The organism is Sphingobium limneticum (genome assembly GCF_008710155.1).
Taxonomy (GTDB): domain Bacteria; phylum Pseudomonadota; class Alphaproteobacteria; order Sphingomonadales; family Sphingomonadaceae; genus Sphingobium; species Sphingobium limneticum.
The window spans coordinates 1-57,671 of sequence record NZ_VYPZ01000001.1 but is presented as its reverse complement, the minus strand read 5'-3'; the positions used below and the strand labels follow the sequence as shown (position 1 = coordinate 57,671).

The window sequence follows — 57,671 nt, the reverse complement described above, 5'->3', positions numbered from 1 at the left end:
ACCTCCCCCACGCCGACCGCGCTCGACCTGGCAGCGCTACCCGGTTTTGGCGATCCGGCAGCGACAGGCATGCAGGATGGCAATCCGGTCGGCCTGCTGGGGATCGAAATGCATACGCGCCGCCGCAACCGGATGAATGGGTTTGTCACCCGCACCGGAGCCGGGCTGCATATCGACGTCGATCAAAGTTTCGGCAATTGTCCGCGCTATATCCATTTGCGGGATTTCGCCTTCAGTCGCGATCCTGCCGCGCCGCATCCGGTTCCCGCAGAGACATATGGCGGCCTGGACGCAGAGGCGCGGGATATGATCGGCGCGGCCGATACTTTCTTCGTCGCCTCCTACGCCGAGCGCGACGATCGGCGTCAGGTGGATATGTCCCATCGCGGGGGCAAGCCGGGCTTCGTCCGGATAAGCGACGATGGCCTGCTCACCATTCCCGATTTCGATGGCAACCTGTTCTTCAACACGCTGGGCAACATCTTGTCGAACGGCAAGGCCGGGCTGCTGTTCGCCGATTTTGCAACGGGCGATATGGTGCAGATGACAGGCGATGCGAAGGTCGTCCTGAATTCGCCGGAGATCGCCGCATTCCAGGGCGCGGAGCGGCTCTGGACCTTTCGCCCGCGCAGGATCGTGCGCCGGCGTGGCGCACTGGCGCTCCGCGGGACGGCGCGAGACGGTGGTGCGTCGCCCCATTCGATCATGACCGGGGATTGGGCGCAGGCTGCCGACCGCCTTGTCGCGGCCGAACTGGCCGGTCGGTGGCGGCCCTTTCGCGTCACCCGCATCGTCGATGAAAGCGCGACGATCCGATCCTTTCATCTGCAACCGGATGATGGTGCAGGTCGGCTGCCCCATGCCGCCGGGCAGCATTTGCCGATCCGCGTGATACTGCCGGGGGCAAGCAAACCGGTCATCCGCACCTATACGCTGTCCGTCGCACCGTCCGACGAGGCATATCGCATCAGCGTGAAGCGCGATGGCGCTGTCTCGCAATTCCTGCACGACCAGATCGCGGTCGGCGACCGGATCGAGGTGCGGGCGCCTGCGGGCGATTTCACCATCGATGCGCGCGCGCAACGGCCCGCCGTCCTTCTTGCGGCGGGCGTCGGGATTACGCCGATGATCGCGATGCTGCGCCATATAGTTTATGAAGGCGTGCGCACGCAGCGCGTCCGACCCACGACCCTGTTCTATTCGGCCAGGTCGAAGGCGGAACGGGCGTTCGACCGAGAACTCGAAGAGTTGGTGGAGGCATCCTATGGCGCCGTGCGCGTGATCCGGGTGCTGAGCGCGCCGCAGAGCGCGCAAGAAGGAAACGACCATGACGTGGCCGGGCGCATCGACATGCCGCTGCTCACGCGCTTCCTGGCATTTGACGACTATGATTTCCATATGTGCGGCCCGCCCACTTTCACCCAGGCGATGTATGACGGGTTGCGCGACCGCAATATTGCGGACGGCCGTATCCATGCCGAAACCTTCGGGCCGTCATCACTGACGCGTCGTGAGGATGCCACTGCGATGGCGGCACCATCGGCGCCCCCCGCCGTCGATCCGGTCAAGGTCATCTTCACCGAAACGGCGAAGGAGGCGCGCTGGCAGCCGGGGTCCGGACCCTTGCTCGAGCTGGCGGAAGCACGCGGGCTGGAACCGGACTATAGCTGTCGGGAAGGAAGTTGCGGCACCTGCAAGGTCAAGCTATTGGCGGGCAAGGTCACTTATCTGAAAAAGCCGGGCGCAACGGTCGGCGATGATGAAGTGCTGCTCTGCTCGGCGGTGCCGGCCCAGCCGGACGATGGCGAAAGCATCAGGATCGCGCTGTGACCCATCGCCGCTCCAAAAGCGAAGGGAAAGGTTCGCCTCGTCCCCACCTGCATGGATCGGGGCGACGCCGCTGAGTGGCGGCGGATTATTTCATGACCTGCTCGCGGCAAATGACGCTATGCACCCTGCATATCTGACGCGGCGCATGCAGCCGCGCGGCAGGCAGGGATATGGCATGGACCGATGGCAGGCGATGCGGATCTTCGTCCGCGTGGCGGAGACGGGCAGTTTCGCGCAAACCGCGCGGATCCTGCATATGAGCGCGCCGGCCGTGACGCGTTCGATCGCTGCGCTGGAGGTGCTGATCGGCGCGCGCCTGTTCGTTCGCACGACGCGATCGGTCAAACTGACCGAGGCGGGCGGGCGCTATCTGGACGACTGCCGGCGGATTCTGGCCGATATGCTGGAGGCGGAGGCGAGCGCCGCGGGATCCTATGCCACGCCCACAGGCATGCTGGCGATCACGGCATCGCTCCGGTTCGGACAAATGCATGTCCTGCCGATCATGACGGAATATCTGGATGCCTACCCATCCATGTCGGGCAGGACATTCTTCGTCGACCGACCCGTCAATATCGTGGAGGAAGGCATAGATGTCGCGGTCAGGATCGGCCATCTGCCGGATTCCGGTTTCACCGCGATAAAGGTCGGCAGCGTTCGGCGCGTCATTTGCGGCGCGCCCGCCTATTTCGAGAAACATGGCATTCCCTCGACACCGAACGACCTGAAACTGCATCGGGTGGTGGCATCGACCAGTGCATGGGCATCGCCCGAATGGACATTTGCCGGCGGTCAGCGCGTGACGATCAACCCCACGCTGCAATGCAATACCAACGAGGCCAGCATCGCCACCGCCACGGCCGGATGGGGGGTGACGCGGGCGCTCAATTATCAGATCGGACCGGCGCTGGCCGCAGGCGAATTGCAGATCGTGCTGACTGAGCATGAAGAGCCGCCATTGCCGATCCATATCCTGTATCCGGAGGGACGCCATGCCCCGGCCAAGGTCAGGGCCTTTGTGGACATGGCGGTATCAAGATTGCGCGCCAATCGCCTGCTCAATTAGGCGGGTTCCGGGATCGCAGCCTGGGCGATCGACGTCACAGTTCATGATCATGGCCAAGGGAAACAAGTATTTCCCGCCGCAAAGCCTGCAATTCCGGTGCGTCGCGATGCCGTGGATAAGCGGCACCGACGCGAATTTCCCGCACCACCCGCGCGGGTCGCGGGCTGAACACCAGGATACGCTGCGCCAGCAACAGCGCCTCTTCGACATCATGGGTGACGAGCAGCGCGGTGAACCCCGCATCCTTCCACAGCTTCACCAGTTCCGCTTGCAGGGTCATGCGGGTGAGCGAGTCCAGTTTGCCCAGCGGTTCATCCAGCAGCAGCAAGCGCGGATTGTTTACCAACACACGGGCGAGCGCCGCGCGCTGCGCCATGCCGCCCGACAATTCATTGGGCAGGGCGCCGGCAAAATCACGCAGCCCCACAAGATCGAGCGCCTGGTCGATCCGCGCCTGCGATCCTTTTATCTGCCCTGTCGCTTCGAGGCCCAGTGCCACATTTTCCCGCACGGTGCGCCACGGATAGAGGGTGGGATCCTGGAAAACGAGCAGGCGCGAAGGATCCGGGCCGACGATCCGTATCTTGTCCGCGCCGACCTTCCCCGTCCGTGGCGCTTCCAGACCCGCGATGAGCCGCAACAGAGTGGACTTGCCGCAGCCGCTGGGACCGAGCAACGCCACAAACTCGCCCGGCTCGACGTCGATCGTCACATCATCCAGCACATCCAGCCGGCCATCCTTGCTGTCGAACCAATGACCGACGGCACGGGTCTGAATCGACAAGCCAGCTTTCGCCGGCGCATCCAGGTTCGTTACCACCGCACTATGCCTTTCTGCCAGGCCAATACCCGGTCGCGCACAAAGAAGAGCAGGCTGATGAGGCCCGAAAAGAGCAGCGCCATCACGATCAGCGCACCATAGAGATTGGCATAAGCAGCCCAGCCCTGCGCCCATTGCAGATACCAGCCAAGACCCGCCTTCACCCCCATCATTTCCGCGATGATGAGGACCGCAAAGGACGAGCCAAGTCCCATGAACAGGCCGACGAAGACATTGGGCAAGGCGGCAGGTACGGCGACCTTGAGGATCAGGAAGCGTTCCGATCCGCCCAGGGTGCGGGCGATGTCATAATAGGCGGAATTGACGCCCTTCACCCCCGACGCGGTCAGGACCGCCACGGGGAAGAAGGTCGCCAGTCCAACGAGGAACGTGCTCGCACTATGCGAGCCGGGGAAGAAGAAGAAGGCGATGGGCAGCCATGCGGTGGCCGGCAGCGGCCCGACGAAGCGCAGCACCGGATGTCCCCAATAATTGGCCGCCTTCGACCAGCCGATCAATGCGCCAGTCGTGAAGCCCAGTATCCCGCCGATGGCATAGCCCGGGATCAGCAGGAAGAGCGAGCGCCAGACGCTTTCGAAAAGGCGTGCCGCATCATCGGTATAGACTTCCAATATGGATTGCGGTGGCGGGAAAAAGGGGAGCGGCAGCAGGCCCGTCTTTGCCGTCAGCACCTGCCAAAGGGTCAATATGCCGGCGAGCGCCCCGAACCAGCGATTATAGGGATGGATCAGGGCAAAACGACCCCCGCCCGACAGCGCCACCGCCGCCAGCAGCAGCGTGACGCCGAGTTCCAGCAAGGCCAACAAGTCCGTGCGCGCCCATGGCGTCAGGTCCGGCCAGAACCAGGTCAGACTCGCCGCAACGGCCCAGCCCGCGGCCGCCGCCAGTCCGCCACGCCAAAGAGGGGGGAGGATCGGGGCGGACTTATCCTGCGACGACGCACCAAGCAGGGCGAAGCGATCGGTTTCGGCTATGCTGTTCATATCGCCTCCTCAAGCATCCAGCGTATCGACGACCTTCGACGCGAAGACGTCGGGCACGGTGTTGGGCTTCATCACGCCGACGTCGCGCAGTTCGCCGGCATAGAGCGCGACTTCGCGATGCAGGTCGCGACCGACCGGATGATGGTTGTGCGTCTGGGTGTGCAACACCGCCACCAGATCCTCGACGCTGGCTTTGGCATAGGGTGCGAACACCTTCGCCACGGTTTCGGGCTGAACCGAGCAGAGCGATGCCGCCGCGACCAGCGACTTGGAAAGGGCGACGGCAGATTCGCGATCGTCCCGGACCAGCGATCCGCTGGCCCCCAATACGCAGCAAACGCGATTGTCCCACGGCTTGGACAGGTTGGACAAAACCTCCACCAGGTCGCCGCCCGATTCCTTTTGCAGGACATAGGTGATGGGATCGGAATCGGCGAAGGCCTGGATTTCCCCCTTTTTCACCGCCTCCGCCAGCAACGGAGCAGGAAATGCCTTCCACTCCACGTCGCGATTGGGGTCCAGACCATTATATTTCAGCAGCACGGCCAATGCGTTGCGCCCTGCCCCGGAAATATCGGACAGGCCAATCGTCTTCCCCTTCAGACTGCCGATATCGTCGGTAATACCCTGTCGCCGCGAACCCAACACGCGGATGCAGCCGCCATGCGTCCCCGCGATCAGCTTGACGTCGAAGCCCTGCTCCAGCGGCTTGATCCAGCGCAGGATCATGCCCACGCCAGCATCCGCCTTGCCCGTCGAAATGGCTTCGAGCAGCTGATCGGTGGAGCCCGAGAAGTTGAGCAACTCCACATCCAGCCCGAACCGGTCGTAAATGCCATATTCCTTGGCCAGCAAAGCGGGCGCGAGGCAGATGGCATTGGCATTCCAGGCCAGCGTCAGCTTTCGTTGCCCCTTGGCGTTACGCGGCAGATCCTGCGGCCGCAGCGCGGCGTAGCCGCCCACGCCGGCCAGACCCGCCGCCGCAACTCCGCCGATCAGCAGATTGCGTCGATTGATGGGCGTTGATCCTTTGGGGATTTCGGGTTCGGCAATATCGTTCAGGTCAGGCTTGTCAGTCATGCAGGGCGCCAGAATGTTGGGAAGGAAAAGTCCCCCTGACCTAACTCCCAAGCTGCAAGCAGCATCATTCATTCTTCTTATAGGTCGCCGCCAGAACTCAATCTATGACGCCTCGACAGCATGACTTTAGAAAAGCAAATTATATAAGTGAAATCAGTCACATATTTTCACAAGCAATAAGCATAATAAGTTGTTCGACAGCCAGTTTAACTTTGTTGTGAGCCAAGCTGTTCCAACCCTAGCCCGTCGCTCTCACCATCATATTTCGGGGGACTGACGATGATACCGGGCCATGACGCCGGACGTCGCATTGCGCGCCATTCAGGACTGATCACCACTTCGACGGCCGCTTTGGCCTTCGCCTTCCTGTTTGCCGGCACGGCGCTCGCACAGCCGGTGGCAAGCACGCCGGCCGTGGCCGAGGACAATGCGCCAGAACAGGGGCTGGGTGAAATTACCGTCACCGCGTCGAAACGGTCGGAAAATATCCAGAAGACGCCGATCGCCGTCACCGCCGTGGGTGCGGACGGTATCAACCAGCTGAAGATTTCGGACTTTCGCGATCTGGCCGGCCGCGTTCCCAGCCTGCTCGCGCCCCGGCGCTCCACCGCCTATACCACGCAAACCTATTCGATCCGCGGCATCGGCGAAATCGACACCTATCCCGAGCCGACCGTCGCCGTCTACGTCGACGACGTCTATCTCGCCCGCACGGTGGGGTCGCTCTACGACACGCCGGACCTGGAGCGCGTAGAAGTGCTGCGCGGACCGCAGGGCACGCTGTACGGTCGCAACTCCAGCGCCGGTGCAATCCGCTTCATTACCAAGGATCCGACCGCCGACCGGGAGATTTTCGTGGGCGCCACCTATGGCAGCTTCGACAATCTGGACCTGCGCCTGCGCGTCAATGGCGCGATCCTGCCCGATAACAAGTTGAACGGCGCCTTCTCCATCATCCGGCGCAAGCGTGACGGCTGGCAATATAGCGTACCGCTGAACGAGGATGTCAACGACATCGACCTGCTGGTCCTGCGCGGCAAGTTGAAGTCGGAACTGACCGATAGGCTGACGCTGACCCTGTCGGCCGACGGCATGTTCGACCGATCGACCCAGAGCTATTATACGCCGGTCAACCAACCCAATGGTGTACCGTCGGGCAAGAAGGCGGATCCCGACCTGACCTGGGCCGATACGCCGCCCTATAATTCGACGGAAAGCTTCGGCGCGTCGCTGACGGCGGCCTATGAGCTGGACAATCATCTGACGCTGAAATCCGTCACCGCATGGCGTGGGCTGGAAGGCCCGATCTATTATGACAATGACGGCGTCACCGCGATAAAAGGCGATAGTTATGCGGGATTCAGCCAGCGACAGCTGACGCAGGAGTTCAACCTCAACGGTGAATATGACAGGTTCAACTTTGTCGCCGGCCTGTATTTCTTCTATGAAAAATTCTTCAACAATCGCCTCAATCAGGCGACCGCGTCGCGGACAGACGATATCGGATCGGTGTCCCGCATCCGCAACACGCTGCGTACCTGGAGCTATGCGGCGTTCGGTCAGCTCAACTATAAGGTCACGGATGCGCTGACCGCCACGGTGGGCGCACGCTATACCGTCGACCGGCGCAAATATGTGTCTTTCGTCGGCAACAGCGTGGGCGTGCCGTTGCACAATCCGACCGAATGGAATTTCGATCCCGACGTATATGAAGCACAATATGGCCCTTATCAGTCGACCTTCACGGCACGGCCGGACCCCAAGAATTTCTCCAACTTCACGCCGAAGCTGGGCCTGCAATATCAGTGGGCGCCCGACATCTTCCAATATGCCTCCTATTCCAAAGGCTTCAAAAGCGGCAGTTTCGACCTGCGCAGCGCCAGCCTGCTGGGATCGACCGTACCGTTCGAGCCGCAGGTCATCACCACTTATGAAACGGGTTTGAAGACCCGGTTCCTGCACGATCGCGTGATCGCCAATATCGCCGTCTATTATAACGACATCAGCGATTTCCAGGTCCGCGCCACCTCGCCTGCCACCCCGACCCAGCCGGCCTTCAACGGCGTGCTGAACGCGGGCGACGGTGTGTCCAAGGGCGTGGAACTGGAACTGTCGATAGCGCCGATCGACGGGCTGCGCATAGATACCAGCGGCTCCTATACCAAGACGCTCTACAAGAGTTTTACCGCGACCCTGCCCGCCAATGTCCCCGGCCGCATGACATTGCTGGGTCTGGAATTTCCGCTGGCCCCAAAATGGCAGTCGTCGGTGGCGATCAACTATACTTTGCCGATCGACACGCCCGGCAAATGGCGGATCGGGGCCGACGCGCAATATGAATCGCGCCGCTTCGTCGACATCTACAATACGGCGCAGACCAAGGTTCGTGCCCAGACCTTCGTCAACGGCACGATCAACTATGCCGGCGAGGATGGCAGTTGGAACGCGGGCGTCGCCGTCAAGAATATCTTCGACCTGCGCCGGGGGCAGGCCGGGGGATATTCGCCCAATAATGCGGGATCGCAGGTCAATTATTACCGCGCCTATAACGAACCGCGCACGGTCAACATCTTCATCAACAAGACCTTCTGACGGGGAAAGCCATGTATCGCTCCATCATCCCGATCGCTTGCGCCCTGCTCGCCGCGACGGCAGGCGCGCAGTCGGTGTCCGATACCCCCGCCGCCCTGGCCGAAGCGGCCAAGGCGCGGGCCATTGCCGGAGAGGACCTAAAGGCGCCCCTGTTCCTGTGCGAACCGCACGGTGGCGGCGTCGTACGGCGGGCATTGGAAACGGACAGCAAGCAATGGCTGGAACCGACGAAGCTGTTCGATAATCTCTTCTATATCGGCAACGGCTTCGTGGGCGTGTTCGTGCTCAAGACGAGCGAGGGGCTGATCCTGTTCGACGCGGCGCAAAGCGAGACGGAGGCGCGGGAGCATCTGATACCGGGGCTTCAAAAACTCGGGCTGGACCCCACCACTATCCGCTACGTCATCGTGACCCATGGCCATTATGATCATTTCGGTGGTTCGGCCTGGTTGCAGAAGACCTATGGCGCACGGGTGGCGATCAGCGCCGCGGACTGGACGCTGATCGAAAACACGCCGGCCGATGCCATCGAACGCAGCGGTACCCAATTGCCCAAACGCGACATCGTCATCGGCGACGGCCAGGCCATAACGCTGGGAGACACCAAGGTCGCCCTTTACGTGACGCCCGGTCATACGCCCGGTGCCGTATCGGCGATCGTGCCGGTCCGGTCGAACGGCAAGGTACATAATCTCTCGCTTCTGGGCAGCACCGCCTTCCCAGCCTCGATCGAGCCGACCGAGAAGGTCGGTGGGTTGAAGGCCTATGACAGTTCCGTATTGCGCTTTGCGAAGATCAGCCGGGCGGCGTCCGCACAAGGGGTGTTGAACACCCATATCTTTGCCGATGGGACGCGTGCCCGCATCGAAGCGATCGCGGCAGCCCCGGACAGAGCCAACCCCTTCCTTCAGGGACCGCAATTTGTGGGCCGCTATTATCAGATCCTCCATCACTGCCTGCGCGCCGCGCAACTGCGGCCACAGGCGGACAATGTCTGGCTTCCGAAATAATCCGCGGGCCAAATAAGCGAAAGGACATGCCATGGATCTGCAACTGAAGGACAAGCGCGCCCTTGTAACCGGCGGCAGCCGGGGGATCGGCAAGGCGATCGCCCGCGCGCTGGCGCAGGAGGGCGTCCGCGTCCTGCTGTCGGCGCGCGATCTGGCGGCCGCAACCGCTGCGGCAGAAGAGCTGGCGCGCGAAACGGGGGGTGAGGTCCATGCCTTCATCGCCGACACGCGCGATGACGATCAGGTCGATGCGCTGATCGCCCATGCGATCGCACAGCTGGGCGGCCTCGATATCGTGGTGAACAACGCCGCCCGTCCGGGCGCGCGACCGGAAGTGCCCGGTGTCGCGGGCGTCGCATCCGACTATCTGCTGGACGAACTCAATACCAAATTGGTCGGCTATCTGCGGGTTGCGCGGGCCGCCGCGCCGCATCTGGTGGCCAATGGCTGGGGTCGGATCATCAATATCAGCGGTCTTGCCGCGCGGCAATCGGGCACGATCCCCGGATCGACCCGCAATGTCGCGATCGCCGCACTCACCAAAAATCTGGCGGACGAGCTGGGGCCAAAGGGCATCAACGTCACCGTCGTTCATCCCGGCGCGACCCGGACGGAAAAGACCGCCGATGCCGTGGCGGCCAAGGCGGCGGCCGACGATATCAGCCCGGACGCCGCGGAAAAGGCGCTGTTCGGCCAATCGCTGATCGGCCGTATCGTCGAAGCAGAGGAGGTCGCAGCGGTGGTCGCATTCCTTGCCTCCCCCCGCAGCGTGGCCATCAACGGCGACGCGATCGCGGCGGGCGGCGGCAGTCCTCGCGCCATCCATTATTAACGGGAGGCCCATCATGGCTGATCTTCCCTACAAGACGGCGTTGGTCGTCGGTGCCGGCCCCGGCATCGGTGCTTCCGTCGCGCGCGCGCTGACGGCGGCCGGCCTCAAGGTCGTGGTCGCGGCCCGCAACCCGGATCGGCTGCGCGACGTCGCCAATGCGAGCGACGCCATCGGACTGGAGGTCGATGCGACCGACCCGGCCTCCGTCGCGCACCTTTTCGAGCAGACCGAACGCGCGATCGGCGTGCCGGAAGTGGTGCTGTATAATGCCAGCGGGCGCGTGCGCGGCCCTTTGACGGAACTGGACCCGGAACTGGTTCGACGATCGATCGAAGTATCGTCGTTCGGGGCGTTTCTGGTGACGCAACAGGCTGCCAGGAGGCTGGTGCCCCACGGACGCGGTGCGATATTGCTGACCGGCGCGACCGCCAGTGTGAAGGGCTTCGCCAATTCGGCCAGCTTTGCCATCGGCAAATTCGGCCTGCGTGGCCTGGCCCAGAGCGCCGCCCGCGAACTGGCGCCAAAGGGCATCCATGTCGCCCATTTCGTGATCGACGGGTCCGTGCGCAGTCAGGCGCGCGCCGATCCTCAGGATGCCCCCGACAGCACACTCGATCCACAAAGCATCGCCCAGACCTATCTTGCCATATTGGCCCAGCATCGCAGCGCATGGAGTTGGGAGGTCGAACTGCGTCCATGGGTCGAACGCTATTGATCCGGTTGCGCACCACGGCTGAAGCCGTGCCGAAACAAGCATGTCGCGCAAGGATGCCGGACCGTCCCATCGTGACAATCGCACAAATATGTCGTTCGACCGGAGAAATCGGGTAAGGGGGGCGCACCATCCGCTGCGAAGAAGACGCCCTTATGAAGATCGCCCCAAGGTTCCTGCTCGCCGCCCTTCTGGCCGCGACCGTGCCGGACGCGGCCTTCGCCCAGAATGGCGTCGAGCCGCTGATCGGCCATGTGGAACCACAGACAGGCGGCGGAGCATTGGTCGATATTCGCCTGCTCAACATCGGCACGACCACGATACAGGCCGATGTGGCCGACAATGTGGAGGCGCAGTTGGACCGGCCGGGCGCGCTGGGCACCGGTCGTACCGTGATGTTGCGTCGCGACCCCGCCACCCCCGCTACGCTCAGCATCGCGCCGGGCAGTTTTGCCACAGCGCGCTATCGGCTCGAACCGGACGCCTTTCAGGATGGCGCGCGTCTCTCCATCCCCGGCTGGAACGGCCAGGCGGTGACATTGGCCGCTGCGCCGGCGCCCACTCGCGCCGCTCATGCGACCGCAAATATCGACAGGACGGTTGCCGAAGCGCCTGTCGGCTCGGCTGTGCCCGCTACCCCTTCACCCAGCGACCGTACCGTCGGTAACGCCTTCCTCGAAAATCTGAGCGCCTATCAGCCTATCTATGCCGTCTATGGTCCCGGCACCAATAGCGAGGCCCGCATCCAGCTCAGCTTCAAATATCAGCTGTTCGGTAGCCAGGCTCGCAAGGACCATCCGGCGTTGGGCGACGGCTTTTACTTTGCCTATACCCAGCGCATGTTCTGGGATCTGGGGGCGGATTCCTCCCCCTTCCGCAATATCGATTTCCAACCGGAAATCTTTTACACCACACCGCCCAAGGCGCTGTCGGATAGGACGACACTTAGCGCGCAGGTCGGCCTGCGCCACGAATCCAACGGACGCGACGGCGATTTCTCGCGCAGCCTGAACACCATCTACGTCGCGCCGATGGCAGCCTTCTCTCTGGGCAAAGAGACACGCCTGACCGTGGCGCCGCGCGCATGGCTCTATGCCGGCGACCTGTCGGATAATCCCGACATTCGCCGTTATCGCGGCAATAGCGGCCTGTCTGTCGAAATTGGCCAGGACGACGGCCTGCGCCTCTCCACGACCAGCCGCATCAACTTCGGCAGCGGCAAGGGGTCGATCGCGGCCGACTTGTCCTATCCGCTTCGCCATATCCTGGGCGGCCGCCCGGATTTCTACCTCTTTGGACAGAGCTTCGTAGGCTATGGCGAAAATCTGCTGGACTATAATCGCCGCACCACGCGCCTGCGCATCGGCGTCGCACTTGTGCGGTGAGAAATAGATAGGGGTTCGTCTCGGTCAAGGGAGCCTTTCCGGGCGGAAGAACGGGCAAGAAGACGCGCCGGCACGATCCCAAATCCTGGTTCAATTTCCGCTCAGACGATACGCCAGACCCATAGTCGGATGGAGTCCGAATAACGCGCGCCGGAGCAAATGAAGATATTTTCGTTCAGCCATGTATATCGGCCCAGCGGCGCCATAAATTCCGGCACGGTCCGAAAATAATAGCTTTTGGGATCGACGATGTCCCCGGCCATCAATCGCGCCATCACGTCGGCGGGGCCATGACGCAGGCCGCGGTTCCTGATCTGGATGACAGCGCCGTCATCGGTCTGGATTCCATAAGTGGCATCTGCCACCGTGACACCATCGGGCCTGCGCACTTGCCAATCGCTGCCACCGCCCAGGATTTGGCCCCGGATCCGCGGTCCTTCAATACTGCCGGAAAGGATCGGAATGATCCGACGCGTTCCATCCGGTGTGTCGCCAATCTGAATCGGCGCGGCCAATTGCGCATGGGCGGCATAGACAAATTCCAGACCCGGTCGAATGGCGTCGTCCGGCACAAGATTTTCATCCGACATGCCCATCCCTCTCTTTCATGTCGCGTAGGCCCGCCCGACTGCAGGACATAACATCCTGTCCGGCGTCGAGGCTGAAAAGCAGATCGACGCGGTCCGGTAGGTCCGCGAACATATGGCGGGTCAACCGCTCATAATGATTCACAAAGCGCCGCACCTCTTCATCACGCATGATACCCGCAGCATCGGGCGTCAGAGCGCGAAGCTTATGTTCCTGAAGCAGGCGGTTCTGCAGCACATGGTCGAACGATGGGGGTTTCAGCATGATCATATGGTCGATGACCGAAAAACATCGGGCATAGGATGTTCGAAGCGCATCATTCACATGCGTGCGCCAAACAGCGCCCTTATCCTCTTCCGCCTCGAGAATATTGATCGGCGCGACAAGGTCCGCTTCGTCCTGCGGGCGGGCACCGACGCACCAACCTTCAAACAGGACGACATCGACATGGCCGGAATGGCGCATCCAATCGCTTTGCGGCAGCCGATCGTCCAATGCCTTGCTGAAGCGCGGGATCAATGCCTGCCGTCCGCCGGCCAGATCATCCAGTATAGAGAGGCCGAGTTCGATATCGTGCGTAGCCGGCACTCCGCGCGTCCGAAACAGAGGGTGAATATCCCGAGCCAATCGCGCCCGCGCCTTAGACGGCAGATAGAGATCGTCCAGCCCGACGACGACCGCCGATAATCCAATCTCTGGCAGGAGAAGGGATGCCAGAAACCGGCAAATAGTCGATTTGCCACTGCCCTGCGCGCCATTCACGCCGACGATTATCGGGCGTCCAGCATCATTTTTCCAGTCACCTATCTGTCGCGCCAATGGCTGCCACCAACGATCGACCATCGCCCTGTACGAAGGCGGCAAGCGTTCCGCTGCGATAATATCGTCAATGCCTGCCTGCTTCAAAGACTGTCTCGCGGTGTTCGGCCTTCATGCCAATCGTCCAGATTGGCAAGCGCGCGCAATCCCATCGCTTCGCGCGTCTCACGGGTTGCGCTGCCCAGATGCGGCAGGAGTACCGTGTTCGGGGCATCACGAAGACGTTGGGAAATCTCAGGCTCGCCTGCGAACACATCAAGGCCAGCCCCACCCAGCCGCCCGCTTTCCAGGGCATCCATCAGGGCACCTTCGTCCACGACATCTCCCCGCGCCGTATTGATGAGGATCGTGTGGGGCGCCATTCGGCCAAGCATCTGCGCATCGATGATGTTGCGCGTCGCCGCTCCGCCAGGAACATGCAGCGACACGACATCGCTTTGCGCCACCATGTCGCCAAGCGAGGACATATATCGGGCGTCCAGCCGCTGCACATCGTCCTGCGCGCCGGGACGACGCGAAAAATAGACGATGTTCATGCCAAAGCCGAAGCGGGCACGTTCCGCCACAGCCTGCGCGATCCGACCGAAGCCGACCAGTCCCAGCGTCTTGCCGCGCAGGCTGGTACCGAGCAAATGGGTCGGCCGCCAACCCGTCCATTGCCCGGCGCGCAATTCCCGTTCGCCCTCCCCAGCGCGGCGGGCTGTCATCAGCATCAGGGTAACGGCGATATCGGCCGTCGCGTTGGTGAGGACGCCCGGCGTATTCGTGACGACAATGCCGGCCGCCGCTGCAGCCGCCAGGTCGATATGTTCGAAACCGGCGCCATAATTGGCGATGATCTTTACCTGTCGTCCCGCAACGCCGACGATGCCGGCATGTAGTTTGTCGGTGATGGTCGGACAGATCGCATCATAGTCGCGCATAGCAGCCATCAATGCGGCGTCCGTCAATGGACGATCGTCGTCGCTGAAGGTCGCGTCGTACCGCTCCGCAATCAAGGCCTCGACCCGCTCGGGCCATTTGCGCGTAACCAGTATCCGGGGCTTGCCTGACATATTGGCCGCTCAGTTCGTCGCGGCCGAAGCAGCGAAATAGGCGGTGAACGGATCGTCCGCATGCTCCGGCGCATCGCCCTCGCGCACCGTGGTGCGGCGCATGTCGCGTCGTTCGTTGAAGATGTCGAAATCGCCGCCCCGATGCATCGTTGCCAGATTGTCCCAGATAACGATGTCCCCCGGCTGATAGGAAACGCCGAATATATATTGCGGCTGGGTTGCGAAGTCGATCAGATATTTGATGAGCGCACGTCCTTCTTCCTTCGGCAGACCTGCCACATCCATCGCATGGCTGCCGATATAGATGGCAGTGCGCCCCGTCGCCTCCTGGTGCATGACCATGGGCTGGCGCGCCTTGGGTCGTCCATCGATCTCCTCCTCCGTAATCGGGAAGCCGGCGAGCAGGCGAGAATACCAGAGCGAATGCTCCGCCTCGAGCGTACCGATCTTTTCCCGAACATCGGCGGGCAGATCCTCATAAGCCGAGCGCATGTCGGCGAAATAGGTCAGGCCGCCTTCCTTGGGCACTTCATAGGCAAGCAGCAGCGAATAGGCCGAGCGCAGATCCATGAAAGACGAATCCGTATGCCACAGCCGGTCGCCCTTCTTGTGCAGGACCATATTCTCATCGACCAATATCTCTCCGGCCGGGGTCAGGTTGCTGGCATCGAATATTTCGGGCGTATGCGGATGGCGGCGCGGGCGATTTTTGACCGCTGGCGCCGTCTCCAGATGGCCGAAATGGCGGCTGAAGGCGACATGCGCCGCATTGTCGAAACCGGTCCCGCGAATGACGCATACGCCCCATATGTTCATCGCATCCTTGATCGCCGCAAAATCAGCCTCGCTCAGTGGCTGGCTCATGTCGATGCCGGAAAGCTCGGCACCGAAGCGGGGCGTGATGGGAGTCGTAGTCAAAGCCATGATCGTTTTTCCTTTAGGATCTGGTCGTCACGGCTTGCGCCGGCAGGACGATATTTTCGGTGGGGTGGGGATTGCCGCCACGCTGACGCTTGCCGACGCGGGCAAGCAGGACGAGCGCAACAGCGGAAAGCAAAGGCGTTGCCGCCAGCAGGACGAACAACAGGCGTGGCGGCATGTGCATCGCCAGCAGATAGCCACCCAGCAGCGGTGCGAAGATCGAGCCGATCTTCGCCACGGACGTCGCCCATCCCGCGCCATTGGCCCGGATCGCGCTGGGGTAGAAGATGCCGGCGATGGAGTGCATGCCAAAATGTGTACCGCTGATCATCGCCATGCTGAGCAGGGAGAAGGCGGCCAGGCCCTGTAGCGAGACGGGTGCCAGCCCCATGAGCAACAGCAACGGCGCCGCCAGCATCGGATAGAAGGCGATTGCGATCGGACCCAGTCGATCGGTAAAGCGCATGAGCGCCAGGCCCGCAAGCGAACCGCCGATCGAGCTGACCGACATGATCATCGCCGCCTGGGTCCGGGTAAAGCCGACATCCTCGAAGATGATCGGCCCCCAGTTCGACTTGAAATAGACCGCCATCGAACTGCCGATATAGGCCAGCCAGAGCAAGGTGGTGATCGGGCGCAGATCGCCTTTGAACAGGGTCGTGATCCGAAAGCCCTGCCCTGTCGAACCAGCCATTTCGTCCGTCACCACGAAACGATCCTCCGGCCTTGCGCCAAGTCCCGGCTCAAGTGCGTTCAGCGCCTTGGCGATCTTTTCGGGCGATCGCCCCTTGACCGCCAGATAACGGGCGGATTCCGGCAGCAGGACGAAAAGAAGCGGGACGAGCAGCAGGGTCGCGATGCCCGATACCATGAATACCGATTGCCAGCCCCAATGGGGCGCGAGCCAGACTGTCATCGGTCCGGCGACCACGCCGCCCAGCGTATAGCCCATCATGATGATGGTCACGACGGTAGCCCGATAGCGGCTGGGCACAAATTCGATATTGAGTGCCCAGGCGAGCGGCATCAACCCGCCCAGGGCCACACCGTTCAGGAAGCGCAGCAGCAACAATGCCTGCATGCCCGGCGCGAGCGCGATGGCCATGCTGGTGGCACCGAACGCCGCGACTGACGCGATGATGATCGGGCGCCGTCCATACCGGTCGCCCAGCCAACCGAAGGCGATCCCGCCCAGCATCGCGCCGAACACGCCCACGGCGAACAATTCGCCCAGGGAAATGACGTCGGCGCCAAACCCGTCGCGCAAATAGGGTGCGACGAAGGAAATGACGAGCATGTCGAAGCCGTCGAGAAAGGTGACGGTCCAGGATATCGCGACGAGGCGGATGACGAACGCATTGATCCTTTGGCGCTCAATCACGTCCGTCACCATGATGACGCCGGGGGGAGATGGATCGGTTGCGTTCATGGTCATCTCAATGCCTCTCGCGCCTGCGCCTTATTTGCCGAAGTGGAAGCGCGCACCGACCTTGAACGCACGGCCGACCGGATCGAACAGGATCTGGTTGGTGCCGCCCGATGGGCCGGGCATCGCCGGCGGATCCCGATCGAGCAGGTTGTTGATCGTGGCGAACAACTGGAAGGTCCGGCCATTGCCGGTTTCGACATTCACCCGCGCCGTCATGTCGAGGTAGAAGCGGCTGGGCACATTATTATTGTCGACGCTGTTCGGGGCAGTGACGGCATAACCATCCTGATCGGGGCCAACGAAGTTGGTCCAATAGATGCCCGAAGGAATATAGCGGCCATGGCCGGTCAGCTGGAACTTGCCCACCGTCCAGGTCAAGACGCCGTCCAGCACATAGTCGGGCACGCCCGGTATCGTTCCGGTGCGCACGCCCGTCTGGCCCGCGCGATCCACTGCGCCCAAGGCGTCGACAGTGGTCAGCTCCTTGGTGATGTTCGCGATCAACTGTGCGTTCAACTCGCCCCACGATCCGAGCGGCTGGCGATATTGAAGCTCGATATCATAGCCGCTGGTCTTGAGCGCATTGGAATTGAGGATGACGTCGCGCACCTGAAGAATCTGATTATTGGCATCGCGCGTAATCTGGCTGCAGAAATTGGTGGCGCCCTGCGCGCAGCGATTGACGAGGGTCTGTGCACCAAGCGCGCCGATGGCATCGGCGACCTTGATGTCATAATAATCGACCGAAAGGCGCATGCGCTGGAAAATGCCATGACGCGGCGCGATGACGAAGCCACCGGTCCAGCTGTCCGCCTTTTCAACGGACAGGTCCGGATTTGCGCCGGTAATGACGAAGGGATTGGTCTGCAAGCCGCCGTTCAGCGGGTCGGACAGGCCGATCGAACGAAGCGTCTGCGGTCCGAACAGTTCGAAGATGTTTGGCGCGCGAATGTCGCGCGACCGGGTACCACGGAACCGGACGCCTTCGACCGGCTCATAGACCAGCCCCGCTTTCCAGGTCGTGACCGATCCCGTCGTGCTGTAATGCGTACGACGGACGGCGCCATTGAGGTCGAGCGCATGGCCGACCGCCGAATCCCGCAATATCGGAACCGCGATTTCGCCGAACACTTCCTTGACGGTAACGCCGCCGGACAGAGCGGAGCCGTTGAGCGAATAGAAGCCGTTCGCGGCCGAAATCGGATCGGCAGTGCCATCCACCGTATCCCGGCGATATTCCGCGCCGATCGCCACCGTCACGGGGCCGGCGGGCAGGTCGAACAGTTCGCCGCGCAGGTCCACGCCTGCCACATGCTGTTCATTGACCGTATGTTGCAGACCGTTGCCGGTGATATAACCCACCGATGCCTGGCTAAATTGCCCCTCGCCGAAAGGATTGAAGGGTACGCAGGCAGCATCGTCATTGCTGGCTATGGCGTCGGCATTGACACGGCATACGATCTGGCCGCCGGACCGCACAGCGTCCACGGCCTTCAAAAGATGGGCCTGATTGACGAGATTGGTCGCGCGCTGGGTGAAGTTGGTCCGGCCATATTGATAGAAGCCGTTGACCGTCCACTTGTCGCTCAGCTTACCCTCGACGCCCAGAACGCCGCGATATGTTTCTGTCGTCGATGTCGCCCGGCCCGGGCCAAGGTCGAATGCCGCCTTGCCCAGGATGAAGGATGCGACGCCATTGGCGTCCATGGCGGATGCTACTGCGGCCGGGATGAAGGGATTGTCGCGCTTGATACGGCCCATCAGCGTACCATTGAAGTCGCGGAAGATCGCACCATCGACCGTGCCTTTCACGCGCCCGTAAGACACGTCGGCCGTCAGCGTCACATCGTCGGTCAATTCCGCCGTGAGCGCGCCATAGGTGGACACTCGTTCCAGCGGCACCTTGAGTCGCAGCGCCGAGATAAAGCCGTTACGCCCCTGCCCCTCGCCGCCGAGCATGAATAGCGGGCCGACGAGCGTGCCATATTGGAAACGCCCAGGCGTTCCGTCAGCCAGGAACTTGGTCCCGCGCAGGGGGTCGGTCGCCGTCGTGCCGATCGCCTGACCCGCCGCATTATAGGAACGGTTGATCAGCCCGCCAGGAGACATGGTCGATGTATTGACCCCCCCGATGATCAGATTGGCGGGCAGGCCGCCGGCGCCGGGCGTATTGCCAAGGATCAGGGTCTGGCTGTTGCACCAGCTGCGGCTTGTGCACGTACCCAATCCATCCAGCTTTTCATATTCGACCGCGCCGATTACATGGATCCGGTCGCCAAAGCTCATGCCACCCGACAGGCTGGCAAACAGGTTGCCGTCATCGCCGCGTTGCGACATGCCGGCGGCAAATTCGCCGTCCAGACCTTCCTTCTTCCGGTCCAGGACGAAGTTCACGACGCCAGCGACGGCATCCGAACCATAGGCCGCCGACGCACCCCCGGTCACGACATCGACCGTGCGGAGCAAGGATGACGGGATGAGGTTGGTATCGACCGATCCTTGCACGGTGCTGGGCACGAACCGTTTGCCATCGACCAGGACAAGCGTGCGCTGCGGGTCGAGGCCGCGCAGATCGAGCAGGCGCGCACCGATATTGCCGCCCAGATTGGCCTGAGCCGCAGGGCCGCTCGATGCGCGGAAACTGGGTAACTGATTCAGCGCTTCACCGACATTGGTGATGCCCAACGCATCCAGCCGTTCCGCACCGATCGAGGTTACGGGCGTCGGTGCGTTGAAGCTGGAGCCAAGGCGCGTACCCGTGACGACGATGTCCGTCACCGGCAAGCCGGCCGGAGCGGCGACATTCTGTTCTTCACCTGCGGGCTGGGCCGAGGCGGACGGTGGGGCTGTCGCCGCCTCCTGCGCCGCCGCATATTGAGGCACTATCGCCATGGTAAAGCCGACAATGGCCAGGACACTCGCGTTCGTGCGGATGCGCTGCGTGCTCAATCGCATATCTGTCTTCCCTCTCCTGGCCTTCTGCTGCGGCCTCATCCGTATTTATGTATCTAGGTACATAGTTTGTCAACGGCCCTTATCGCTGAAAGAAAACTCAAGAAATTCGGCATTTTTGCAGTTCGCCATGCGCGTCGCTATGAGCGAAGAGCGGGCTTAAATTCGGTTCGCCTGCATTGCGATGGGAATGGCATGACCTCTGACAATCCGAATCCGGTCGATCCGTTCGACAGCACGACACCACAATATCGCGCCTATTTTCCCGAAGGGTCGCGGGATGATGTCGAATTTCGACTGACCCGAATTCTTTCGCTGTCAGCCCGTCGCTGGGGAACGCATGTCGAAAATCGGATGATGGCAGCGACCGGTCAGTCCCGGTCCAGATGGCAGACTTTGTTCGTACTCAGCGTTGCCACGCCGCCTATCACCACGTCCTTGTTATCGGCTCGCCTTGCCATCCAATGGCCGCCGCTGATCAGGACCTTGAATTCGCTGGAATCAGATGGTCTTATCCGACGCGTAGAAAACCCGACCGACAAACGTTCGCGCTATATCGAGATCACGGCCGCTGGCAGAGCGGTGGTCGAACAGGTGCAGCCTATCCTATCCGACATTCGAACCAAGGTATTTGTCAATCTGAGCATGCAAGAGATGGAATTGGCGACGCGCGTGCTGGAGATGGTCGTCGCCGGGGTGAACGAAGCGCAGCAAGACAATGATGAATGACGTCGGCTGGATATGCGATCCAAGTTCGAGGCGCTGAACGGTACTGATTCTGCCGGTTCGATTGCCTGCGCATGATCCGAACATACGCCGTGACGAGGCAAGTTGAACGCAGCATATGCGGTAACGTTACCTGACCGACGCGCCGCCCCGAAAACTCCGATGATCCCGACAATCATCCAGCTCAGCGTACAGCCATTGCGCCGTCAAGCGGCGCAAGCAAGGGCTTTGGCTGTTCCCAATCGGATATCAGATGTTTCGCAGACTATTTGCCTCCTCCGCTCATGACATGGCGATCGACCTTGGCACGGTGAATACGGTTATCCATGTGCGCGATCGTGGCATCGTGCTCAACGAACCGTCGGTTATCGCACTCGAAACCATAGCCGGTGTTCGGCGCGTCAAGGTTGTGGGGAATGAAGCAAAGCCCATGATGGGCAAGACTCCCGCCAATATTCAGGCGATCCGGCCATTGCGGGACGGCGTCATCGCCGACATCGACGTGGCAGAACAGATGATAAAGCATTTCATGGCCAAGGCCGTCGGTTCGTCCGGACGGCTTGGTCGGCGCCATGCGGTCGTCATTTGCGTCCCGTCCGGATCGACGATGGTGGAGCGTCGCGCGATACAGATCGCGGCCATGAACGCAGGTGCATCGCGCGTTCAATTGATCGACGAGCCCATGGCGGCGGCGATCGGCGCGGGCCTGCCGGTCACCCAGCCGCTCGGCGCCATGGTGGTGGATATAGGTGGCGGCACGACGGAGGTGGCGATCCTGTCTTTGCAAGGCATCGCCTACAGCAATTCCGTTCGCATGGGGGGCGACAAGCTCGACGAGGCCATCGCCTCTCATGTGCGGCGCAGTCACAATCTGATGATCGGCGAAATGACCGCCGAGCGCATCAAGCATAATATCGGTTCGGCGGTGATACCGCTTGATCAAGGGCGCATGATGCAGGTCAAGGGCCGTGATTTGGTCAATGGCCGTCCCGCGGAGATTACGATCAGCGAAGCGGAAATCGCAGAAGCGCTGGTCGAAGGCGTGGGGCAGATCAAGCTGGCCGTCATGTCTGCGCTGGAACAGACAGCCCCGGAATTGTCCGCCGACATCATAGATGAGGGGATAACATTGACCGGCGGCGGCGCTTTGCTCGGCCATCTCGATCAGGCTTTGTCAGAGCAGACCGGTCTGGCGGTACGGGTGGCAGACGATGCGTTGACCTGCGTAGCAATGGGAGCCGGCAAAGCATTGGAGGATCCCGCATATAGCGGCGTGCTGACGACGGCATAAGGCCGACGACCGGCGCAACCACCAGTCCTTGCAATGCCCAGACATATCGCTCGGCCGACTACCCTAGTAGTTTTCGGAACCTTGCGATGTTTGGCGTCTAGGCTCTGACGCTGTCAGATCGTCTGCGTGTGTCGGGGCGAATTGATCCAAAGGCTCCGTCAGAAGGCCGGCGCCCATCACGGCCATGCGAGCGCTGTGATGCATCAATGTCACACCCAATTATCGAATTGCAACAGGTGTGAAACTTTCTTGCGAGCGCGCGATTAAGCGATCAGGGCGCCGTTGCGCCCGCGTTCCGATGCGGGTGGTGGAAGATATCGTTCAACGCGGCTTCCCGAACATGATTGCGATCCGGCTCCTTTGAGAATGCCGGAGGCTCAGGAGGAATATCATAATGCGTACTTTCCGTTCATCCGCGTCCAGGCTGCTTCTGGCCGGCGCCGCCCCCTTCGCCCTGCTCGCCGGGAGCGCGATGGCCCAGACCGCCCCTGCCGCGCAGGATGCGCCCAACGTGGCGGCCGATGAGAATCAGGCCGACATCGTCGTCGTCGGCACCGCAGGCGCCGGTACGCGTCGTCAGGATGCGGCCTTTGCCGTCACCAGCCTGTCCAGCGACGCCATCGCCCGCGCCGCGCCCAACAGCACGGCCGACCTGCTGCGCACCATTCCGGGCGTCAGCGCCGAAAGCTCCGGCGGCCAGAACGGCGCCAACATCTTCGTGCGCGGCTATCCGTCGGGCGGCGACGCGCAGTTCGTGACGTTCCAGCTGGGCGGCGTGCCTTTCTTCCCGCCTTCGACCCTGTCCTTCCTTGAAAATTCGCAGCTGATCCGCCTCGACGAAACCGTCGATCGCGTGGAAGCCGTGCGCGGCGGCACCGGTTCGCTCTTTTCCAACGGCCAGCCGGGCCTGACCGTCAACGTGCAGCAGCGCGAAGGCGGCCAGACGCTCAAGGGCTTTGCGAAGCTGTCCTACACCGATTATGACGAAATCCGTGGCGACGCCTGGATTTCCGGCCCGATCAGCGAAGACACGACCTTCATGGTCGGCGGCTATTATGCGCAGGGCAACGGTATCCGCGATCCGCAATTCCGCGCCGAAAAGGGCGGTCAGATCACCGCGAACATCCGCCATGATTTCGACGGTCGCGGTTCGCTGCTGATCTACGGCCGTTATCTGAACGATCATGGCCAGTGGCTGCTGCCCATCCCCGTCAATCAGGACGGCAGCAAGATCAGCCAATATGCCAATTTCGACCATGGCACCGGCGCGCTTGCCGGTCGCGATGTGCGCGTCACCACCAACAATGCCGGTCGCACCGTCGATCTGGCCGATGGTCGCGGCGCGAAGCTGGGCAATCTGGGCCTCAGCTTCGACTATGAGCTGGTCGATGGCCTGAGCATTCGCGAACGTGCCAGCTATATGTGGGGCACGGCCAATACCATCGGCCTGGTTCCCACCGACGCGCCGATGAGCGCGGCGGCGATGGCCACCACGCTGGGCGGTGCGGGCTCGACCGTGGGCAGCCTGACCTACGCATCGGGCGGCGGCGCGGCAGCGGCCGGCACGCAGGTTATGCGTGCGGGCATCTGGGACGTGCGCAAGCGGATCGACGCTTTCGTCAACGACATGGCGCTGGAGTTCAAGACCGGCGGCAACACGCTGACCGGCGGATTCTATCTCGCCAACTACACCACTCGCGACAATTGGGCGTTGGGCAATGACGTATTGCTGACCGCCGAACCCAATGCCCGTCGCCTGAACCTGACGCTGGGCGACGGCCGGATTGCGACTCGCGACGGCTTCACCTCCGGCGCCAGCTTCCTGGTGAACGGCCGCTATGAAGGGCGCGACATCGCTTTCTATGCGGTCGATGAGCTTCAGATCACCGACAAGCTGCGCGTCGATGGCGGCGTGCGCTGGCAGCGTCACGAAGTCGTGGGTGATGTCGCCACTTCCGGCGCGGCCTTCGATCAGGATGGCAGCGCCGCCACCCTGTACGACCGGACCGTGCAGCTGGGCGGAGCCAGCCGCATCGACTATAACGCATCGCGCTGGTCGTGGACGGCGGGCGCCAATTACGACTTCACCAGCCAGATCGGCGTCTTTGCCCGGTACAGCCGTGGCAACAGCTTCCCGCAGTTCGACAATTTGCGCGAAGGGCTGACCATCATCTCGAAGGTGGACACCTATGAAGGCGGGTTGAAGGTATCGACCCCGATGCTGAACCTCTACGCGACCCTGTTCCACAATAAGTTCGACGGTTTGGCCACGACGCAGATCATCAACGGCGTGCCCAATGAATCGGTCGGCGGCGCGAAGGCGACCGGCGTCGAGCTGGAAGGCGTGATCCGTCCGTTCGCGGGCTTCAGCATCGCGGCGGCGGGCACCTATCTGGATGGCACCTATCGCGGCTTCTTCAGCGGCAACGGCACCATCGACAACACCGGCAACCGCGTGCAGCGTCAGCCCAAATGGATGTGGCGCGTGACGCCCAGCTACGAACTGACGGTGGGCGATTTCCGTCCGTCCATCTTCGCCACGCTGCAATATACGGGCGACCGCTTCTCCGACCCGGAGAATGCACAGCTGCTGCCCAACTATTATCAGCTGGACGCAGGCGTGTCGGTGGACGTCAATCAGCGGTTGAAGCTGGCAGTGACCGGCAACAACCTGACCGACGAGCTGGGCCTGACCGAAGGCAATCCGCGCATCATCGGATCGCAGGGTGCAGGCACGATCCTGGCCCGCCCGATCCTGGGCCGCTCCTTCCGCTTCAGCGCTGCCTACAGCTTCTAAGGGATGAGCGGGGTGTCCATGGGCACCCCGCCATGGAAAAGGGGCCGGGCGATCCAATCGCCCGGCCCCTTTTTCGTTCAGTCCGCCTTTTCCAGTTCGGCCGCTATGTCGGGATAGCGGTCCAGCAGCGCGCTGGTGACGCCGTTGGTCCATCCGAACCCGTCCTGAAGCGGATATTCGCCGCCGCCGCCGGGCTTGCGTTCTTCGACGTCATATTTTTCCAGCATCTTGCCGGTTTCGGCATAAGCGGCCGCGACCGTGCCGATCCAGCGTCCGGCTATATCGCGGGCCAGCTTTTCCTGTCCGTTTCGCGCCAGGCCGTCGATCGCCACCCATTGCAACGGGGCCCAGCCATTGGGCGTATCCCACTGCTGGCCGGTCGCATTGGGCGTGGTGCGCAGGCCGCCGCTGCCCAGCAGCTTGGCGCGGACGGTGGTCGCAACGGCACTGGCCTGTGAAGGCGACGCCGCGCCGACGAAGAGCGGATAGAGTGTTGCGGCGGAAAGGATGGCTGTCGGCTTCTTCGCCTTGCTATCCCAATCGGCATAGCGGCTTTCCTTGGCCACCCAGAGATAACGGTCGATCGCGGCCTTGCGCTTGCGCGCCAGCCCTGCAAATTCGGTGGCGCAGGCGCCGTCGCCTGCCTTGCGGCAACGCACCTCGATCCGCTGTTCCATCGCCAGCATTAGGCTGTTGAGGTCCACCGGCACGATGTCGGTGGTGTGGATCGTCGCGATCGTCCGTCCGTCGCCGAACCAGCGCGAGGTAAAGTCCCATCCGCTTTCCGCGCCGGCACGCAGATGACGATAGGTGATCGCCTTGTCGCCCTTTGCTTCCGACGCGGTCGCGACATCTTCCGCGTAGGATTCGTCGCGCGGCGTATCCTTGTCGTCCCAGTAGCGGTTGAGCAGCGTGCCGTCGGGCATCCGCACCACGCGTTCGCACGCGCCGCTGGGCTGCACGCAGGACGCGCCTTTCATCCAATAGGCATGTTCGGCGCGCAGCGCCGCCAATTGACGGGTGGCGGTGTCGGCGCTGTCATCCTTCGACAGGTCCAGCATCAACGCATAGAAGGGCGGTTGCGAGCGGCTGAGATAATAGCTGCGCATCCCGTTGGGGATGTGGCCGTAAATCTCGATGGTGGAGGTGAAGTCCACCAACATGCTTTCGATCAGCGGCTGCTGGCCATCGACTGCCAGGCCCAGCATCGTGAAATAGCTGTCCCAATAATAGATTTCGCGAAACCGCCCGCCCGGCACGACGAAGGGCGCAGGTAGCGGTAGCGCGGAACTGCCCGCCTGCCGCTCGACCGGCTGGCGAACCAGGGTGGGCCACAGAGTGCGCACATGGGCGCGCAAGTTGGACGCGCCATGATCGTTGACGCCGGGCACCCGGAAGTGGCGCAGCACGAACGCCTCGAGCGCATCCTTGCCCTGGGGTGGCTGCTGGCGATAGGCCGCCATGATCGCAGCCGGGTCCGATCGCGGCGTGGCGTCGACGAAGGTCTTGCCGTCGGGGAACAGCTTTTCAAGCTGAACGCGTTGGAACAGATCGCCGTACAATTCGGCAGGGGAAGATTGCGCCCAGCCCGGATTTCCCAACGCGAGGAAGGAAACAAGGCCGGCAGCAACGAAGGATAGCCAATTTTTCATGCCCCCTCTTTCGGTCGCCCCGCCAGCCTTTGCAACGGCAAAATCGGATGATCGGCCGGTACCGCCGCTCAGCAGCGCAGCGTCACCTTGGGCAGGCGCGCGTACCCTACTTGCATTTCAGGCAGGCTCCGGGCACCTGACCCGGCATGCGCGCAGAGAATGATCTGGAAACCACATTGCTGGGCCCCGTCCTTCCTGAACGGACGTGCGGCGACTGCACGATCTGTTGCACTATCCTTACCGTCGATACGCCCGATTTCAACAAGCCGGCCGGAACCCATTGTACGCATCTGACGGATCATGGGTGCGGCATTCATGACGTGCGCCCGCATATTTGCCGAACCTGGTTTTGCGGCTGGCGCAGGATGACGGCTTTGCCTGACGAGGCTCGTCCGGATCGATCCGGCATTTTGGTGTCGCTCGATTTTGTCCGTGAGCCACGCAATTGCTTCGAAGGCGTATCGATCATGCTGCGCTTGCTCCCCGGCAGCGAGGCGATCGAAAATGGCGTGGCCGGCGCCATCCTCGACGGCGTCTGCGATATGTTGGTACCGGTTTGGTTCACCGACGGATCGAAGAAGATGCTGATGCACCCCGACAGCAACGTCGCCGGTTTCGTCCTGTCGGGAGAAACCGCCCCTGCGCATTTGAGAGCCGAAGTAACCGCCTGGCGGGAGCGCTATGCTGCGTTCGCGACCAAAGGATGACTCTGAAATTTGTTAGGACTGAAGCGTGCCGTCGCAGCAAAGGCGTCGCCTTTCGACACTAAGTCCTATCGGACCCAGCCTTCTTCCGCAGGCTCCAGCTTCGCCAGAAAATCGGCCGCACTTGCGCGATAGGCATCGCGGACATCGGGCTTCATCCGATCCCAATTGGCGTATATCTGAACCATTCTGCGATTCCGACGGAAGCGGCGTTCGTGCCGCGCGAGAAAATCCCAATAAAGCGCGTTGAACGGGCAGGCATCCGGCCCGACTTTCTTCTTCACGTCATAACGGCACCCACCGCAATGGTCGGACATACGATTGATATAAGCGCCACCGCCCGCATAAGGCTTCGTCGCGAGGCGTCCGCCATCGGCATGCTGGCTCATCCCGATGACATTGGGCAGTTCGACCCATTCATATGCGTCCGCATAGACGATCAGGAACCAATCCGCGACATCCTGAGGGCGAATGCCCGCCAGCATGGCGAAATTGCCCAGCACCATCAGACGCTGGATATGATGCGCATAGGCATTGTCTCGCGTATTGCGGATCGCCTCTGCCAGGCAGAGCATGTCGGTATCGCCGGTCCAGTAGAATGCCGGCAGCGGTCGCGTTGCCGCAAGAGCGTTGGCATCTCCCACTTCCGGCATCTCGAGCCAGTAATAGCCGCGGACATATTCGCGCCAGCCTATGATCTGGCGGATGAATCCCTCCGCTGCATTTAAGGGCACGTCGCCAGCCGCATAAGCATCGGCTGCCGCCTGCGCGACCTCCAGCGGCGTCAGGAGGCCGAGGTTCAGCGCCGGGCTGAGCCAGCTATGGTAGAGCCAGTCCTGTCCTGTCACCATGGCATCCTGATAGGTGCCGAAATCAGGCAATGCCGTCCGAACGAAATGTCCGAGCGCCCTGCGCGCCTGCCCCGCCGTCACGGGCAGGCTGAATTTCTCCAGCCGCCCGAAATGCTGACCATAACGATCCTCTACCAACGCCAGCACCTGCTCCGTGATCTGATCGGGCTGAAAGTGCATGGGTTCTGGATAGTTCAGGCCGCACCTGGGTGGTGCGCGGTTCTCCTTGTCGAAATTCCATGCGCCGCCCGTCGGCTGTCCATCGGACTCCATCAGCAGGCCGGTCTTGCGGCGCATATCCCGGTAGAAAAATTCCATGACGAGGTCGTTGCGCGCCTGCGCCCAGGTCTGGAACTCCAATATGCCGCAGAGGAAGCGATCATCGACCAGCACATCCACGGGAAGTCCGAACGTTTTGCTCCAGCCATCGATCATCGTCTTCACCCGCCATTCTCCGGGTTCGACGATGCGGATCGCGCTCGGCCGATGACGCTCGACAGCCCGCTTGACCTCTCCGGTAAAACTCCCGCTGTTGCCCGGATCGTCGATGCACATATACTCGACGCGCCAGCCCTTGGCCTCGAGTTCTTTGGCGAAGTGGCGCATGGCCGAAAATATCAGGGCGATCTTGCGCTTGTGATGCCGCACATAGGTTGCTTCATCCCCTACCTCCATCAGGAGCACCACCGCATCCGATGGATCGACATCGCGCAACGGCGCCAGACCATGGCTGAGTTGGTCGCCGAGGAGAGGAATGAGGATGGTCATGCGCTTCTATCGGGCATCCGGCGATGATGCCATAGGGGCATTACGCAAATGACGACGTGTAGAATGCGCAGGACATCCGACCTGCCGACAAAAATCGGCCCGCCCTATCGGCAAACGTTGATGGCAGGCTCTTCCCCGCCACCATATTCAATCGCGCAAACGGTCGCGTAAGTTGGTTCGTTTCCAGTGCCTTATGCTTGCGAAGGCACTGGAAACGCAATTCAATACGGATCGGTTCAAGACGAGGCTTCGCCCCTTTGCGGCTCATGATAGGGGCAGTTGTTGAAGGCCGCGCGAAAATCGGCGGAGTGGCGATAGGGGTCGCGGCGTGCGCGATTGATGTTGCCAAGCGGTTGATGTGCCGCGATGCCCGTCCACACGCTGAACCGCATTTGTTCGTTAACCTTTTCCACGAGCGCCGGATCCCAACTGTCCTGAGCGTTCGCGCGGATCGTGGCGACGGTGATGAACGGCGCATCTTCTTCATCCCACGCAACGGTCGGATCTTCCACGGGCTGTTTCTCCAAATCCCGGCAAAGCTGGACGCGAAACTCCCAGAGTGCGTCGACGCCTCTCATCTCCTTTCGCACATCTTCGCGGATTGCGTTCTCGCGACCGTCGACCGCGATCTCCTGCCCCGTCAACGCGGTCATGGATGGCGCGATCGGCGCCAGGCTGAATTTGGCGATATGATCGCCATACCGGAAGGGCACCGTCGTGTAATAGGTATCGCCAAGTGGCTCGGATTGCGGCGCGCCGCCCAGCGAATTGAGCGCCGTAGGCGGCTTGGCTCCAGCAGCTTCAAAGGCGTGACGTACGCCGCGCAACGTTGCGGACACCGCTTTCTTCGTGCCTTCCATGCGATCGGTCGTCTTGGCAAGCAGTTTGAGATTGCCCAGAAATTTGTCAGCCGTCTTTGCCTGAAAGATCGGGCCATTGACGAAAACGAAATCCTGCGCCGTTCCTTCCGAGCCGGGAAGCCGGTCCCCCTCCACGTCCAGCACCTTGATCGCCATCCCGCGCGGCAGGCTGATCGAGTCCGGCAATATGTCCCCCGCGTTCGTAGACATGCGCAAATAGACTTTGTGCGTGCCCGGCCGCGCAAACAGACCCTGCGCCAATTCAGGCGGCAGGTCAGGCACAACCTGCATTTCGCCTTCCAATATCCCGTGCGACTTGGCATGTACCGAGCGAACGGCATGACCATAATCGTCAGCCGTCCGCTCCAGAATGACGTCGAAAGCCTGCTTCAAGCCCTCGATGGTTTCCGCTTCATCTGGCTGAAACTGTTCGACGTCTCGGGTGAAACGGACGGGCGGGTTGAGCATGGACATTCTCCTTTCCAGCATTAACTGAAGGGCAGCAGAAGCCGTTCCGAACAAATTGTGCTGATCCACATCAGCTTGGTCCGGCATGTGAACCAACGCCCATTCCGCTCGTTGCCATTGCCTGGAAGAAGGAGCGGTACAGCCATGGCAAAGCAGAGATCGGACAAGCCCCGTATCGAGCCGTTCGAGGGGCCTGCCGGCGGCTGGGGATCGGTTCGCTCTCTGGCCGAAATCCTGCCACGCGAACATCTGCCCGCCGAGGGCCTGCGTGAGCTTGCCCGACAGAATAAGGCCGACGGCTTTGCCTGTGTCAGTTGCGCCTGGCCCAAACCTGCCCATCCCCATCCCGCCGAATTTTGCGAGGAAGGCGCAAAGGCGACGGCTTGGGAGCTAACAAAGCTGCGCACGACACCTGCGTTTTTTGAAGAACATAGCCTCGCCGCATTGCGGCAGTGGCGGGATTATGATCTCGAGCAGCATGGTCGGCTGACCCACCCCCTGCGATATGACAGAGACCAGGACAAATATGTCGCCTGTTCATGGGATGAGGCGTTCGACGCCATTGCGGCGGCGCTGCGCATATATGATCCCAAATCCGTCGTCTTCTATTCTTCCGGCCGCACCAGCCTGGAGGCGTCATACATGTATGGGCTGATGGCACGGATGTATGGCAACCAGAATCTGCCCGACAGTTCCAACATGTGCCATGAATCCACCTCCGTCGCGCTCAAAGCGGCCATTGGGGTGCCGGTCGGGACGACCCAACTCAAGGACTTCGAGGAATGTGATGCGATATTCTTCTTCGGACAGAATGTCGGATCCAACGCGCCGCGGATGCTCCATGACCTACGCGGCGCACGCAAGCGTGGCGTAGAGATCATCACCTTCAATCCCTTGCGGGAAAGAGGGCTTGAACGCTTCACCGATCCGCAAAATCCGGTGGAGATGGTGACATTGGCCGAAACGGGGATTTCCACCCAATATCATCAGGTGAAGGCAGGCGGCGACATTGCCGCGATCACGGGCCTCGCCAAATTACTCATCGAATGGGACGATGCGGCAAGGGCAGCGGGCGAGCCGCCAGTTCTCGATCATGATTTCATCGAACGACACACCCATGATTTCGACGCTTTCGCCAACAAAGTCCGTGCGACCCAATGGCGCGACATCGAACGGGAATCCGGCCTGGAACGCAACGCGCTGGAGCAGGCGGCGCGCGTCTATGCGCAGTCGAAAGCCGTCATGGCGATCTACGGTATGGGCCTGACCCAGCATGTAAAAGGCGTCGAGAATGTCCGCATGGTCGTCAACTTCCTCCTCCTGCGCGGCAATATCGGCAAGCCCGGTGCCGGCCCGACGCCGGTGCGCGGTCACAGCAATGTCCAAGGACAGCGCACCGTCGGCATCACGGAGAAAACGGAACTCGCGCCCGTCGACAAGTTGAGAGAACTATATAGCTTCGATCCACCTGCGGAAAAAGGACTGGATACGATCGAAACCTGTCGGGGCGTCATCGACGGATCGGTCAGGGCATTTATCGGACTGGGCGGCAACTTCCTGCGCGCCATCCCGGACACCGGCCCCATGGAAGCGGCCTGGCCCGCGCTCGACCTGACCGTCCATGTCGCCACCAAGCTCAATCGCAGCCATCTTCTGCCGGGCCGGATCGCGTACCTCCTGCCCTGCCTCGGCCGGATCGAGCAGGATGTTCAGGCCAGCGGCCCGCAAGCCGTCTCGGTCGAGGACTCGAGCAGTTGCATCCATGGTTCGGTCGGCAAGGCGACGCCCGCCAGCCCGCACCTTCTGTCCGAACCTGCGATCGTGGCCGCCATCGCCAAGCGGATTGTGCCACCCAATCCGCAGGCAGATTGGGACGCATGGGTCGCCGACTATGCCCGCATCCGTGATGCGATCGAAGCGACATACCCGGACATATTCGAGAATTTCAACGCACGTCTTTTCCAGCCTGGCGGCTTCTGGAAAGGCAATAAGGCATCGGAGCGCATCTGGCTGACGCCAACCCAGAAAGCGGAATTCCATGTGCCATCCGGACTGTCGGCCACCGGCTTCGCTGACGCTGCGGGGCAATATCGCCTGATGACCCTACGTTCGAACGACCAGTTCAATACGACCATCTACGGCTATCACGACCGCTTTCGCGGTGTGAAGGGCACAAGGGACGTTCTTTTCATGAATGTTGACGACATGGTGCGCGAAAAGCTGAACGAGGGTGATATCGTAACGCTCGAAACTTCGTGGGACGACGGCGTGGCCCGGCGGCGCCCCGGCCTGATCGTGACGCCCTACAGCATTCCGCCCGGATGCCTTGGTGCCTATTATCCCGAGTGCAACAGCCTGATACCTGTCGAGCATCACGCGGAACAAAGCCATGTTCTCGCGGCCAAGTCGGTTCCGGTCGTGATCAGCCGTGCATAGTCAGGCAACCCGACGCCGAAATGCATGTATCGGTCACCCAAACCGCCGACTGGCTCGAACCAGCAATGATGATCGCTGGCCTGCCTCCCAGACCTTCCAATCTACGCACAAGAAAACAGCGAACGGGCTCGCCATCACTTTGTGCTCTGGCACATGGCTCGATTTTGGCGATTAGCAGCTATGTGCCTGGCGGGCATCCTGCAGGACACGGGACAGTTCGTCGACGGAATAGGGTTTGTGCAAGAGCGCAAAGCCGTGACGGGCATCGTCGGCCAGCACATGACTATATCCACTCGTCAGGACGATGGTGAGGTCGGGCCAGCGCTTGCGAACCTGTCTGGCCAGTTCCACGCCATCCATCCCAGGCATGATGACGTCGGAGAAAAGAATATCGATCTCGCGATGCTCACGCTCCAGGATAGCGATCGCTTCCTGCGCATTGGCGGCGCGTTGGGTTGTGAAGCCCAGATCGCCCAGCAATTGGGATGCAAACTCCCCGACTTGATCATTATCCTCTACGACAAGGATGCTGGCCTGTGAGGCGACGATCTTCTCGGCAGGCGAAATGGTTTCTATGGCCCCCGCCTTGCAACGCGGAAGATAGAGGCTGAAGGTCGTGCCTTGGCCGAGTTGACTGTCGACATCGATCTCGCCACCCGACTGCTTGGTAAAGCCGTAGACTTGGCTGAGGCCCAGGCCGGTCCCCTTGCCGACCTCCTTCGTGGTGAAGAATGGTTCGAAGATATGATCAAGCTGATCGGCGGGCATGCCTGAACCCGTGTCGGTCACGCATACCTTCACGAAATCGCCTTTGGCCGCGGCATGGCCGCGCCTTGCCGGAATATATCCGGCCGCCTCGATCGCGATCGTGATACTCCCTTCGCCATTCATGGCATCACGCGCGTTGACCGCCATATTGACGAGCGCCGTTTCGAATTGGCTGACATCGACCTCCACGAGGCAAGACGAGCATACCGGATCCACAGTGAGCGCGATCCGCGATCCCACGACGGTTCTTAGCATGTCCGCTACGCTGGCGACCTTGTCTGCGGCGTTGAATATTTCGGGCTTGAGCGCTTGGCGGCGGGCGAAGGCGAGAAGCTGACTGGTCAGTTTCGCGGCGCGATCAGCGGTTTCAGCGATGGCATCTATATATTTTTTCTGCTTGTCGCGAGGTAATTCACGGCGGGCAAGAAGCTCGGCCGAAGACCTAATAATCGTCAGCAGATTGTTGAAGTCGTGCGCGACGCCTCCGGTCAACTGACCGATGGCTTCCATTTTCTGCAATTGGCGGACCTGATCCTCCGACGCCATCAGTTCGCGTGACCGCTCCTCGACCCGCTCCTCCAGCGTCTCGGCAAGCTCGCGTAGCTGTTCCTCGGCGATCGTGCGTTCCAGAATGTCGGCCGCCTGCCTGGCCACGATGTCGAGCATACGCAGGTCACGGTCGGAGGGCTGATGCGGCTCGCTCCAATGGTTCGATATCATGCCCAGCAGCTTGCCGCTTCGCGAGAGCAAGGGCGTGGTCTGCGCCGAACGGATGCCCGCCGCGCGGAACGCCTCCAGATCAGGCGTGCCTGCGATCTCATCCCATGTTTCGAAGTCCGGAACGATAGCACGCTGGCCAAATTTCAGTGCCAGGGTGCAGCTACTATAGGCAGCGGGGCTGACCCATTGCCAGAAGCCGACCGCTTCCGGGGGCAGGCCGCGATGGGCCAGAAGTTGCAGTTCTCCGCCATGGCCCGACGAGTCTCCGGTGGGGCACAGCAGTTGCATTGTGCCGCACTGCGACCCGGTAATCGCCACCGCTGCCTCGACGATCTTGCCGTACAGCTCGAAGCGATCCTGCTCGTTGATGAGCGCCACGCTGATCCGATGAAGCAAATCGATATCGCCAAGCTCGCCATCCAGCTCAGGAGCAAGGCCATCGAATGCCAGGAGTTGTGGACCGTGAAGCGGGTTTGTCATGAAATTGCCCCCTGGCCGACGCGAGCGGATATCGTCGGTCTGTGCGCGCACAACCCCTGCGTGACCCGGAAGTTCCGTCATCCTTTACATCCGCAAATCCCGGTTCCATCAATATTCGGTGACCGCCCTTTCACGACTTTCAGATCATGATTGTTTTTACCAGCTGCAAACCGTCCGGTTCTGGCAGTTGTCCACCGCTCACGCCGTTCCACATTTTCGAATGGCCGGCGCCTTGTTTGCCAGTTGCAGATACGAAGACAGGCTTCTTTTAGACTTGAGGCCGCAAGAGGGCAGGGGCATGGGGCGATGATGACCTCTCGCTCACGCAAGGACGACGCTTCGGCATCGGCAAATGACGATACGCCGCCCTCGGTGCGCCACGCACTGCTGGAGGCGACATTGGCCTTGGTCTACACGGGCGGGTTTGACGGCATAAGCCTTCGTTCCGTCAGCGGCGAGATCGGCAAGAGCACGACCACTATCTTCCAGAACTTCGGCGGACGGCAGGGCCTCCTTGACGCAGCGCTGGATCATGCACTGGCTGGCGAGCATCTTCGCCACGAAGCCATGCTGGCCGACATTGGCGCCTTGCCTACGGACGCTGAATCCATGGCGCGGCTGGTCGCCTTTTATGTCGGCGCCGCCGATCAATCGGCCACGGCTCGCTTCTGCCTCGAAGCGCTTTTGCGCATCGATCGCCTGACCGATGCCGGCTCGCGGCTGCAGCAATGGATGGCGATGCGCGAAAGCTTCTGGAGCCGCCTCTCGTCCGCCCTCTTGCCCGCGCAGGTCCGCCTTCTTGCTGGCTACACAGTTATGGAGCAGGCATTCTGCATCATCCTGCGCGATGAGTTGGATTATGATCAGTTACTGCACATGACGGCCCTCGCCACCTGCCGCGGCGGCATCGCGGCAGACCCGAAAGCGGATATTCCCGTCCTGACATGGGCGCGCACAAAGGCGTTCCCGGCAGCGGGTGAGAAGATCGACGAGCGCTCTCCGATGGATGAGCTGCTCACCAGGGTCGCCCAACAGATCGTCAGCGACGGCATCAGCGACATCAATTTGCGACGGATCGCCACGCAAGCCGGCGTCCCGCCCTCGCTGATCATCTATCATTATGGCGACTTCGCCGCATTCATGTCGGCCGCGATCTGGCGCGCGATGACTCACGAATTGCCGAGCTATCTCGACATCGCAAGCTCCGCCGACAGGGACGCCCGGGAAGGCTGGCTGTCCGGATTGGAAACGGCAGTCGATCCTGCAGCGACGGACGGGGCAAAGGGCTTTTATCTGCGTTATGCCCGCATTCTAGGCCAGGTCTGCCTGCTCGCACGCCAACGGCAGGAACTCGTCCCTCTGGTCCGACAACTCCGGGCGATCGAGGGTATGGGCATCCACAGTGCAAGCTTGAAGGTGTGGCCCCCTCAGTTTCGCCTCGACCCCGCCGCAGCATCGGCCTTTTCCATCTGGATCAAGGCGCACGCCCTCTTCCGAATCGTCGATTCGGTCCCGGACCAACCTGTGTTCGATATGGTAGCAATTTTGGAAGCGCTAACGGGATCTCCCACTCCAAAAATTTGAACTTCTGTTTTTTCATAAAACAGAAGGTCGGACGAATTCCCGAAAAACCCGAATATATTGGCATTATGAGCGCGATTTGTCAGAAGGCGCAATTGAACTGATGTCACCAAACTGACGCAGTTGCATCCTAGAGGCGCGCCCATTGAATTGCCGTTACGCACTGTGCGGCATTCGAGTGTGCGCAGCTATCTGTCGTCACCCTTCTGGGAACGATCGGACAGCCATTGGGGATGAAGAAATTGAACAACCGTTATTTTAAGATCGCATGCCGTGCCGCATCGGGGGTGTCTGCCCTTGCCCTCCTCCTCACCGGCGCAACGTCCGCAGCCGCACGGGAGGGTTCGAGCGACGAAATCGGAAATGCCAGCGGCGAGATCATCGTCACCGCCAACAAGCGCGAGCAGACCCTTCTGGAGGTGCCGTCGTCGGTGCTCGTCGTGAGCGGCGAAACACTGCGCGAACGTGGTGTGAAGACCTTTGTCGACATGGCCCAGCAAACACCCGGCGTGATTGTCTCGACCGCGCTTGTGGGCGGCCCGACGGTGCAGAATTTCACCATTCGCGGCATCGGCTTCGACGATTTCCGGCCCAACGGGAATCCTTCGGCGGCGGTCCATTTCGACGGCATCTATCAGGGGTCTTCCGCGCTGATCGGAGGCCAGATGTTCGACGTCCAGCGTGTCGAAATCCTCAAAGGTCCGCAAGGCACACTCTACGGCCGCAATACCACGGCCGGCGCGGTCAACGTGATTTCCAACAAGCCCTCCGACAAGACAGAGGGCTTCGCGACGCTCGACTATTCCAGCTTCAATACCGTGCGCGGCGAAGCTGCCGTCAACGTGCCGCTGGCCAACACGGTATCCTTGCGCGTTTCGGGCCTGTATGACCGCACGGATGGCTATCTGACGCTATTGGGCGCCAATGGGGCCGGCGGCAAAACGCCGTTGCCGGGCGTGATCCCCGGCAACACGGATCCGGGTCGGGACGACAAGACAGCCCATTCCGAATTTTATGGCGCCCGCGCGCTGCTGTCCGTCGATGCGGGCACCGGCACCGAACTGCTCTTCAACCTGCATGGCTTCAAGGACCATGGCGGTCAGGCGCAGGGTCAGCCCACCAATGGCAGCGCGCCGCCCTACAGCTATTACGGCAATATCGATCCCTCGCGCAGCCGCAAGAATGTCGGCGGTTCGATCACGCTGCAGCAGGATGTCGGCGACAACGCCCTGCTGACCGTTCTGGGCGGCTATGAATGGATGAAGAGCCAGTTCCTGTGGGACGACGGTTCCACCGCGCGCACGTTCGACATCGATTATCGCGACAAGGTGCAGCAGGGTTCGATCGAGGCACGGCTGCAGAATCGCGACAAGGGCAACATCAACTGGACCGTCGGCGGCGCATGGTTCAAGGACAAGATCAGCCTGTTCAGCACGCTGGACGGCGCCGACACCTTCCGCACCGTGTTCGAAGCGAACTATCTGCAGCGGCGCGAAAGCCTCGCGGCCTTCGCAGACGTCGATTTCAAGGTCGCGCCGCGCCTTCGTGCCGATCTGGGCGTGCGCATCAGCAACGAAAAGAACCGCTTCAGCGGCTATACGCATGATCTCAACCCCTATGGCGTGTCGATCGGATCGCTGGTGTTCGCCCTGCCCGCCGAATTCGACAACAAGCTCAGCGAGACGAGCCCTTCGGGTCGCGCCACGGTCACGTATGAACTGAGCGAGGATGCACGGGTTTATGGCTCGGTCGGACGCGGCTTCCGTGCTGGCGGCTTCGACGGCAGCACGATCTGGTCGACCCCCGAAGCCGATGCATTCAAGTCGGAAAGCGTATGGGCCTATGAAGGCGGGGTGAAGTTCATGCCTGCGCGCGGCCCCGTGCAGTTCGAAGTTGCGGGCTTCTATTATGATTTCTCGAACATCCAGGCCGGTTCCTTCCGCACCTATGATGGCGCCACCACCAGCGTACGCACCAATGTGGGCAAGGCGCGCAGCTATGGCGGCGAAGCGAGCTTCACGGTGCGCCCGGTGGGCCCGATGACCATTAATTTCGGCGTCGCGCTGCTCGACACGAAGGTCACCGCGATCGAGGCGATCACCGCTGCCGAAAAGGCGCGCCTGGGCAACGACTTGCCGTTCGCGCCGAACATGACGCTGAACGGCTCGATCCGCTACGAGTTCGCGCTGAACGATCGCATGACGCTGACGCCTCAGGTCGATGCCCGCTATGTCGATGCCTATTATGGCGATCTCGACAACACGGCGCCGGTAGGGGACTTCGCGCTCGTCAATGCGCGCATCGATCTCAAGATCGACCAGCGCTGGACCGTGGCCGGCTTCGTGCGCAACATCGCCGATGTCGATTACACGACCGGTGGATCGGCGACGCAGGCATTCAGCGGCACGCCGCGCACCTGGGGCGTCTCGCTCGGGGCGCGCTTCTGATGGCGCTGACGCGGCGCGGCGTTCTTGCGGGATCGGCGGCGGGCGGGCTTTTGCTCGCCGCCGGTCCTGCCGGGGCAAAAACGAACATGGTCTTCGCGCATGGCGTGGCGAGTGGCGATCCGCATGCCGACAGCGTCCTGCTGTGGACCCGCGTGACCGATCCTGCCCATGGGCCGGTCAGCGGCACATGGGAAATGGCCGAGGATGAACTGTTCACGCGCATCGCTGCGCGCGGATCGTTCAGCACATCGGCGGCGCGGGACCATACGGTCAAGGTGATCGCCTCCGGCCTGAAAGCGGGCCGCGAATATTTCTACCGCTTCCGTGCCATGGACACGGTATCGGCGATCGGGCGGGCAAAAACCCTGCCAACGGGACGCATCGATCGTCTCGATATCGTGCTCGCCTGCTGCGCCATGTATATGTTCGGCGAATTTCACGCCTACCGGGCCATTGCCGATCGGGAAGCGGTGGACCTCATCCTCTTCGTCGGCGACTATATTTACGAATATGGCGCCAATTCGATGCCCGCGCTCATGGATGTTCGGGCGATCGAGCCGACGCACGACACGGTCACGCTCGCCGACTATCGCGCACGCTATGCCCAGTGGCGTCGTGATCCGGCCCTGCGCGATGCCCATGCCCGCGCGTCGTGGATTTGCATGTGGGACGATCATGAAATCGCGAACGACGACTGGATGCACGGCGCCCAGCATCACGATCCGGCGGCGAACGGCGACTGGGAGCTGCGAAAGGCTGCGGCGGTTCAGGCCTATCTGGAATGGATGCCGATCCGCGATCCTGATACTTCTGATCCCTATGGCATCACCCGCAGTTTCGCGTTCGGCGATCTCGCGACGCTGGCCCTGCCCGAAACCCGGCTCAAGGCCCGCCAGCAGCAATTGTCGCTGGCCAGGGATCTCGACTGGCATGTTGTCGACCGGCGCGGCAGTGGGGAGCGGGTGATATCCGACCCGGCGGAACTCAAGACACTCGACCTCAAGGCCCTGCCGCAAGGCGTGAAGCGCGAACCCGATGTCGCAGCCTTCCGCAAGAAACTTGCCGATCCCGCGCGCGAAATGCTCGGCGCCGAACAATGCGCATGGCTGGCGGACGAACTAAAGGCCCATAAGGATGCTCGCCGCCCGTGGTTCCTGTTCGGCAGCGCGACCATCCTGTCCAGCTACGTCTATCCCGATCTGACGAAGTTTCCCGATGGCAAGGCAGCGCTGGCGCCGATGTACGCCCTGACGCGCTATGGCCTGCCCCTTCTCAATGTCGATTCCTGGGACGGCTATGCCGGCGAGCGGGACAAGCTGTACGACCAGTTCGAGAAAAGCGGCGCGAACCTCCTCGTGCTGTCGGGCGACAGTCACATGGCCTGGATCAACGAACCCCATCGCGGCGAGCGGCGGATGGGCCTGGAACTTTCCGCCTCCACGCTGACCGGTCCTTCGATCGGGGAGTTGCTCCTGCCGTCCGGGCCGGTCGGAGAAGCCTTCGTTCACGACAATCGCGATATATGCTGGTGCGACACCAATGCCGTCGGCTTCGTCACGGTATCGCTGACACGCGACCGGGTGGAGGCCGACTTCGTCCGCGTCCTCACGCCGCGCCAGGCGAGCGGAAAGCTCGACATCGCGCGCCATGCCAGCGCACGGATCGCCGAAGATGGGTTGAGCGGCTGGGAGATCAGCTGACCGAACGGCACTGCGTCGGAGCGATCCGGCGCAGTGCCAGCAGGCCGATGAGGCCAGCCAGGCGTGAGGGCAGCGCGTAGATCGCCCGCAAAGCGGTTTCGCCTGGCCCATGCACTCGCCCGGCAGGAAGCCGATAAAGGCCAGCGCCGTGAGCGCGCCCAGGACGCCCAGCGCGGCAGCAAGCTTGTTCGCGACATTAAACAGTGCGTAGTGCGTGGCAGCAAAGCCATTGCCGCCCGATCGCACCAGATCCGATACCATCGCGCGCAGCAGCATATAGTAGGCACCCCATGCGAGACGGCGGATGGGCAGATGGGCCAGCAGCAGCGCCCCGGTCCACCCGTGAATCCCCAGCGCCTCCTCGATGAAAAACAGCGTCACTGCCCCTTCTGCCGCGTCGGCGGCGCCGAGCGCCCGCATGGAGCAACAGGATGAGCACCAGTTCCCGGCTCAGCAGCATCGTGGCCAAGGAGTCTCGGTTGCCTTGGTACATCCACATCGGCGAGGAAAAGACCGCGAGGTCGATGGCGCTCAAAGGGGCTTTTCTTGCTCCTTTCATGAACGGCTTGTCGCTGACATGGAACGACCGCCTTGCAGATTCTGATGATGATTGAGTTACAAATTACGACGCGGACTTTTTGTACGAGAGATTCTATCCGTAAAACTGACTCACGGCATAGCAACCGCGCACAACAACTATTGGCTCGGGTGAAAATAGTCTCTGAGCACGATCCACTATCGTCATTTGCTGCACAATGCCCGATGCTCGTCCATGAACGTTCCCCTTACCGAAAAGCTTGGGCGACTTACTGAGCGCAGACGGACCAATACACAGTCACGCCTGATCTCTCTCGCCGAAATTCGGACCTACACCGCACCCTGACCGCCATCATAAGCGTCAGGACGCAATGCAACATGTCCGCCGCCCAAATGTCATCAAATCGACCCGAAACGGACCGGAAATCGCAACTCGCTCCATTTAACGCGATGCTGCAAGTGCGAAATTGCGCGCTGCTTTGGGGATATTGGGTCATGAATATTTTGCACACGCGTTCGCGCGCCTGCCTGCTTGGCAGTGCCGGCCTGCTGGCTCTGGTAGTAAGCGCGCCCGCTTTTTCGCAGACGCCCACGCCCGCAGCAGACCAAGCGGCGCAGGTCGATGGCGAGGCAACGTCCATCGTCGTGACCGGTGTTAAGGCTACGCGCTCTGCGACCGCCATTACCACAACCGAAATCCAGAAGATCCTGCCGGGCGTTGCGCCTTTCAAGGCGATCCAAACCCTTCCCGGCGTCATGTATGTGACCGCTGATCCGTGGGGCAACAACGAGCAGAACGCCTCGCTCTTCATCCATGGCTTCAGCGCTCAGCAGTTGGGCCACACCCTGGACGGCGTACCGCTGGGCGATCAGAGCTACGGCAATTTCAACGGCCTTTCGCCCCAGCGTGCGATCATATCCGAAAATGTCGGCAGCGTCGTCGTCGCCACCGGTACCGCGGAACTGGGCATCGCATCGACCAGCAACCTGGGCGGCGGTATCGAGAATTTCTCCAGCGATCCGCGCGCGCAGATGGGCGCACAGCTGAACCACACTTTCGGCAGCTACGGCACGGCGCGCACTTTCGTCCGTCTGGACAGCGGCGAGTTCGGCAACGGCAATAGCGGCTATGTCTCGGTTCTGCGCCATCGTGCGCGCGCTTGGGATTTCCGCGGCAAGCAGAAGGGATGGGCCGCCAACGCCAAATTCGTCCATGACGACAGCAATGGCAAGCTGACCGCCTATTTCAGCTATTCCGACAAGCAGGAACCCAATGAGGACGCGACCACCGTCTTCAAGAACCCTACCAATGCGGCGCAGGCCTATCAGCCCTATACCCGCCCCTTCTTCTACCCCGATTTCGACGGCGCGGTCGCTTATCTGAACGCCAGCGGCAATGTACCGGCCGCCGAAGCGCAGAATTATCGCAACTATTACAGCGCCGCGATCCGGACCGATTATCTGGGCTACATCAAATATCAGGCCCATCTGTCCGACCAAGTCGACTGGTCGAACCAGGTATATTATCATAATAATGACGGCGCGGGCATCGTCGCCGGACCGATCACGGTCGCGGGCCTGCCCAATCTGTTCTCGCTCTATTTCCCCGGCCAGAATCTGAAGACGGCCACCGGCAATTCGGGCTATGCGATCCGTACCACCGAATATCGCATCGATCGCGGCGGCATCCTGTCCTCGATCGACGCGACGCTGGGCAACCATCAGATTCAGCTTGGTGCGTGGTACGAATATAACAGCTCGGCCGCCTATCGGAACTGGTATGCGCTCAATGTGACCCGGCCGCAGGACTACAACCCCTATTCGCTGCCGCCGCATGATCCGCTGTTCACCCAATATGCGAGTGAAATGCGCACCAATGTTCTGCAACTTCATGTGCAGGACAGCTGGCAGGTCACGCCCAGCCTGCTGGTCCAGGGCGGTTTCAAGTCCAGCCTGCAATTTGCCAGCGGCACCTTCCCGGTCCAGCCGATCATCGGATCGCTGCCTGGTTCTGCAAGCGCCCTGCCCGAAGGCGAGATCAACACCAAGCGCTGGTTCCTGCCCGCGATCGGCGCGAAGTGGGACTTCACCGACAGCGAGCAGGTCTATGTCAACGTGCAGAAGAACCTGCGCCACTTCCAGCCTTATGGCGGCGGCGGCGTCACGCCGTGGAGCAGCGGCAGCCAAGCGGCATTCGACAATCTGAAGTTCAATGGCCGCCCCGAAACCTCCTGGGTCTATGAAATCGGCCTACGCAGTCGCCGGACCATCGACAGTTCGTTCCTGACCGGGATCGAAGCGCAGGTGAACTATTATCATGTCGATTTCAGCGACCGCCTGCTTGGCATCACGCCTCCCGGCGCGATCGGCGGCATCGGCGGCGGTGGCATCAGCGGCGGCACACCCGCCGTGTTTAACGTCGGCGGCGTGAAGACGGACGGTATCGACGCGGCGCTGACGCTGCGCTTCGGGCAGGTCTTCTCGCTCTACAACGCCGTGTCCTACAACCGCTCCATCTACGACAGCGACTATAGCACTGTCACTGGCGCAGCGACTGGCACGCGGATCGGCGGCATCGCGACCGTAGGGGGCGTCGTGCCCACCGGCGGCAAGCTGATCCCTGTCAGCCCGAAGTGGATGAACAAGACGGTTGCGACGCTGACGCTCGGCGATTTCGATGCCCAGATGATCGGCGACTATGTCGGCCGCCGTTTCACCACCTTCACCAACGACGCATCGGTCAAATCGGTGTTCCAGGCCAGCGCCCGGATCGCCTATCGCCTGCCCGCCAGCATTGTCGGCCTGCAAAAGGCGGAGATCAGCCTGAACGTCACCAACCTGTTCGACACGACGGGCGCGTCCACGGTGCAGGCGAGCGCGAACACCAACAATTACAATGTCTACCCAATCCCGCCGCGCCAGTGGTTCGCCACCTTGTCGGTGAACTACTGATGCAGGACAGGTCGGTATCCCGCCGTTCGCTGCTTCAGGCGGGTGCCGGCCTGACCGCCGCACTTGCGACGGATGTGGGGGCAGCGATCGCCGCCCCTGCCCGTCGCAAGGGTCCGCCGCTGCTCATCGCCCATCGCGGCGCATCGGCGCTGCGCCCAGAACATACGCTTGCCGCCTATGCCAAGGCGATCCAAGACGGGGCCGACTATGTCGAGCCTGACCTGGTCGCTACGAAGGACGGCGTGCTGGTCGCGCGGCACGAGAATAATATCGCGGAGACCAGCGACGTTGCCGCCCGGGCCGATTTTGCCGCGCGCAAGACGGTCAAAACGATCGACGGCGAGCGACAGGAGGGCTGGTTCACGGAGGATTTCACCTTCGCGGAACTCAAGACGTTGCGCGCGAAAGAGCGGCTGGGCGCCATACGGCCCGAAAGCCAGTCCTATGACGGCGCATTCCAGATCGTGTCGATGGAGGAAATCGCCGATTTCGTGGCGGCCGAATCCGCCGCGCGCGGCCGGACCATCGGCCTGATCCCGGAGATCAAGCATTCGACCTATTTCGCAGGCATCGGCCTGCAACAGGAGGAGCGCCTGCTCGATATCATCGGCAAGAGCGCCTATCTGCAACGCGCGCCGTTCGCCATCCAGTCGTTCGAGGTCGCTAATCTACGCGCGTTGCGCGGCAGGATCGGCGCCTATCCCAACATCCAGCTGGCGCAGTTGATCGGCGACCCGGCCCAGATGCCGGCCGATGTGCAGGCGGCGGGCAACAAGTGCTTCTATCGCGATATGCTGACGCCCGCAGGTCTTTCCGAAATCGCCAGCTATGCAGATTATCTTGCGCCCCATGTCCGAATGATCATTCCTGTAGACAAGGATCAGCGCCTGACAAAACCCACGGGGCTCGTCGATGCCGCACATGCGGCGGGCCTTCTCGTCAGCATCTGGACCTTCCGCCCGGAAAATCAATTCCTGGCCGCCGATTTTCGCAGCGACAAAGGCGTTTCCGCGCGTAACGAAGAAGGCAGCATTGCGGAAATGCAGCGCTATCTTGCAGCGGGTGTCGATGCGATCTTCACGGACGATCCGGCTTTGGGACGGCGTGCGATTTCCTAGGATAGAGGGAATAAAAACTGCCTATTCCAAATTCACCTCTACCGGTCATTTGATCGCCAACTGGACTAGCCAACCACAGTAAGTCCACTTCCTTTGACCATCTGCAAGTCCAATCGCAGTTTCGGGTCTTTGCGCCGCTTGTAGTCGAATTGCAGCCGTTGGCTGCGCCACCCGAGCCGACGCACGCCGTTGCTCCCAACGTCGATCGGCTTTCCAGTCACGTCAGGCCCGATTGGGAAAGCCTGATCCTCGCGCATCTGGAACGGTTCCGCCGCTACTCGGCCCGCGCCCGTGCAATTCGTCAGCGGCGCACCGCCCATATATGCTTTGGCATGAACCGCGTCGGCCTGGTGCCATCCTCTGCTATCGTCAGGAAATCGGGATCTTTCGACCTGGATCAGGCCGCACTCGATATGCTCATACGTGCCCAGCCCCTGCCGGCAATTCCCGCCGAGAGCCTGATGTCGTCGAACTGACGATCCCCGTCGCTGTCAGCCTGCGCTGATCCATGCCATCTGAAGCTGCCACGGTGATGGATAGGCGTCGGCAATGAAGCCGCCTCGTCACCTAGCGCTACCTCCGGCCCGTTTGGCTGCCGATATCGACCGATCTCTTCTGTCCGTCAGGACCAATGCGCCATCATGACAAGGCGCCACCTGCCAAGGGACTGGCCGATGGCGCCTCACCGGGCGACCCGAAGGCTGGAGGCCCCGCATAAGCGGAGCCACCTTCGGCCGGTTTTAGAAGCTCATGCGAACGCCCATCGCATAGGTGGCGGGCGCACCGACCATACGCGACGCGCCGTTCATTTCGGGATAATAGACTTCGTCCGTGATGTTTCGGCCCATGGCATAGATCGACCAGCCATGCGGCGATTCCAGCTCGATCCGGGCATTGAGCAGCGTGTAAGCCGGCGAGGTATTGCCGACGACCGCGTTCAGGCGGTTCGATTCCTTGCCATGATGGAAGATGTTGGCGCGGCTCTTTAGCACCCAGCCATCACCGAAGCTGTAGCTGTGGACGAGGCCCACCCGGCCGGTCCATTTCGGCGCACCGGGCAGCGGATCGCCGACAGTTGCGGTCACATCGGCGATGCGGTTGGAATTAAACTCGGTGATCTTCGAATAGAGATAGGTGCCCGATGCGTCGAAATCGAGTTTGTGCCCGCCGCTGTTCAGCAGGTTGACGTCCAGTGCGGCTTCGAAGCCGCGGGTCTTGGCCTTACCGACGTTTGTGCGGCCGTTAGTGTCATTGTCGAGGCGCGTCGTCGCCTGCAGATTGTCGAAATCATTGGCGAAGGCGTCAAGCGACAGACGGATCGGCCCTTTATAATAACGCACGCCCGCTTCATAAGCCCAGACCGTCTCGGACTGGAACGGCTCCGTCTCGGCCAGCGTCATGATCGAAGTGCCATCAAAGCCGCCCGAACGATAGCCGCGCGCGACCGACGCGAAGACATTCAAATCGTCGGTGATGAACCACTGCGCGGCAGCACGGCCTGACAGGTCGTCATCCTTGAACTGCTTGTCCCACTGAAAATTGGGCGTCGTCGCGAAAAATGTGGCGTAATTGGATATGCCCCAGGGGTTATCGTCGATGTTGCGGCCCTGCGAATCCACATCGTCCTTGGTATAGCGCAGGCCCAGCGTCAGCTTGATCTTGGGCAACAACTCATAATCAGCCTGACCGAACAGCGCGGCGCTACGGCGGCGCTGATTATGGACATTATGATAGATGGTCCGCGCGGCCCAGCTGGTCCATTGGCTTTGATAGTCGATCTTGTCGCTCATGTAGAAGCCGCCCACCAGCCAGTTGAAGCGCCCCTGCTGTTCGTTGCGCAGGCGCATTTCGAGCGATGCCTGGCTCAGATCTTCGTCGAACAGATATTCATATTGGGGATAAGGCGTGCCGTCGCCGTTACCACCGATATTGCGCTGGCTCGACTGCCAGCCGGCGACCATGTCGAAGCGGGTGGTGTCGTTCAGTAAGTGCGAAAATTGCGCGGACGCGCCTTTGATGTCGATCCGTTGCTGAAAATAGGCTCTCGAATAGAAGCTGTAGGGATCATTATCTTCGCCGGCATTGAGAACGCTGCTGTCCTCCGCTGCGCTGATGCGGTCATATTGACGAGCATCGCCACGGTCACGACTGGCAAAGGCCTTCAGCGTCAGACTCGTATCTGGACCGAAATCGATATCCACCGTACCGCGCGCGGCGAACAGATCCTTGTCGCCAAAGCCCTTGCGTGCGCCAGGGTCGTTGATCGCAGGCACCTGTCTCTGGACCACGCCGCCGACGCTCAGTTGCGCGCCCGCCAGATCGCCCGCGCCCTTCCCGTTCATGAAGCCGCCGCCCTGATCGGTCATCACTGCCAGTCGCACGCGCATATTGTCGCTGACCGGACCGCCGATCGCCGCTTCCGCGCGCAGGCTGTCATAGCTGCCATAACGCACATCGGCATAGCCGTCGAACGTGTCGCGGCCGCCGCGCGTGATCGCGTTGACGACGCCGGCCGTGGTGTTGCGGCCATAGAGAGTGCCCTGCGGCCCACGCAGCACCTCGATCCGCTCCAGATCGAACAGAGGCATGCCCAGATAGGCGTTGGAGCTTTGATAGACGCCGTCCACATGAAGGGCGACCGACGGGCTGCCGTTGGGCTTATAGTCGTCGGCGCCGCCGATCCCGCGGATGGTCAGCAGGCCATAGCTTTCGCCGCCCGTGCTGTAGTTGATCGACAGGCCCGGAACTTCATCGACCAGACTGGCGAAATCGGCAATCTTGCGTTCTGCCGCTTCCTCGCCCGAAACGACGGTGATCGCCTGCGGCACTTTCGACAGGTCTTCGACCCGCTTTTGCGCCGTGACGATGATATCGCCGCCGCCCGCAACGCCCGCCCCCGCTTCGGCAGCCGACAGATCGGTCGGCGCCTTGGCGACGGCGAGGGAGATCATCGCCGCGCCCTCGTAGGAAATGGCCACGCCTCGTCCGGCGATCAGGCGGCGCAGCGCCTCGGCACGGGAAAAGCGCCCCTTGAGCGCGATCGAGCGGCGACCGGCGATGGCGTCATAGGGGAAGACCATCTGCACGCCGGCCTGCCGACCGAACTCGTTCAGCGACGTCGCCATATTCTGCGCCGGGATGTTGAAGGCGATAGCGCGATCGCTCGCGGCACTGGCGGGCGCCGCGGCGAGGATCAAGGGTAGTGCGACGACATGAAAACTCATTATTGCCCTCCGATGGAAGCGTCTCTCGGAGGATGGGATGGGTGGGCGCGGCACGACCTCTATCGCAGCTGCAAAAAAATTATCAGCCGGCCGTGAGGGTAATGGCGCCATTTTCGCTGCGCTGCGATCGGATGCCGAACGACGCATGCAATGCGGTCAGCAGATCATTGGGGTTGGTGGTCGTAAAACGCCCCCCCAGCCGAATGCGCGACAGCGCCGGATCGGCGATGACGATCCTGGGGTCGAGATAGCGATTGAATTCGGCCACGACGAAGTCGAGGCTCTCGCCTTCGAACACCAGTTGCCCATCTTTCCAGCTGCGCGCCCGGTCCAGCGCTACCGGGTCGGCCGGTCCGATAGCCACGTTCTGGCCGATCACGCGCGCCATCGCCCCTGCTGTAAGTCCATCGCCCCGCACGCTATCGGCCATGCCATTCAACACGAGAAAGTCGAAGGATTCAGGTTGCTGTCGCGCATTGAAGCTGCCGGCGCCGAGTGTGAATCGTGCGCTCCCTGCCTCCAATGTCAGCTTGCCGCGCAGCGAAGCCGGAACCGTAAGGCCGATCTCGCCACGCTCCAACCAGATGCGGCTGTCCCCCTTGTCGATCCGCCAACTGATCCGCGTGCCCGTATTAAGTTCGATCCGGGTGCCGTCGTCCAGCACCAGCGCGCGCCGTTCACCTATCGCGGTTTCGGCATGTTCGCGCGCAGTGGCCCGTACCGCCAGCAGCGCGCCGGCGACCGACGCCCCACCAGCCAAGACGCCGGCGCGCAACATCCCACGGCGGTTGATGGCGGTGGGCGCCGGTTCGGCCGGACGGTCCTCGACCGCGCGTAGACGCTCCACCTGCTCAAAGGCATGGGCCACCTGGGCAAATGCGATGGCATGGCGGGGATCGGCCGCACGCCATTGTTCGAAAGCCTGCGGCGTGACCGAGCCTGCATCGAGCGCCGCCAGCCAGCCGGCGGCTTCCTCCATCATTTTCTCTGGTGTCGGTGGCGTTGCCATAAGCGCGAAAACGGGACCCTTTCTTCCTGCGGTGGCGCTTCCTGCATCGCATAGGCAAGAATGGCCAGCCCTTTGGCAAGATGCTTCTCTACAGTAGAGACCGACAAACCCATCCGCACCGCTATATCGCCCGGCAATAATCCTTCGATCCGCCGCATCTTCACCACCGCGCGCGCCTGTGGCGGCAATTGCTCCATCAACGCGATCAGCCGTGCCAGCTCCATATTGCCCGATAGCACTGCAAATTGATCCGGCGCGCTATCGGCAATTTCCATCGCCTCCATATCGGCCAGATGCTCGAACCGGACGATGGTGGCGCGACGATGACGTTCATGCGCCAGATTGCGGATGATGGTGAGGACGAAGCTGCGGGGATTGACGATCTCGCGATGATGCGACGCATTGATCGCGCGAGCATAAGCCTCCTGCACCAGATCCTCGGCCTCGGCCGTGGGGACCAGCCGAGCCGCCTGCCGCCGGAAAGCGACCCGGTGCGGCAATATCTCATCAATGAACCAGCGGTCTACATCCCTCAACCAGGTCACGGCGGCTTCCCCCTTCGGATGAGCGGGGCGGTTAGCCAGTCGGCATGACAATATCGGGACAATATCCACATTCGTCGGGGGCCGCTGTCGCATTACTGTCAAACGCCGCCGATAGGGCCGCCCGATGCAAGCCCCTCCCTGGCATCGCCGCGCCGTGCTCAGCGCCATTGTCGCGCTTGGCGCCACGCCGCTCCGGGTGCTCGCCGCCCCCTTCACTGCGCAGGCCGACCCCTTTGCGCTCGGCGTCGCCAGCGGCGATCCATCCCGCGACGGCTTCGTGTTGTGGACGCGCCTCGTCGGCCCCGACGCCCACCCTCTTCGGGCCGGATCGATCCCGGTCCGTTACGAGGTCGCCGAGGATGAAGGATTTCGCGACATCGTCCGCACCGGCGAATTGAACGCGCATCCCGAGGCGGCGCACAGCATCCATATCGAACTGACCGGACTACGACCGGGGCGACCCTATCATTATCGCTTCCATGCGCTTGGCGCGACCAGCCCGGTCGGGCGCACCGCCACCGTGCCGGACCGCACCGACCGGTTGCGGCTGGCGCTCACATCCTGCCAGCATTGGGAATTGGGATGGTTCGGCGCCTATCGCGACATGCTCGCGGGCGATCCCGACCTGATCGTGCAGGTCGGCGACTATATTTACGAAACATCCTATCCCGACCAGCCCAAGGTCCGCGACTTCGGTGCGCCCGAACCACGCGATCTGGATGGGTACCGCGCCCGCTACGCCCTCTATCGCACCGATCCGGATTTGCAGGAAGCGCACCGGCGCGTGCCCTGGCTCGTCACATGGGACGATCATGAGGTGCTGAACGATTATGCCGCGCTCGCCAATCGAGAGGGGCTACCTCCCGAAATTTTCGCGGCGCGGCGAGCGGCGGCCTATCAGGCCTATTTCGAACATATGCCGATCCGCCCCAGCCTGTGGCGCTCGATGGCCAGCCCGCGCCTCTATCATGGGGTGGACTGGGGCGAGCTGGCATCGCTTTCCATGCTCGACACGCGCCAATTCCGGTCCAGCCCGCCATGCGCGGCGCCGTCGGTAGCCCGCAACGTCCGGCTCGATCATTGCGCCGAACGCTTGGCGCCCGATCGGACCATGCTGGGACAGGCGCAGGAGGCATGGCTGGCTCAGCGCCTTTCCCAAGAGCGGCGCCCTTGGACTTTATTGGCGCAGGGCGTGTTTTTTGCGCCGTTGGCGCTCGATGGCGCGGGTGACGCCGTCTATAGCGACCAGTGGGACGGCTATGCCGCAGGCCGCTCGCGGCTGCTGGATCAGCTGGCCCGGCCCAATGTCCGCAATCCCCTAATTCTAAGCGGCGACGTCCACAGTTTTTGGCTGAACGACCTGCATCGGGCGGATGGCACCCCGCCAGTGGCGACCGAAATCGTCACCTCCGCCCTTGCTGCCCAATCGCCGCCAGCCGGCCGCTTCGGCGAGGTTCGCGCCAATAACCCCCACATCCGCTTTCATGACCTGGACCATAGCGGCTATGTCCGCATCGAGATCGAACCAACGCGACTCGTGGCACAATGTCGTGCACTGGATCTGAAATCGGCCCGGGCAAAGCCCAAGATCCTGCAACAGGTGGAACAGGATATCAGGTAGGCGACGACTGCATCTGGCCCGGCTAAAAAGACATGAGCGACCAGGCGTTAAACTGATCGCTCATCATGTCTTCTCTCAAGCCAGCATACGCAGCGATGGTTCGCGGTCATAGAAGCGGAGAGCCGCCGCCTCGACGAACGCTGCATCGACCCCTGTGACGCCCGCGTCGGGCACCACGCCGGCCTTGTCGAGCAAGGGCTGCGCTGTCTCATTCGCGCCAATCGCCTTGAGATGGCCAAAGGCGTTCATCACAAATTCGACCGCCGCGCCTTCGTTCAGCAGCGTCGCGCAGCCCTCCTGCGACACTATGATCGCCACGGCATCGAAAATCTGACTCGGCGATCCTGCCAGCTGACCATCGGCCTTCTGCTGCTTGCCGTTGGAGAGCTTTGCGCCACCGACTTTGGGCGCGACGACAACAGCCTTGCCCTTGGCTTTTTCTACTGCCGTGACGATTGCTGCCAGTTCGTCGGCATCGCTGCCGTCCGCGATCAGAATGCCGACTTTGCGCCCCTCAAGCGTCGCCAGCATATTCTTATGGATCGAAAGTGCGTCCGAAGGCGGCATGTCGATCGGCTCCTTGGCGGCGGGCGTCTTTTTCGGCAGATCGATCCCTAGGCCGTCCGCAACCCGGCTCGCCAGGTCTTCGTCCACATTGCGTAGATTGGCCACCATCCGGCCGGGCACCTGATCGAGCTGTGCCACCTTCGAGAGTTCGAACACGAAGGACGAAGCGATATGGGCCTGTTCACTGATCGTCTGTGAACGGTAGAATAACCGCGCCTGACTGTAATGATCGGCGAAGGCTTCCGCCCGCACGCGCAGCTTGTCGCCGCTCTCTTCAGCGCCAGTGGCGGCATTCGCCGTTACAAAGCCGACGTCCGGGCTTTCGCGCGGTCCACCTTCCTCGCCATGCGCCGCCAGGCTGTTGGGTTCATAATTGGCACGGCCCTTGGGCACCATCGTCTGCATTTTTCCGTCTCGCTGGAAATTGCCGAACGGACAGCGCGGTGCGTTTACCGGGATCTGATGGAAGTTGGTGGTGCCAAGCCGTGAATTCTGCGTGTCCAGATAGGAGAAGAGCCGGCCCTGAAGCAGCGGATCGTTCGAAAAATCGATGCCTGGCGGAACATTCGAGGGCAGAAATGCGACCTGCTCGGTTTCGGCGAAGAAATTATCGACATTGCGATTGAGCGTCAGCGTGCCGATCAGGCGCACGGGCACATCCTCTTCCGGGATGAGCTTGGTCGCGTCGAGCACGTCATAGGGTTGCGCCTCGGCAAACGCCTCGTCGAACAATTGGATACCCAGATCCCATTGCGGGAAATCGCCGGCGTCGATCGCCTCGAACAGGTCGCGGCGCTGATAGTCATTGTCCGCCGCCTGAAGCTTCAGCGCTTCGTCCCAAATGGTAGACTGAATCCCAAGTCGGGGCTTCCAGTGGAATTTCACGAAATGGGCTTCGCCCTTTTCATTGACCAGCTTGAATGTGTGGACGCCGAATCCTTCCATCGTGCGGAAAGAGCGCGGCAAGGTGCGGTCGGACATCGCCCACATCAGCATGTGCGTCGTTTCGGGCATCAGCGAGGCCCAGTCCCAGAAAGTATCATGCGCGCTCCCCGCCTGGGGATAACCACGATCGGCCTCCATCTTGACCGCATGGACGAGGTCGGGAAATTTAAGCGCATCCTGAATGAAGAAAACCGGGATGTTGTTGCCCACCAGATCCCAATTGCCTTCGCGCGTGTAGAATTTGACGGCAAAGCCGCGCACATCGCGCGGCGTGTCGACGGACCCCGCGCCGCCCGCCACGGTCGAGAAGCGGACGAAAACCTCGGTCTTCTCGCCTTTGGTGAAGACAGCGGCCCGGGAGAGGTCCGATATGTCGTCGGTCGCCTCGAACACGCCATGGGCGCCCGATCCGCGCGCATGGACGATACGTTCAGGGATTCGCTCATGATCAAAGTGGAAAATCTTCTCGCGAAGGACGAAATCCTCCAGCAGCGTGGGTCCGCGCGATCCGCTCTTCAGCGAATTCTGATTGTCGGAAACCGGCACGCCATGATTGGTCGTGATAACGGCCGTATCCAGGCTTTCGGCAGTCTGATGGGTTTCGCCGCCGATCGTCTTGCCGCCGGATTTGGGTGTCTTGGCCATTTGCGTGTCGCCTTTCTGCATATCGTTCAATCGCAATGAGGCGGATCATATTTTTCTGTCACGACGCGCCTGTCGTCTGCGCATCGAAGGTCCGTCACTGCTGTTCGAGGCATTGGCCGACAAGATCGACCCAAGCCTTCACAACGCGTCAGACACAGTTTGTTCACCGCCAAATCATCCACCCGATCGATTTTCCTGTGGCGGCTTGATCTGGGTTTACTCAATCCGCGATGCGCCAAGCATCAGGGCCGCTATTCACGCGGCTCAAATCCATGATATTCGTGACTTCCCTAGCGAATATGGACCTACCGAACGGTCCGGGCGTTAGCCCGCCATGTTAGGATGGAGAGAGGGGACTGCGGGCGGTGGATCTTTCGGACATCGATCGGCCTATCGCTGATCGCTTCAATCTGCCTTGTCGCGCTCGCTATAGACTGCGCATAATGCTTCAGGCACTTCGCGAACGCAGGCCTATGGAGTAAGGAAGATGGCTTATGGCGATTTTCAACGATTTTCTCCGTGACCGCCGCCGGGATGAACTGTCCTCAGAAGACCTCCAAGCGCTGGAGGCGAGCGTTCATGCCGTGCAAAATGTGCCTGCACGCCACAGCCTTGCGATTTCCAAGCAACCGATCGGCGTCAGCACCTATCTGATCGAAGGCTTTATATGCCGCTATATGGATGATCGGGAGGGTGTGCGCCAATTGGTGGCAGTGCATGTTGCAGGGGATTTCGTCGACCTGCATGGATATCCGTTAAAGCGGCTGGATCACGACGTCGCAACCTTGGGCCCGTGCAGGATTGCGCTTGTTCGCCACGAGGCCATCGACCAGTTGGTGAGGGACCGGCCCAATCTGACGAAGCTGCTGTGGTTCAGCACCCTGCTCGATGCGGCCATGCACCGCGAATGGATATTCCGTTTGGGTCGCCTGGATGCAGTCGCCCGTGTCGGCCATTTTTTCTGTGAAATCGAAGCCAAGCTGCGTGCCGTGGAACTGAGTGACGGCAGGCAATTCTCCTGCCCGCTGACTCAGGCCGACATAGGCGAAGCGTGCGGCATGACATCGGTCCATATCAACCGCATGCTGAAGGAACTGCGGGAACGCGGGCTGATGCATATGCAGCGCGGGCGGGTGACCATACTGGATTTGCCGGCGCTGCGGCGCCTGAGCGAGTTCGACCCCTCCTACCTGTTCATAGGGGAGTGAGGGAACCGTCTGTCTTCGCAAGCGTCCATCGCCAGTGGAATGGTGGAGAAGCTATGTCTCAAGCATATGTCTATGAAGAAGGCGGGAAGGCCTTTGCTGAAGAAGGCCAGGTGATGCTTGACGGACCGGATGGTGTGGCGGTCAGCATGACCCCCGATGCCGCGGAAGACACCGCCAGAGAACTGCTACGAGCAGCTTTGGAAGCACGGAATCAAATTTCACCGGGTGATCGCGATCCATGACCGTCTTCCCACGTCGGAAATAGGAGTGGACTGACACAATGTCCCGCACCCGTCGCGGCACTCCAACCCTCCCGGCACAGCGATGAGGCTGTTGAATCAACTTGCGCCGATGCGATAGTCGGCCGGCGCAAAGGCCCTATTTCCTGCGTTGACCGGAGAACCAAGATTGCACATGAGCGACGCATAGACTGAGAATTGCCGAGGAATAGCTATGGAACAGGATTATGCGCATGGCCGCCGGGATGGTCTGCGACTGGCACTGTCGATCCTGGCGGCAGAAGAGGCGAAATGGGCAGCGTTGCTGGGCGAGAGCCGATCTTGGCGTACCAATGCGACGCGCGAGGTGCGGCATAAGACATTGATGGTGGCGCAACAGCGACTGCGTACCGCGCTAAACCGCCTCACACCCAAATCCGATCACGCCATCGACCCCGAGGTTGCGACGGTGCTCGAGAAAATTGGACTGTGATCCTGTCATGGCCCACCATAAGTTGAAGCGGCCTTCGAATATCTGCCCCGGTTGCGAGCGAGCATTCTCGTCGCGCAAAAAATGGGCGAGGGATTGCGGGCGAAGTCAAATAGAGCCGCCATCTATCGCATGAGACCGGCCGCCCGGAGCGCGTCGTGGATAATCTTTTCAACTCCAGCCTTCCCCGATATGGTCGGGCGCGAAGGTTCGGATGGCGACGGTTCCAGACGGCTTATCCTTGATACCGGCAGATTTGGGCGTTCCTTCAGAGTTTCCCCAGCCGATTGCGCTTGGGCGCGCTCCGCCTTAGTCTCTAGCAAACCCCAGGCAGACGCTATGCGACGCGTCGAAGAAATTCCCGCCTCCAGCATATGCGGCATCACTACGCCGCAAGCATCCTGCCCGGTCGTGGCCAGCGGGGTGCCATGGCCCATATTGGCAATGCGATAATCCTCGATGAGCGGGCGTCCCGCTGCATCATTCCAGGCCCGGCGGCGATGGCCGGCTATTTGTTCCGCCTCGTGCGGTGCCGGCTCAAGGCCATGGACTGACAGCCATTGGGCGAGGATCGCATCCGCATTGGCGCTGCTGACCGTCGCGTCGGCGCTGCCATGCCATATCGAAATGCGCGGCCAAGGACCATGATGGTCCGACGCATGACGCACCCGGTCACCCATATCCTTCGTACTATAGCTTCCTGGCGCCCGCATCGCTTCCAGTGCCTGCGGGACATTGGAAGCCGATCCGTGCGGCAAGCCGGCGATGATCGCACCGCCAGCAAAGAGTTCCGGATAACTAGCCAACAGCACCGACGTCATCGCGCCGCCGGCGGAAAGGCCGGTCACGAATATGCGGGACGGATCGATATCATGAGCATCGATCATCGCCACGATCATCTGACGGATGGACAATGCTTCGCCCCGGTCGCGACCATTGTCGGTGGGAGAGAACCAGTTGAAGCAGAGATTGGGGTTGTTGGCGCGCTGCTGCTCAGGAAACAGCAACAGAAAACCATGCTCATCCGCCAACTGCGACCAGCCCGAACCGCGATCATAACCGCCAGCGCTTTGCGTACAGCCATGCAGCACGACGACCAAAGCGGGCCTTTCGGCAATGCGAGCGGGAACATGGATTTTTGCGTTCAACGCGCCGGGGTTGGACCCGAACGCATTTAAGTCATGCAGACGGCTTGCCCGGTCGTCATCGGCGTGGATGGAATGATGCCCTCGCATTGCGGCAAGTCGAGCGAGCGTGACGGATAATCTGGCCACACGATAGTCTCCTGTCTTGCGACCATGACGGTTTGATACCGGGATGATCCGTTTATGCTGCACTGCACAATATGGATTTCCTGGTCGGGCTTACAAGGCGCAAAATCTATCTATCGGATGAACCGCCGCCATGGAGCGGATAGCAATTTGACAAAAAATCATAAATCGGCGGAGCGAGGCATCTCCGATAGAAAACCTCTTCCGTCAGATGTTCCGCTTGCCGACTCTCCTCCAGAAGGTGGCAGACAGGCCGCCCGTCATCTAACCATTCAAGGCGGATGGCAAATTGGCGGCGATCCAGAGCGACGCTTTTTCATAGGCATGCCCGACCTGAAGGACGGCAAGGTCGCTATGGCGCTTCCCGATGATCTGGAGGCCGATCGGGAGTTTCAAAGCTCCGCCGAATCCGGCGGGCACCGCAAGCACGGGCAAACCCGCCATCGTTGCCGGCAAGGTGACTTCCATCCAGCGATGGTAGCTGTCCATGGGCTTCCCGGCGATCTCCGTCGGCCAGCGTTCCTTGACATCGAACGGAAAGACCTGGGCTGTGGGCAGTACCAGAAAGTCGTATTTCGCGAATGCAGCTTCGAACGCCTGATAGATACGCGATCGACCGGCGGACGCGACGGCCAGTTGCGGGCCGGTCAGTTTCATGCCGCCTTCAACTTCCCATATCGCTTCCGGCTTCATCAGCGCGCGTTTGGCTGGATCGTCATAAAAAGCCTGCAAATCCGCGCCGACCGACCAGAAGCGCAGTGCAACGGCGGTGCGCCACATATCCGCTGCAGGCTCGGACAGCGTGGCTTCCTCGACTGTCATGCCGATCGCTTCAAAAGCCTTGAGCGCTTTAGCAGGTTGCGGAAAAAGGCTCTTTCCTTGAGCCGCTTGAGGTGATTCAGACGCCTTCAACTGAGGTTGAAGGATTTGAGATGCGGGGCGGCGATTACCGGAGCGAAGGGTTGTTTTCCTACGTG

General features: G+C 61.4%; 43 protein-coding genes (1 of these 43 running past the window's edge). 25 read left to right on the top strand and 18 right to left on the bottom strand.

Annotated features, from left to right (window positions below; genetic code table 11):
• Both F4U94_RS00215 and F4U94_RS00210 read left to right on the top strand, forming a co-directional pair.
• Nucleotides 1-1,830, top strand: the 3' portion of a protein-coding gene (locus F4U94_RS00215; protein ID WP_120253288.1) for a 2Fe-2S iron-sulfur cluster-binding protein. 237 nt of this gene lie to the left of the window's left edge; only the last 1,830 of its 2,067 coding nucleotides appear in the window; its start codon lies beyond the left edge, outside the window; the stop codon is at nt 1,828-1,830.
• 175 nt (nt 1,831-2,005) lie between these two features.
• Nucleotides 2,006-2,896 (top strand): LysR family transcriptional regulator, encoded by an 891-nt coding sequence (locus F4U94_RS00210; protein ID WP_150411806.1) that lies wholly within the window; start codon nt 2,006-2,008, stop codon nt 2,894-2,896.
• 34 nt (nt 2,897-2,930) lie between these two features.
• On the opposite strand, the gene F4U94_RS00205 is transcribed toward F4U94_RS00210, so the two are convergent.
• Genes F4U94_RS00205 through F4U94_RS00195 form a run of 3 tightly spaced genes read right to left on the bottom strand, consistent with a single transcriptional unit; the run spans nt 2,931 to nt 5,800 of the window.
• Nucleotides 2,931-3,716, bottom strand: coding sequence for an ABC transporter ATP-binding protein (locus tag F4U94_RS00205; protein ID WP_170267461.1), 786 nt, complete (start codon nt 3,714-3,716; stop codon nt 2,931-2,933).
• Nucleotides 3,710-4,720: an ABC transporter permease gene (locus F4U94_RS24895; protein ID WP_120253290.1), complete on the bottom strand. Its 1,011-nt coding sequence runs from the start codon at nt 4,718-4,720 to the stop codon at nt 3,710-3,712. The genes F4U94_RS00205 and F4U94_RS24895 overlap by 7 nt, the downstream gene beginning before the upstream one ends.
• Before the next feature lie 9 nt (nt 4,721-4,729).
• Nucleotides 4,730-5,800: an ABC transporter substrate-binding protein gene (locus tag F4U94_RS00195; protein WP_120253291.1), complete on the bottom strand. Its 1,071-nt coding sequence runs from the start codon at nt 5,798-5,800 to the stop codon at nt 4,730-4,732.
• Nucleotides 5,801-6,079: 279 nt separating this feature from the next.
• On the opposite strand from F4U94_RS00195, the gene F4U94_RS00190 reads away from it, so the two are divergent.
• The 5 genes from F4U94_RS00190 to F4U94_RS00170 all read left to right on the top strand — a co-directional run bounded on the left by F4U94_RS00190 (nt 6,080) and on the right by F4U94_RS00170 (nt 12,331).
• The gene (locus F4U94_RS00190) at nt 6,080-8,392 is read left to right on the top strand and encodes a TonB-dependent receptor (RefSeq protein ID WP_120253292.1); all 2,313 of its coding nucleotides are present in this window, start codon (nt 6,080-6,082) and stop codon (nt 8,390-8,392) included.
• A gap of 11 nt (nt 8,393-8,403) precedes the next feature.
• Nucleotides 8,404-9,402, top strand: coding sequence for an MBL fold metallo-hydrolase (locus tag F4U94_RS00185; protein WP_120253293.1), 999 nt, complete (start codon nt 8,404-8,406; stop codon nt 9,400-9,402).
• A gap of 31 nt (nt 9,403-9,433) precedes the next feature.
• Nucleotides 9,434-10,234 carry an SDR family NAD(P)-dependent oxidoreductase gene (locus tag F4U94_RS00180; RefSeq protein WP_150411805.1) on the top strand — a complete coding sequence of 267 codons (801 nt, stop codon included), beginning with the start codon at nt 9,434-9,436 and terminating at the stop codon, nt 10,232-10,234.
• Nucleotides 10,235-10,247: 13 nt separating this feature from the next.
• Nucleotides 10,248-10,949 carry an SDR family NAD(P)-dependent oxidoreductase gene (locus tag F4U94_RS00175; RefSeq protein WP_120253295.1) on the top strand — a complete coding sequence of 234 codons (702 nt, stop codon included), beginning with the start codon at nt 10,248-10,250 and terminating at the stop codon, nt 10,947-10,949.
• Between the two features lie 152 nt (nt 10,950-11,101).
• A complete protein-coding gene (locus tag F4U94_RS00170) occupies nt 11,102-12,331 on the top strand; it encodes a phospholipase A (protein ID WP_120253296.1) in 1,230 nt (409 codons plus the stop codon).
• A gap of 101 nt (nt 12,332-12,432) precedes the next feature.
• Here the strand turns inward: F4U94_RS00170 and F4U94_RS00165 are convergent, their stop codons facing one another.
• Complete coding sequence (locus tag F4U94_RS00165) at nt 12,433-12,921, bottom strand: DUF3237 domain-containing protein (protein WP_232016328.1); 489 nt, start codon at nt 12,919-12,921, stop codon at nt 12,433-12,435.
• A gap of 133 nt (nt 12,922-13,054) precedes the next feature.
• Between F4U94_RS00165 and F4U94_RS24715 the strand changes: the two genes are divergently transcribed.
• A complete protein-coding gene (locus F4U94_RS24715; RefSeq protein WP_161600358.1) occupies nt 13,055-13,606 on the top strand; it encodes a hypothetical protein in 552 nt (183 codons plus the stop codon).
• Nucleotides 13,607-13,821: 215 nt separating this feature from the next.
• Here the strand turns inward: F4U94_RS24715 and F4U94_RS00155 are convergent, their stop codons facing one another.
• From F4U94_RS00155 to F4U94_RS00140, 4 genes are read right to left on the bottom strand one after another with little or no spacing between them, the layout of a single operon-like run.
• The gene (locus tag F4U94_RS00155) at nt 13,822-14,793 is read right to left on the bottom strand and encodes a 2-hydroxyacid dehydrogenase (RefSeq protein WP_120253299.1); all 972 of its coding nucleotides are present in this window, start codon (nt 14,791-14,793) and stop codon (nt 13,822-13,824) included.
• A 9-nt stretch (nt 14,794-14,802) separates the two neighbouring features.
• Nucleotides 14,803-15,717: a TauD/TfdA dioxygenase family protein gene (locus F4U94_RS00150; protein ID WP_120253300.1), complete on the bottom strand. Its 915-nt coding sequence runs from the start codon at nt 15,715-15,717 to the stop codon at nt 14,803-14,805.
• A 13-nt stretch (nt 15,718-15,730) separates the two neighbouring features.
• A complete protein-coding gene (locus F4U94_RS00145) occupies nt 15,731-17,143 on the bottom strand; it encodes an MFS transporter (RefSeq protein WP_249042012.1) in 1,413 nt (470 codons plus the stop codon).
• A 30-nt stretch (nt 17,144-17,173) separates the two neighbouring features.
• Nucleotides 17,174-20,098 carry a TonB-dependent receptor domain-containing protein gene (locus F4U94_RS00140; protein ID WP_150411804.1) on the bottom strand — a complete coding sequence of 975 codons (2,925 nt, stop codon included), beginning with the start codon at nt 20,096-20,098 and terminating at the stop codon, nt 17,174-17,176.
• 192 nt (nt 20,099-20,290) lie between these two features.
• Here F4U94_RS00140 and F4U94_RS00135 point away from each other — a divergent pair, with 192 nt between their 5' ends.
• From F4U94_RS00135 to F4U94_RS00125, 3 genes are all read left to right on the top strand, one after another.
• Nucleotides 20,291-20,824 (top strand): MarR family winged helix-turn-helix transcriptional regulator, encoded by a 534-nt coding sequence (locus F4U94_RS00135; RefSeq protein WP_120253302.1) that lies wholly within the window; start codon nt 20,291-20,293, stop codon nt 20,822-20,824.
• Nucleotides 20,825-21,074: 250 nt separating this feature from the next.
• Complete coding sequence (locus tag F4U94_RS00130) at nt 21,075-22,112, top strand: rod shape-determining protein (RefSeq protein WP_211363285.1); 1,038 nt, start codon at nt 21,075-21,077, stop codon at nt 22,110-22,112.
• Between the two features lie 394 nt (nt 22,113-22,506).
• Entirely contained in the window at nt 22,507-24,909 is a 2,403-nt protein-coding gene (locus F4U94_RS00125) for a TonB-dependent siderophore receptor (protein ID WP_120253304.1), read from the top strand.
• 77 nt (nt 24,910-24,986) lie between these two features.
• On the opposite strand, the gene treF is transcribed toward F4U94_RS00125, so the two are convergent.
• Nucleotides 24,987-26,561 (bottom strand): alpha,alpha-trehalase TreF, encoded by a 1,575-nt coding sequence (treF, locus tag F4U94_RS00120; RefSeq protein ID WP_120253305.1) that lies wholly within the window; start codon nt 26,559-26,561, stop codon nt 24,987-24,989.
• A gap of 146 nt (nt 26,562-26,707) precedes the next feature.
• Between treF and F4U94_RS00115 the strand changes: the two genes are divergently transcribed.
• A complete protein-coding gene (locus F4U94_RS00115; RefSeq protein WP_120253306.1) occupies nt 26,708-27,268 on the top strand; it encodes a YkgJ family cysteine cluster protein in 561 nt (186 codons plus the stop codon).
• Nucleotides 27,269-27,333: 65 nt separating this feature from the next.
• On the opposite strand, the gene F4U94_RS00110 is transcribed toward F4U94_RS00115, so the two are convergent.
• Both F4U94_RS00110 and F4U94_RS00105 read right to left on the bottom strand, forming a co-directional pair.
• The gene (locus F4U94_RS00110) at nt 27,334-28,884 is read right to left on the bottom strand and encodes a cryptochrome/photolyase family protein (protein WP_120253307.1); all 1,551 of its coding nucleotides are present in this window, start codon (nt 28,882-28,884) and stop codon (nt 27,334-27,336) included.
• A 236-nt stretch (nt 28,885-29,120) separates the two neighbouring features.
• Complete coding sequence (locus F4U94_RS00105; RefSeq protein WP_120253603.1) at nt 29,121-30,212, bottom strand: catalase family protein; 1,092 nt, start codon at nt 30,210-30,212, stop codon at nt 29,121-29,123.
• Nucleotides 30,213-30,356: 144 nt separating this feature from the next.
• Here F4U94_RS00105 and F4U94_RS00100 point away from each other — a divergent pair, with 144 nt between their 5' ends.
• Nucleotides 30,357-32,648: an FdhF/YdeP family oxidoreductase gene (locus F4U94_RS00100; protein ID WP_120253308.1), complete on the top strand. Its 2,292-nt coding sequence runs from the start codon at nt 30,357-30,359 to the stop codon at nt 32,646-32,648.
• A 171-nt stretch (nt 32,649-32,819) separates the two neighbouring features.
• On the opposite strand, the gene F4U94_RS00095 is transcribed toward F4U94_RS00100, so the two are convergent.
• Nucleotides 32,820-34,616 (bottom strand): ATP-binding protein, encoded by a 1,797-nt coding sequence (locus F4U94_RS00095; RefSeq protein ID WP_120253604.1) that lies wholly within the window; start codon nt 34,614-34,616, stop codon nt 32,820-32,822.
• A gap of 306 nt (nt 34,617-34,922) precedes the next feature.
• On the opposite strand from F4U94_RS00095, the gene F4U94_RS00090 reads away from it, so the two are divergent.
• The 7 genes from F4U94_RS00090 (at nt 34,923) to F4U94_RS00060 (ending at nt 45,427) form a co-directional block, all read left to right on the top strand.
• Nucleotides 34,923-36,200: a TetR/AcrR family transcriptional regulator gene (locus F4U94_RS00090; protein WP_120253309.1), complete on the top strand. Its 1,278-nt coding sequence runs from the start codon at nt 34,923-34,925 to the stop codon at nt 36,198-36,200.
• A 284-nt stretch (nt 36,201-36,484) separates the two neighbouring features.
• Nucleotides 36,485-38,644: a TonB-dependent receptor gene (locus F4U94_RS00085; protein WP_161600359.1), complete on the top strand. Its 2,160-nt coding sequence runs from the start codon at nt 36,485-36,487 to the stop codon at nt 38,642-38,644.
• A complete protein-coding gene (locus tag F4U94_RS00080; RefSeq protein ID WP_120253311.1) occupies nt 38,644-40,344 on the top strand; it encodes an alkaline phosphatase D family protein in 1,701 nt (566 codons plus the stop codon). Before F4U94_RS00085 ends, F4U94_RS00080 begins: the two co-directional genes overlap by 1 nt.
• A 431-nt stretch (nt 40,345-40,775) precedes the next feature.
• Nucleotides 40,776-40,958: a hypothetical protein gene (locus F4U94_RS00075; protein ID WP_150411803.1), complete on the top strand. Its 183-nt coding sequence runs from the start codon at nt 40,776-40,778 to the stop codon at nt 40,956-40,958.
• 418 nt (nt 40,959-41,376) lie between these two features.
• Entirely contained in the window at nt 41,377-43,833 is a 2,457-nt protein-coding gene (locus F4U94_RS00070; protein WP_120253605.1) for a TonB-dependent receptor, read from the top strand.
• Complete coding sequence (locus F4U94_RS00065) at nt 43,833-44,951, top strand: glycerophosphodiester phosphodiesterase (protein WP_120253313.1); 1,119 nt, start codon at nt 43,833-43,835, stop codon at nt 44,949-44,951. The genes F4U94_RS00070 and F4U94_RS00065 overlap by 1 nt, the downstream gene beginning before the upstream one ends.
• 158 nt (nt 44,952-45,109) lie before the next feature.
• On the top strand, nt 45,110-45,427 hold the full coding sequence (locus tag F4U94_RS00060; protein ID WP_232016336.1) for a TonB family protein: 318 nt from the start codon (nt 45,110-45,112) through the stop codon (nt 45,425-45,427).
• Nucleotides 45,428-45,691: 264 nt separating this feature from the next.
• Here F4U94_RS00060 and F4U94_RS00055 read toward each other — a convergent pair whose 3' ends face one another.
• The 3 genes from F4U94_RS00055 to F4U94_RS00045 form a co-directional block, all read right to left on the bottom strand.
• On the bottom strand, nt 45,692-48,175 hold the full coding sequence (locus F4U94_RS00055; protein ID WP_120253314.1) for a TonB-dependent receptor: 2,484 nt from the start codon (nt 48,173-48,175) through the stop codon (nt 45,692-45,694).
• Between the two features lie 82 nt (nt 48,176-48,257).
• The gene (locus F4U94_RS00050) at nt 48,258-49,157 is read right to left on the bottom strand and encodes a FecR family protein (protein ID WP_170271889.1); all 900 of its coding nucleotides are present in this window, start codon (nt 49,155-49,157) and stop codon (nt 48,258-48,260) included.
• Nucleotides 49,154-49,897 carry an RNA polymerase sigma factor gene (locus F4U94_RS00045; protein ID WP_249042011.1) on the bottom strand — a complete coding sequence of 248 codons (744 nt, stop codon included), beginning with the start codon at nt 49,895-49,897 and terminating at the stop codon, nt 49,154-49,156. The genes F4U94_RS00050 and F4U94_RS00045 overlap by 4 nt, the downstream gene beginning before the upstream one ends.
• Here F4U94_RS00045 and F4U94_RS00040 point away from each other — a divergent pair.
• A complete protein-coding gene (locus F4U94_RS00040; RefSeq protein WP_170271888.1) occupies nt 49,884-51,350 on the top strand; it encodes an alkaline phosphatase D family protein in 1,467 nt (488 codons plus the stop codon). The genes F4U94_RS00045 and F4U94_RS00040 overlap by 14 nt on opposite strands.
• 75 nt (nt 51,351-51,425) lie before the next feature.
• Here F4U94_RS00040 and F4U94_RS00035 read toward each other — a convergent pair whose 3' ends face one another.
• Complete coding sequence (locus F4U94_RS00035; protein WP_120253606.1) at nt 51,426-53,507, bottom strand: catalase; 2,082 nt, start codon at nt 53,505-53,507, stop codon at nt 51,426-51,428.
• Nucleotides 53,508-54,001: 494 nt separating this feature from the next.
• Between F4U94_RS00035 and F4U94_RS00030 the strand changes: the two genes are divergently transcribed.
• From F4U94_RS00030 to F4U94_RS25510, 4 genes are all read left to right on the top strand, one after another.
• Nucleotides 54,002-54,715, top strand: a complete 714-nt coding sequence (locus F4U94_RS00030) for a Crp/Fnr family transcriptional regulator (protein WP_120253318.1) — start codon at nt 54,002-54,004, stop codon at nt 54,713-54,715.
• 53 nt (nt 54,716-54,768) lie between these two features.
• Nucleotides 54,769-54,957, top strand: a complete 189-nt coding sequence (locus F4U94_RS00025) for a hypothetical protein (protein WP_120253319.1) — start codon at nt 54,769-54,771, stop codon at nt 54,955-54,957.
• 211 nt (nt 54,958-55,168) lie between these two features.
• Entirely contained in the window at nt 55,169-55,426 is a 258-nt protein-coding gene (locus tag F4U94_RS00020; protein ID WP_120253320.1) for a hypothetical protein, read from the top strand.
• Between the two features lie 7 nt (nt 55,427-55,433).
• Complete coding sequence (locus F4U94_RS25510; RefSeq protein WP_120253321.1) at nt 55,434-55,559, top strand: DUF2256 domain-containing protein; 126 nt, start codon at nt 55,434-55,436, stop codon at nt 55,557-55,559.
• Here the strand turns inward: F4U94_RS25510 and F4U94_RS00010 are convergent.
• On the bottom strand, nt 55,549-56,658 hold the full coding sequence (locus F4U94_RS00010; protein ID WP_120253322.1) for an extracellular catalytic domain type 1 short-chain-length polyhydroxyalkanoate depolymerase: 1,110 nt from the start codon (nt 56,656-56,658) through the stop codon (nt 55,549-55,551). The two genes, F4U94_RS25510 and F4U94_RS00010, sit on opposite strands and share 11 nt — an antisense overlap.
• Nucleotides 56,659-56,958: 300 nt before the next feature.
• The coding region (locus tag F4U94_RS00005; protein ID WP_249042010.1) for an amidase family protein at nt 56,959-57,671 on the bottom strand (713 nt) is incomplete at its 5' end.

What these genes read in the sequence shown, in the direction of transcription:
- F4U94_RS00170 (WP_120253296.1), top strand. Translation starts at nt 11,102, where the DNA reads ATGAAGATCGCCCCAAGGTTCCTGCTCGCCGCCCTTCTGGCCGCGACC.
- F4U94_RS00020 (WP_120253320.1), top strand. Translation starts at nt 55,169, where the DNA reads ATGGAACAGGATTATGCGCATGGCCGCCGGGATGGTCTGCGACTGGCA.
- F4U94_RS00150 (WP_120253300.1), bottom strand. Translation starts at nt 15,717, where the DNA reads ATGGCTTTGACTACGACTCCCATCACGCCCCGCTTCGGTGCCGAGCTT.
- F4U94_RS00155 (WP_120253299.1), bottom strand. Translation starts at nt 14,793, where the DNA reads ATGTCAGGCAAGCCCCGGATACTGGTTACGCGCAAATGGCCCGAGCGG.
- F4U94_RS00030 (WP_120253318.1), top strand. Translation starts at nt 54,002, where the DNA reads ATGGCGATTTTCAACGATTTTCTCCGTGACCGCCGCCGGGATGAACTG.
- F4U94_RS00130 (WP_211363285.1), top strand. Translation starts at nt 21,075, where the DNA reads ATGTTTCGCAGACTATTTGCCTCCTCCGCTCATGACATGGCGATCGAC.
- F4U94_RS00045 (WP_249042011.1), bottom strand. Translation starts at nt 49,897, where the DNA reads ATGGCGCTGAGCACGGCGCGGCGATGCCAGGGAGGGGCTTGCATCGGG.
- F4U94_RS00195 (WP_120253291.1), bottom strand. Translation starts at nt 5,800, where the DNA reads ATGACTGACAAGCCTGACCTGAACGATATTGCCGAACCCGAAATCCCC.
- F4U94_RS00165 (WP_232016328.1), bottom strand. Translation starts at nt 12,921, where the DNA reads ATGTCGGATGAAAATCTTGTGCCGGACGACGCCATTCGACCGGGTCTG.
- F4U94_RS00185 (WP_120253293.1), top strand. Translation starts at nt 8,404, where the DNA reads ATGTATCGCTCCATCATCCCGATCGCTTGCGCCCTGCTCGCCGCGACG.
- F4U94_RS00050 (WP_170271889.1), bottom strand. Translation starts at nt 49,157, where the DNA reads ATGATGGAGGAAGCCGCCGGCTGGCTGGCGGCGCTCGATGCAGGCTCG.
- treF (WP_120253305.1), bottom strand. Translation starts at nt 26,561, where the DNA reads ATGAAAAATTGGCTATCCTTCGTTGCTGCCGGCCTTGTTTCCTTCCTC.
- F4U94_RS00065 (WP_120253313.1), top strand. Translation starts at nt 43,833, where the DNA reads ATGCAGGACAGGTCGGTATCCCGCCGTTCGCTGCTTCAGGCGGGTGCC.
- F4U94_RS00190 (WP_120253292.1), top strand. Translation starts at nt 6,080, where the DNA reads ATGATACCGGGCCATGACGCCGGACGTCGCATTGCGCGCCATTCAGGA.
- F4U94_RS24895 (WP_120253290.1), bottom strand. Translation starts at nt 4,720, where the DNA reads ATGAACAGCATAGCCGAAACCGATCGCTTCGCCCTGCTTGGTGCGTCG.
- F4U94_RS25510 (WP_120253321.1), top strand. Translation starts at nt 55,434, where the DNA reads ATGGCCCACCATAAGTTGAAGCGGCCTTCGAATATCTGCCCCGGTTGC.
- F4U94_RS00115 (WP_120253306.1), top strand. Translation starts at nt 26,708, where the DNA reads ATGCGCGCAGAGAATGATCTGGAAACCACATTGCTGGGCCCCGTCCTT.
- F4U94_RS00025 (WP_120253319.1), top strand. Translation starts at nt 54,769, where the DNA reads ATGTCTCAAGCATATGTCTATGAAGAAGGCGGGAAGGCCTTTGCTGAA.
- F4U94_RS00055 (WP_120253314.1), bottom strand. Translation starts at nt 48,175, where the DNA reads ATGAGTTTTCATGTCGTCGCACTACCCTTGATCCTCGCCGCGGCGCCC.
- F4U94_RS00110 (WP_120253307.1), bottom strand. Translation starts at nt 28,884, where the DNA reads ATGACCATCCTCATTCCTCTCCTCGGCGACCAACTCAGCCATGGTCTG.
- F4U94_RS00090 (WP_120253309.1), top strand. Translation starts at nt 34,923, where the DNA reads ATGATGACCTCTCGCTCACGCAAGGACGACGCTTCGGCATCGGCAAAT.
- F4U94_RS00095 (WP_120253604.1), bottom strand. Translation starts at nt 34,616, where the DNA reads ATGACAAACCCGCTTCACGGTCCACAACTCCTGGCATTCGATGGCCTT.
- F4U94_RS00125 (WP_120253304.1), top strand. Translation starts at nt 22,507, where the DNA reads ATGCGTACTTTCCGTTCATCCGCGTCCAGGCTGCTTCTGGCCGGCGCC.
- F4U94_RS00175 (WP_120253295.1), top strand. Translation starts at nt 10,248, where the DNA reads ATGGCTGATCTTCCCTACAAGACGGCGTTGGTCGTCGGTGCCGGCCCC.
- F4U94_RS00010 (WP_120253322.1), bottom strand. Translation starts at nt 56,658, where the DNA reads ATGCGAGGGCATCATTCCATCCACGCCGATGACGACCGGGCAAGCCGT.
- F4U94_RS00180 (WP_150411805.1), top strand. Translation starts at nt 9,434, where the DNA reads ATGGATCTGCAACTGAAGGACAAGCGCGCCCTTGTAACCGGCGGCAGC.
- F4U94_RS00105 (WP_120253603.1), bottom strand. Translation starts at nt 30,212, where the DNA reads ATGCTCAACCCGCCCGTCCGTTTCACCCGAGACGTCGAACAGTTTCAG.
- F4U94_RS00075 (WP_150411803.1), top strand. Translation starts at nt 40,776, where the DNA reads ATGAGCACCAGTTCCCGGCTCAGCAGCATCGTGGCCAAGGAGTCTCGG.
- F4U94_RS24715 (WP_161600358.1), top strand. Translation starts at nt 13,055, where the DNA reads ATGATTCACAAAGCGCCGCACCTCTTCATCACGCATGATACCCGCAGC.
- F4U94_RS00140 (WP_150411804.1), bottom strand. Translation starts at nt 20,098, where the DNA reads ATGCGATTGAGCACGCAGCGCATCCGCACGAACGCGAGTGTCCTGGCC.
- F4U94_RS00080 (WP_120253311.1), top strand. Translation starts at nt 38,644, where the DNA reads ATGGCGCTGACGCGGCGCGGCGTTCTTGCGGGATCGGCGGCGGGCGGG.
- F4U94_RS00035 (WP_120253606.1), bottom strand. Translation starts at nt 53,507, where the DNA reads ATGGCCAAGACACCCAAATCCGGCGGCAAGACGATCGGCGGCGAAACC.
- F4U94_RS00145 (WP_249042012.1), bottom strand. Translation starts at nt 17,143, where the DNA reads ATGAACGCAACCGATCCATCTCCCCCCGGCGTCATCATGGTGACGGAC.
- F4U94_RS00210 (WP_150411806.1), top strand. Translation starts at nt 2,006, where the DNA reads ATGGACCGATGGCAGGCGATGCGGATCTTCGTCCGCGTGGCGGAGACG.
- F4U94_RS00070 (WP_120253605.1), top strand. Translation starts at nt 41,377, where the DNA reads ATGAATATTTTGCACACGCGTTCGCGCGCCTGCCTGCTTGGCAGTGCC.
- F4U94_RS00135 (WP_120253302.1), top strand. Translation starts at nt 20,291, where the DNA reads ATGACCTCTGACAATCCGAATCCGGTCGATCCGTTCGACAGCACGACA.
- F4U94_RS00100 (WP_120253308.1), top strand. Translation starts at nt 30,357, where the DNA reads ATGGCAAAGCAGAGATCGGACAAGCCCCGTATCGAGCCGTTCGAGGGG.